This window comes from Bacillus sp. PK6-013, assembly GCF_054161445.1.
In genome coordinates, this window is record NZ_CP096417.1 from 2,421,809 (window position 1) to 2,479,479 (window position 57,671).

Below are 57,671 nucleotides of genomic sequence, written 5' to 3' on the forward strand. Positions count from 1 at the left end.
CACAATCGTCAAAGCGCGAAGCCATGCGTCCTTATGGATGACCTTTTGGTCGTTTTTGCTGAGGAACCGTTTTGTCACATCTTCGAAAAAGTTTGCGAGCGTCCCCGTTAGGACAGTAGTGGAAATCCCTGCAATGCCGAGCTTTCTGGCTGCTGTAGTCTGAAGCCCCATCGCCATGCTTAACAGCAAGATCAAAAAGTGTGGCGAACTTTCATAGAAAGTCAGACAAGCAAATAGAAGCAATACGGCTGCTTCAACAGCAAGTGCAATCGTGACGCCTGACGGCCAGAACGATTTTTCCTGTTTTCCGACAATGGCTGCTGAAATAATCACGCCGATGATAAATCCGAACAATGCGATCAGCGAGTACACGGCGGTCGCATGAAGAGAATTGCCGATTGATAATCCTAACAGTACGATATTCCCGGTCATATTAGCAGTAAATACGTGACCGATACTTAAGTACCCAATCACATCTACAATACCTGCTGTCAAACAGAGAAGCAAAAGCATGATGTTTCGTTCATGAGCAGCATTCAATGTGATTCAATCCTTTCGAAGCTATTCTGCCCGGCGGAATGTTAAGCGATTCAATCCGGTATGTCATGAGCCTTTCCTAAGGGAAAACTCGATTTGGGGACTTTTTTATTGTTAGAAAAAGAGGGGTTCTTAACGAAAAAATGCGGGCGATCCGATCATGCACCTCAGCAAAACACTTATCGCTCATCGTGTTACATCTACAATTCAATTGTATCATAAGCATTAAAATTTTTTATAAATGAAGTTCTTAAAAACTTGTTTTTAAGAACTGGGAACACATTTCTTACTGTTAAGAAAGCAGCCGATCGGCGTTTGTTGCATGATCAGACTGTTTGCCTAAATAAAAACGAACGAGCCGCCTTTTACAAGCGACTCTTCCCCATTCCTTCAATACTTGCAAAGTTCATGGTTACACGCGGGAGGACTGATTCACTTCATATGCCGCCCGTATTCCCGATTCAATCGCTCCCTGCATCCACCCGTGAGTGAGGGAAGCGTGCTCCCCGGCGAAATACACCCTTCCCTCAGGCATAGGAATATAAGGATACAGCTCCAATTCCTGACCAGGTTCGAAAGCTGTAAATGCTCCCGCTGAAAAAGGATTTTGCGTCCAGCTGAAAGAAGCGCCTGATACAAACTCAGAATACACGATTTCTCCATATATTCTCGCTAAATTTTTCAGCGTATAGCGGATCCGCTCTTCTTCCGGCTGACTGTCCCATATCAGCGCTTCATCAGCCCACGTATAGCTCGCTAAAATAACAGCATGACCGTGTGCCCCTATGCCGCTGCTTGGGTAATATGAAAAGCGAATCGGCAAATCGGTAATGGATCTGCCGCCGCGCTGCCCGACTCTTTCCCAAAACCTGCTCTTAAATTCGATTCCTATTTTTGTCGCGGCAATATAGTTAAGCTCCCGAATCGCTCTCCGCTTATGATAGGAAAACGAATCAAACGGCTCAAATGTCACAAATCGCAAAGCTGAAAAAGGAATTGTTACGATTGCGAAATCACTTGTCAGAGCTGAATGTTCTGCCGACTGTTGGTGGATACAATGGGCTGTCACATTGTTTTCAGTTTGAGATATTTTCATCAATTTATGACCAAATAAAATATCGCCCTTTAATTGCGGAAGAAAAGCTTGCGTCAGCAAGTCCATGCCACCTGTAATCTCATAGAAACGAGACGGCGATGTAAAAAAGATCGATTCCCTTAATACTTCGACAAGTGACAATCCCATGTACGCTTCCATGTCCAAAAGCACACCAATCATATCAATGGAGCCGTGTGAAAAATGAGTGTTGAGAAAAGAGCCCAACGATTCGTTTCTGTATTGTTTTTCAACAATACGCCAATTTCTCGCCGGATCTTGGCTGATAAAATTGAGGATAGGCTGCAATGCAGAAAGCATCAGCTGTTCAGCCGTTTTCCCCTGCTCATGGGGAGCAGCCGGGAATCTTAAAACACCCGGATATCTTTCAAACTCATGAAGACGAGTTTTCACGCCGTTGACGTAAAGAATATCCATGGGGGTTCTGTTGATAAACTCATTGACAGGCAGATTAAATTTCTTAATGTATTCTATCGTTAAAGTATGAATATCGGGGATGCGCATCGGACCGGCATTGAAATACAACCCTTCGCTAAAGGGTGCACGGGAAGTAAAAACACGTCCTCCCGCTCTGTCATTCGCTTCCACGATCGTCACTCTGTGCCCGGCACTCTTTAATAAAGACGCTGCGACAAGCCCGGACAACCCGGCACCAACGATCATTACTTGCTTGGGATACTGTGTTGTTTGAAGGCCGTTTCTAATGATATAAAGCATGTCTCCCTCAGTTAATTGAAAATTCAATTTACTCAGCGCCCTTTTCGGTGGATTTATTGCATTATATTCCGTTTAAAGGACGCCAATCACCATTTTCATCCTCTCTGCACGAAGACTCCGTATGAGGGCGCAGTTGCAAATGGGTCAACTATTTTTAAAAATGTAAATCAATATCCTATACCGAATTGATAAAGATACATAGGATAAACTATGTATCTTTAGGGAGGTGAAACATATGAGCGGAGGTTACGGATACGGAAGCGGTTTTGCTTTAATTGTTGTCCTGTTCATTCTCTTAATCATCATTGGTGCCAGCTGGTTCGGCGGTGGTTATGGAGGCTATTAAGTTCTAAAATGGTTCTGTTTTAAAAAGCAATAACCTATGACCTTCTCCTTATTTTACATGTTCTCCCCTCTTGCTTATCGTTATTGACTCCATTATGAAAGGCTCTTTTTAAAAAGAGCCTTTTTTTAATACAATACAGGAAAACGCCCCTCTATTGAGCTTCACTTTGCTCCAAAGAAATTCTATTTTCCACTATGCTTTTGTTTCGCTTTTTGCTTTCTGAGTAAATACTTTTGTTCTTTTTCCTTTTCCCGCTGCTCTTTTGTCAGCCGCTGTTTCTTTCGTTTTCTTGCTTCCAGCTCTTGTTTTATCGCTTCTTGCGCCTTATGAGACACACCAGCATTTTTCAATTCTTTAGACACTTGCCGCTGCAGCCTTTTCGGATTTATTTTGCGCGGGCGGCGGGCGTCCAGCCTAACTCCTTCCTGATCTGCTTGTGACAGTGCCTGTAAAAGTTGATGATGAACAAAATGCAAAACTTCCGAATCCTTCGGCTCTTTGCCAAACAAATGCCGGACGGCTCTCAGCTTACCTTCAATCACAACTTCAATGACTCCTATCCAAAACTGACCATCATAGTAAACCGTTAATTTCATAACGATTCCCTCCTCCATCAACATGTACTTCAGAGAATGACGGACATCCCGAGGAGGGGAAGGTTACTGGCATGATCAATCATGCATCCGGACTACCAACCGAATCGTGTTTTTTCATTCTCCGCTAAAAATTTTATCAATTTTTCCAGCTTAGGAAAAGGGGTAAAGTTCTTTTATATTCAGTACAATAATATAATGCAAACCCTCCCCTGAGCCAGATAGGCTCTGGCTGAAAAAGAAGCTGCTCAGATCTCATTGGCACCGTTTAACCTCTTCTATTTGCGTTTGACTTGAAAAAGAGATAAAATGATTTTCAAATCGTAATAATTACGTTTTGTTTGCCGTATTGAAAGAGAGACCATATAAATAAACAACCAAAGGCGGCAAGAGAAGGCTGAATAGAGAGCTTGCGAAAGGAGTGAAAAGCTCAAGGTGACGATGAAATGCGGAGCTTACCCCACCGTCTCCCCGGTTATCGGTATCACCTTTCGGGACAGTTATCGACCGGGGCTTACTTAGTCTTTATCATTTTACCGTTTGCAAATCGTAATAATTCTGTTTTACTCGGAGGAAAGATACATATGGCGACATGGGATTTAAGTAATATGAAACATCATATCTTTATCTGCAACGGCAGCAGCTGCAATCGGGTCGGAGCTGAGGAACTGACTCAAGTGATTCGGCAAGAAATTTCAGACCGGGAGCTCGACGATGTCATTCATACAACGCGCACGCGGTGTAATGGAAGATGCCAAGATAAGTGCGTGGTCATCCACTATCCGAAAGGAACATGGTATAAAGATTTAAAACCGGAGGATGTCCCCCTCCTGATTGACTCGCTTTGTACCAATGAAGATTATCAAGAAAAAGCAAGTCATTTGTATGATGGCCAACGTTTCGAACGTTCATCTGGCGTCACCGCCGGGATTCCAAAAGACAAAGAAAAAGTAATCAAAGTATCGAAAAAATTGTAAATGAGGTCGAATGATCATGCCTTTAACTAAAAAGAAAATTCCTGTCACTATTCTCACTGGATATTTAGGCGCCGGGAAAACCACACTTTTAAATCGAATACTTACAGAAAAACACAATCAAAAGATTGCGGTTATTGTCAATGAGTACGGAGAAGTCGGGATAGACAATCAGCTCGTCGTTGATTCTGAAGAAGAAATTTTGGAAATGAACAACGGCTGTATCTGTTGCACGGTCCGCGGAGATTTGATTCGCATTCTGAGAACTCTTGTATTCTCAATGGATCAAGGGAAAGTTGCATTCGACCGGGTTATAATCGAAACAACAGGACTGGCTGACCCAGCACCTGTTGCCCAGACTTTTTTTATGGATGAGCTGCTGTCCGACATATTTGAAGTTGACAGCATCGTCACGGTAGTAGACAGCAAGCATATCGCCAGACATCTGGATGATCAGGATGAAGCTCAAGAACAAATTGCTTTTGCTGACGTCATCATCCTCAATAAAACAGATTTAGTATCAAATGACGATTTGGAATCCTTGGAGCAAAGACTTGTCAACATTAATCCTGCGGCTAAGAGGCTGCATGCCAGAGATTGCAAGATCAATTTAAAAGATATACTGGGGATCAATACGTTTGACGTCAATCGAAAACTTGAAATCGACCCTCATTTTCTAGAGGATCATCATCACCATCATCATGATGATAAAGTGTCTTCTATTGCTTTTCGGGAAGAGAAGCCTCTTGATTTGGCAAAAGTGGATCATTGGATGAGTTATCTCGTACGGGAAAAAGGCGAAGATTTATTACGTTATAAAGGGATCCTTTCTATTAAAGGGGAAGAATATCGAATCGTATTCCAAGGGTTGCATATGCTGTTTTCAGGACGTCCGGATCGCAAGTGGAACGAAAACGAGACAAAACAAAGCGAACTTGTTTTCATTGGAAAGGACTTGGACAAAGAGGAACTGGAGCGGCAATTTAAAAATTGCATCGCAAAGTAACATTTCTCGCTTTGTTGGCCCTCTCTTTGCTTAATAGAAAGACCCGAGATTTGATTTTGCGAGTCTTTTTCAAGGGCAAAATGAGGTTTTAAGCAGGTTATTTGCCTGCTTTTCTTTTTGTTCTTATAAAGGCTTGCCTACATTCCGGCAACTGTCGCGCGATAGTTTAAAGCCGCCCTTCCTTTGAATCTGACGACACCTTCGATAAAGCCGGATAAAAATACTTAAGGTAAAAGTGCGTCTCACAGTTCTAGCCATTAAAAAAGCAGCTAACCAGCTGCATAACATTTGCAAAAAATCATCGTCCGTAGGCTCTCGTATAGGATTCTGGTATTCATGCCCATTTTTCTTGCTTTGTATGACAAAGGCGAAAAGATAAAAGCCCTCCATTTTGTTGGATTTTATTAAAAACCTTGAAAGATAGTTTCCTTTCAAGGTTTTTGATTTTTGCCTTATTCGGTTATTTCTATATAATGTTTCATATTTTGAAGTTCTTCATACCTGATCTGTAGACCGTCAGTTCCTTCAAGTAGAGTAGACACATATCTAGTTATATCTACCTCTATTTCATCAGCATCATCTGGTTCAATAATTTCTGGATGTGAACGAACTTCAAGGGTATAGCCTTTTTCTCCTCCAAACCCCTGAATCACTACCTGAAATCCTAAAATTGGATTTTCTATAAAAACAGCGGGCACTTCTTCATAAATTTGTTCCTCCATACCGCCGAAGGGTATTCCTCCAAATAATTTAACTGAAATTATTCTTGCTAAATCATCTATATCCTTATTCGAAGTAATTGGAATTAAACATTTAAAATACGGATATTTTTTTTCCACCTAACATTCTCCTATTCATCTTTTAATATTTTGCTTCCTTTTGTAAATTTACTATTATATTCTTCTTGAGTAAAGATTCTAAAGGTTAATTTATCAGGTCTCCCTTTTTTATCTGTTTTTCTTAATCCATCTAAAGAGTTTTTTAGAGTTTTATCTAACTCTTTTTGTATTTTCCTGATTTCCTTTATATCGGTACCAGCCCTCCATCTAGAACTTGATGGAAACTTTGAAGCTAATTTATCACTAACAATGAAAGCATCAATATCGAAATCCGTAGGGTCAAATGGAGCGTTTCCCTTATGCGGTCCTTTCTGCCCTGTAGCCAATGAGCCTCTATAACCAACTTTAGCATTTGGATCAATTTCTTTAATTTTCTTCACTGCAGGACTCATTTTGCTTTGAACGGTATTCATAATTTCTTTTCTAGTTTGAACCTTCTCCGCTCCTTTAACACCTTTTTCAGCTTTTGCAACTTTCTTTCCCGCTTCTTCACCTTTAAATAACTTGAAGCCGCGTTTTCCGTACTTAAATGCCTTTCCAAAAGGGGTGACATTCAATGCGGCCATAAAACGATCCCCATTACCTTTAACGATTTCACCTGTTGCAAGGTCGTATCCAAACGCTGCTCTTACTCCATCATACACACCTGTAAATTCCAAAGCTGTCTCTAAATATTTTTCCCACTCACTCTTTTCAACATGATCAGGAAGGGTGTATGCAGGTTCTATCTTGACGATAGTATCACCGTCTATGTATGCCCTGTAAAGCGTATCATTAAATAGTCTATAATCTTTTTTAAGTTTATTCAATTCCTCTTGAGTGTACTCTTTGGTGGAAACCTTTTGTGTCGCCAATTTTTTTAATCGATCTGGATCGGAGAGAGTGTTAATGTCAGCATCTTCTTTTTCCCCGATTTTTTTCAACATAACACCCATCGCTGTTTCTTGATTTCCACTCAAGGCATCCATCTCATCCGGCTTTAAAATAGCGCCTTTTTGATAACCGGCGATTTCAATTTTGGGCCCGGTATACATCTTTTCGAGCCGCGCGATGTATTTCCGCATCGTCTCAAGATCGTTTTCGGCCGTTTTAAGGGCGTTTGTTTGCTCGCGGTCAAAAGCATGCAGCTTTTCAATTGTCTGATTGATTTCCTTTAAGGCTTTCTGATTCTGTTCGTGAAAGCCGCTGTCATTCAAATCAGGCAAATCGACAATGTGGCTGACTTTTGCGATCGTGGCGTTTGTTTTAGATACCAAACGCTTCGTTGTGCGGTCGGCTGAATTCACCCCTTGTTCGAGCTCGTGTTCGAGAAAGGTTTGCGATATAAATCCGTTATGATTCGGTTCAAAGGAATTCAGCGCATTTTTGATTTTTTTCAATGCAGACTGATATTCCCCAATAAGAGTTTCGTAAAACTGAAGGAATGGAGTATGGCATTCTTCATAAAAGTTACGTATCGCGTCTCCCCCTTTCCCCTTTAAAGCATCATCAAGTGATGTAATGCCCTCAACACTTTTTTTAACTTCGGCAATTTCGTCTGATTGATGTTTTAATTGTTCCAGCGTTTGATCAATGGCTTTGTGCAACGCTTGAACATCCAGAGTCTTCATAGCATTCTCCTCTAATACTAAAGTGACATACCTCGAAATATTTTACCACTTTATAGAAAGGAATTGGTGAATAAATCCTATCAATCCATGAAAATGAATCTTTGAGATTAGGTCATTAAACCTATTTGTTAAGGGTTTGAAATACATAAAAAAAAGCCGCTAATTAAACGGCTAAAAGGATATTCCAAAAACTCTTTTAGGTTAAACAACAAAATAATGACTGGGTGCGCTTGTGATGTTTCTTGAAGCTGTGTTGATATCATCGTTGTTCGAAAAATGACTGAGAAAGCCAAGTCCAATTATCATAATTCCTAAACCGATCTTCATTTTAGACTTCATACAAACATTCCCCCTTCAATATTTGCTTTTGAGCATAGACCATCTTTTTAAGACAGATGAGACTATCCTCTGTTTTTCCATTATAATCTAGATAGGTGCCGGCTAACAATGCCAGCTCTTCCAAATACGGAAATCCTTTGCTTGTTTCCAGTCGATTGAAAATTTTAAAAAGCGATGTAGTTTCACACTGTTTTATATAAAGTGACTCGAGAGCTTCAAAAAGGCTTATAAACAGATAATCTTTAAGTTCCACAGCACTTCTAAGCCCTTTTCGGTAATAATCCTTGGCTTTATCATGCTTATTTTGTTTGAAATTGATTAGTGCCAAGTCGTGATATGCTTGCGGCAAATTTTTTGATTTTAATTTTTTATATTGAATGAGAGCTTGTTCAATATATCTTGCAGCCTTGTTTAAGTTGTCCATTTTGTGATAGCAGTTGCCAAGGTTGTAAAAAGCAGAAGCGTATATCTGTAGATTTTTCTTTTTTAATAGTTCTGCGCCTCTAAGTGCTTGATTTAGGTGTGGAAGAGCCTTTTCATGATTCTCTAAATCATCATAATTCCCAGCAATGACAAAATGACACTGAATAAGGCGAACAGAATAGAGTTCATATTTTTTGTAAATGTTATATGCACGCTCTGCAAAGTACATCGAAACGTGGGTCATTTTCATGTGGTAATAGACTTCAGCCATTTTAAAGTAAAATTCCGCTTTTTCAATCGAATCTGATATAGCAGGAAATTGTCGTTCCGCTCTTTTATAATAAGTAATTGCCTTCGTATATTCTCCATTCCTAAATTCGTACATCCCTCGAAAAAAATGATAATAATACGTAAGCATATGATCTAATTTTCGTTTATTCCCTTCAATCCTCTTTAAATATTCTGATAATTCCATCTGTTTTTTACCCGAAGGTGCTATATATTCAATCATTATACTGTGGCGGAAAGCCATCAATTGATAATAGATTAGTAAATCCTGATCTTCTTCCATAACCTCTATATCCCTTTCAATTTCAGCTTTAAGCATTTCGGCGTCTGTCACATTGAATTTTTGAATATGCTGGTGCCACTCAGTAATTTTCATCCCCACTTCTGCAGATGAGATTCTAACCAACCTTTTCACCCTTCCCTTAACTATACTAATGATGTAAATTTTAACAATATTTCATCATTCGAAAAAGACGTTCGGGCCACCGCAATTAAATTTTCGGTTCCCCCCGCAACAGCAATTTGAGAAAGGATTAAGAACTATTGATTTAATGGGGGTGATTTTAGGTGATTAAAGTTAGATGCTATTGCGGCTTTTTAAAAGGGAGCGCTATATAATCCCAAGAGCTGTCGAAAAATTGTAAATGGCTCGCCGTTTGACCAGATAGTATTTGTCCTTTTTCAACCCCATCTCCATATAAATCTCAATGTCCTTTATTTTTTGAGAGCAACAGGCTGGGAATTCATATACTTCTACCTAATCATAAACTTTATATAATGGCCTTTTTTGAACGTTGAAGATTGCATCACCGATTTCTAGGCAAATATACAATTATGTATAGACAAACTTCCAGTCCAAAAATAGTCGAATATAATTCTTTATTATAAATCGTAAGATAAAAAGGAGTGATAGGGCTTGTTTTATGATCAATATCCTGTAAACCCGTTTTCATTCCCATCTTTTCATCGGCCATTTGGAATTGAATCCAGTACCTATGTTCGGAATATGCGAGCATTTAGAGATCTTGACCACCTTCGCAGAAATATTGTTCGTTTATTGGGCAGGATGGGGTATGTATTAGTCAGAATTGGAGTGGATCAATTTAATAATCTAGGAGTTACAGGCCAAAGACCCGGTACAGCCTACCAAGAGCTATGTGAAATCTGGATTTATCATAAACACCTTGAGGGCAGAAGTTACGAGGAAACCGTTCTTGCTGAATGTACTACTGATTAAGAGGCTAAAAGACATGTCGATCAGGTTGTCGCCGCGCTACAGGGAAACCTATAGAGCCTTAATTGTTAGAATTTGCTTCATTAAAGTAGAATCAGAATCATATTCAAACCATGCATTATTAGGGGAGAAGGGCCATTAAAAGCGGATACAACCCGTGCACAAATAGTGTCAGCAGGCTCTCCGTCATGGACTCGCTCTTCACGTTCGTTTTTCTTGTCTTTAACGTATGACAAAGTAGAATAGCCAAAAGCCCACCATTTTATCCCCTTTTAAAAAGTACTCAATTAGAGATCGAGTGCTTGCTATATGCAATTATTCTTCATCGTCCCACTCTTCGTCTTCTTCCCAGTTTTCTTTAGACTCCTTAAGGTTTTCTATGAAAAACTCTAGAAAATTAGTAGCTACTGTTCGACCATAACCCTCTTGATTATCCCAAAGTATAACTGGGCATTCACCATCTACCATCCTGTTTGTATCAAGACAATAAGAGAATTCATCTACGTATTCAATGACTACGATACCATCAATTAAACCATAGTGATCTCTGTAATCTTCAGTAACTGTTACTACTCTTGAAACTTTTCCATGACCTAAAATATCTACACCGTAAATTCCACCGGACCCATAGTTTTTTAAAAACCATTTATAACTTTCGGGTAGTTTTACATTTAGGTTTTCTTGAATATCATTAATTTTTTCGATGCTAATGCCACCTGTAAAATCATCATCTTCAGCATTTTCTTTTATGAATTGTTCAACTTCCGAATAGTTCACAGAAATCACCTCTTAATCTTGATTCTCAAATTGTTTCATTCTTTTTTCTTCGTGATTTTTTAATTCTGTTACTCCAGCCAAACTTATTACTTTCTTGATAGATACAAACAGCTTATTAAACATTTGATCTGATTTTGCTTCAATTCGAGAGGCTAGCCAAAATGCTAAATGCGCTCCAATTTTTGGGGAAGAGCAAGGGTTTCATGTTGCCGAAAAAGCAATCACCGGCTAAAAAATTAAATCAGTGTTTCAATGACTGAAGCGGACTCCTAAAGGGTCTGCTTTTTTGTTCTTAACAGCCCTCGGGATTATCCGAGAGCTGTCGTGAGATTGTAAATTGACCCGCCGTTTTATTTGATCGTATTTCTCCTTTTAAGGCCATCTCCATATAAATCTCAAGGAGCCTTTTAATCCTTCACATTGCTTTTCATTAACCATTCTACTTCCGTTAATTCTTGTTTTTGAACGTCTTTTGTGTGTTTTTTTGTGAAATGGACCTTAAGAGCTTCTTCGTTTTCCCAAATCTCCCAGAGCATGATTTTGCGTTCTGATGGTTCAAGGGGATACGCATGGAATTTAATGCATCCTTCTTCTTTGTTCGTTTCTTCCTCAAGTATTTTGAATTCCTTCATTATTTCATTGAGGTCTTTATCACTGATAATTTTTAAGCATGCCGTTATGTAATGCATCCAAATTCCCCCTTCAAATCATTTCATAGCCTTTCATTATAACATTTTCTCGAAAAATGAAAACAACTGCGAAATTTGTCTAATGGCTGCCTTATGGGTTTCCACTTAAAAAATGGCTTCTCTTTGAGATGAAGCCCTTTTTCCCTATCTTGAGAATAACCGGACGATATACGTGCCGCTTCCTGATGTTCTGGACACTAAACTTTTTAATGGGTGTTGAAACAATCCGTCTAAAAGTGGTCAAAATGTGGCCAATAAAATGAAAATCGCTCACAGCCGTTGATGTAGCAAGGGCTGTGAGCGATTAGATATTTACATGACCCGCTTAAACATCTTCTCCATCTCATATGTCGAGTAGTGAATGATAATCGGCCGGCCGTGCGGGCATGTGAATGGGTCGGATGTTCTGCGCAGCTCATCGAGCAGGGCGGTGATTTCGTCGTCCCGCAGATGATGGTTGGCTTTGATGGAGCCTTTGCAGCTCATCATGATTGCGGCTTCTTCGCGCAGTTTTTTAATGTCGATCGTGCGGTCATCAAGGACCTGTTGAATGATGTCTTCAATGATCGTCGTTTCTTCCCCTTTTGGAAACCAAGTCGGGTGGCATCGGACGATATAGCTGCCGGCGCCGAACGATTCGAGAAAGACGCCGACTTTGGCTAAATCGTCCAAGTGCTGGTCGATCGTCAGCGCTTCATTTTTTGAATAATGGAATGTCAGCGGCACAAGCAGGTCCTGGACTTCCGATTCGACTTCCCCGACTTTTTCACGGAAATATTCGTATTTAATTCGCTCCTGTGCGGCGTGCTGATCGATGATGTACAGCCCGTTTTCATTTTGGGCGAGAATGTAGGTGCCGTGCATTTGGCCGATCGGATACATGATCGGCACCCTTTCTTTTGGCGTATCTTCGTCATGGGCGTTTTCGCCTGCCTGTTCCGGTTCGGCTTGTACGGCCGGTTCGGCTTCCGGCGTATACTCTTCCACTCCAGGCCATTCAGGTTCGGTGTCTTGCATAATGCTTTCTTCGCGCTCTGCGGGAGCGGGAGGAGGCGGGTCTTTGACTACCGAGCTTAATTTCATCGCCGAAAACGATGGCTCCGGCTTATATTCTCTTTCAACATCAGGACCAGAAAGAGGTGCCGGCTCTCGTACCTGGTCGAAATCAAGCTTTTGCTGTTCCGATTTATTGATCAGAGGTGCGGTTTTTTTCGGAACTTGCACGCTTGGAATGAGCTGCTGCTGTTTAAAGACGTCTTTGATGGCGTCGCGAATCAGTTCGTGAAGCTCCGTCTCTTTGCTCAGCCTGACCTCCAGCTTTGACGGATGCACGTTGACATCCACAAGCAGCGGGTCCATGTTGATTTCAATAAACGTGATCGGATGGCGGCCGATCGGAAGAAGCGTATGGTAGCCCTCGTGGATCGCTTTCACGAGCGGAAAATTTTTAATGTATCTGCCGTTGACGACAGATGACATGTAATTTCGCGATGCACGCGTAATTTCGGGAAGGGCGATATAGCCTTTCACTTCAAAATCAAGAGATCTCGCTTCAAGCGGGAGCATTTTTTTGGCAACCGACGTGCCGTAAATCGCCGCAAGCACGTGGCGGACATCGCCGTTTCCGTTTGTCTGCAGAAGCGTTTTCCCTTGATGACGCAGCCTGATCGAAACTTCCGGGTGGGCAAGGGCAATTCTGTTGACCACATCTGTAATGTTGCCAAGCTCCGTATGGATCGTTTTCATATATTTCAGCCTTGCCGGCGTATTAAAAAACAGATTGGTAACCGTAATTTCGGTTCCTCTGCGGCTTGACGCTTTTTGCTCGGAAATGATTCTTCCCCCCTGAAGCGTCAAATGGGTGCCTGCTCCTTCTCCGGTGCTCGTTTTAATGCTTAGATGTGAGACAGACGCGATACTTGGCAAAGCTTCTCCGCGAAATCCGAGCGTTCTGACGCGAAACAGATCGTTTTCGTCTTTGATTTTGCTTGTGGCATGACGCAAAAAAGCCGTTCTGCAGTCTTCTGCATCCATCCCTTCGCCGTCGTCAAGCACTTTAATCGAGGCGAGACCCGCTTCTTCAACATCGATTTCAATCACTGAGCTGTTCGCATCGATTGCATTTTCGACAAGCTCTTTGACGACCGACGCAGGCCTTTCCACTACTTCACCCGCCGCGATTTTATTCGATAAATCGTCTGGCAGCTGAACAATTTTTGCCAAGTTGGGTCACCTCTTTATTACTTTAATTTTTTTTGCAGCCTGTACAGTTCATTCATGACTTGTATAGGCGTCATATCGAGCAGATCCATCGTTTTAAATTCGGCTAAAACAGCCTGCTCTTTTTTGGAGAGCTTCGTCTCTTTTTCTTTCGGCTTGTCCGTTTCAAAAAATGACAGCTGGGCCGGTTGATCTGCAACAGTTGCCGCGACTTCTTCCGCCGCCTCTTTTACCGTATTCGGAGCCGTTGATGGAACCGCTTCTTTGGCGCCGGATTCAAGCTCTTTCAGGATCGTTTTCGCCCTGCTGATCAAACCGTCGGGTAATTCGGCAAGCTGCGCGACATGGATACCGTAGCTTTTATCTGCTGCGCCTTCTTTTATCTGGTGAAGGAATACGACCTTTCCTTCGTATTCTTCCGCACGAACGTGAACATTCTTCAAGTCAGCAAGCTTTTCTTCAAGGGTTGTCAGCTCGTGATAGTGAGTGGAAAATAAAGTCTTCGCGCCGATGTGCTCGTGAACGTACTCGATGATTGCCTGCGCAAGCGCCATTCCGTCGTAAGTGGACGTACCCCGGCCGATTTCGTCAAATAGAATCAAGCTGTTTTTCGTCGCATGAACGATCGCATTTTTGGCTTCAAGCATTTCCACCATAAACGTGCTCTGCCCGGATATAAGATCATCCGCAGCACCGATTCTTGTAAAGATCTGATCAAAGATCGGCAGCACCGCTTTTTTGGCAGGAACAAAACAGCCGATCTGCGCCAAAATGGAGATCAGCGCCATCTGTCTCATATACGTGCTTTTCCCTGACATATTCGGCCCGGTGATTAAAAGCATCTGTCTGCCTTTGCCCATTTCGCAGCTATTCGGAACGTAAGACTGGCTGTCCATCACCTTTTCTACGACCGGATGCCGTCCGTCGATCACCTGAACGACGTCCTCGGAAAACTCCGGTTTAACATAGTGGCGGTTTTCGCTGATCGTCGCAAAACATTGGAGCACATCAAGCTCGCTCATCATTTTTGCCAGCTGCTGCAGGCGCGGAATATATTCCTTCACCTTGCTGCGAAGCTCGGAAAACAGCTCATACTCCAGCTCGCAAATATTGTTTTCCGCTTCGAGAATCAGCGCTTCTTTTTCTTTCAGCTCCGGCGTGATGTAGCGTTCTGCATTGGTCAGCGTCTGCTTCCGTTCATAGCGGCCTTCTTCAAGCAGATGGATGTTGGCTTTCGTCACTTCAATATAATAGCCGAACACCTTGTTAAAGCCGACTTTTAAAGAACGGATTCCCGTGTACTCGCGTTCCTGCTGCTCAAGCCTTGCGATCCAGTCCTTTCCGTTCTTGCTTGCGTCCCTGTATTCATCCAGCTTCGCGTGATAGCCGTCTTTGATCAAGTTCCCCTCTTTTAATGAAAGCGGCGGATTCTCGTATAGCGCATCTTCCAAAAGATTCAAAAGATCGCCGCACGGATCGATTTTCTCGGCGCGCGTTTTTGCTTTCGGATGGTCGAGGGAGCCGACAAGCTGTTTGATGGCCGGCACTTGTTTCAGCGATTCCTTTAGCTGGATCAAATCTCGGGCATTGACGTTGCCGTAAGCGACCCTTCCGGCGAGCCGCTCGAGATCGTATACTTCCTTCAGCCGTTCGCGCAAATCTTCCCGCTCAAACAAATGGGCGATCAGCGTTTCGACGATTTCCTGGCGCTCTTCAATCTGTCCCTTTCTGATCAGCGGCCTGTCGATCCATTGCTTTAACAGCCGCCCTCCCATTGCCGTTTTCGTTTCATCCAAAAGCCAAAGAAGCGAGCCTTTTTTGTTTTTCGAACGGATCGTTTCCGTCAGTTCAAGATTGCGTTTCGAATACAAATCGATTTTCATCGCTTCTTCGAGCTCGTAAGCCTGAACGTTTTGAAGGTGGTCAAGGCTTCTTTTCTGCGTCCGCTTCAAGTAGACGTAAAGCCTCATAAACGTATCGACAAGCTCTTTGGACGCCAGACCGTTCACAATTTCAGGCCATTCATCTGCTTGTTCATCCTCGAAAGAGATCGTGGCGCCGCAGCGCTCTTTCAGCAGCGCGACATCTTTCTCGTCAAAGTTGCGGCTGACGACGATTTCCCTTGCTCCGACAGAGTAAATCTCGGAAACGACATCATCAAGCCTTTCGATAATCGTCACTAAGTTCTCGCCCGTCGTCAAATCAGAAAAAGCGAGCCCGTATGTATGCTGAAATTCACTGACAGAGGCGATAAAGTTGTTTTCATTTTCATGAATTCCTTTTCCGTCCATCACGGTGCCGGGTGTGATCAGCTGCACGACTTCCCTTTTGACGACTCCTTTGGCCGATTTAGGGTCCTCCACCTGCTCACAGATCGCGACTTTATAGCCTTTTTTAATGAGCTGTTCGATATATGAAGAGCATGAATGATAAGGAACCCCGCACATCGGAATTCTTTCGCTCGATCCACCGTCTCTGCTCGTCAGCGTGATTTCGAGTTCCTGAGACGCCTTTTTGGCATCTTCAAAAAACATTTCATAAAAGTCTCCAAGACGAAAAAATAAAAAGGCATCCTGATACTCTGCCTTAATCTTTAAATATTGCTGTATCATAGGCGTGTAGCCTGCCATATTTAATCCCTCACTATGTATAAACGTTTCTATTGATTCCAACACTCATTATACCATAAAGATTCATGCTGAAAAAAAAGAAACTAGGGCGGTGTTTCCCTAGCTTCCTTTTATTCTTCTGGATCTCCGACCAAAAACTCCGGATTGATGTCCTCAAGTTCTTCATCAAGTTCTTCTTCCCACGCCTCTTCCTCATCGCTTTCCGTCCAATCAGAATTGACCTCAACGACGACCTTCGTCTCGCCGACAACCTCTGACAAAAATTCCCTTTCCGCCTGTACAACCACTTTGTTTCCGTTCGGAGAAATGGTCACTTCAAGGCAGTTCGGCTGCTGAAGCACCTTCGCAATCACTTCGTGTTCATCATCTAAGTAATTTTTGTCGCGATACCGGAGCTTAATAACATCAACATAGGAAACGCGTTCTGTCACAACTTCGGTTTTGGTGTTGTCCGCATATGAATACCAGACGTTGATATCATATGTCCCTTCAATTTCCACGGTTTTTCCGATTTTTTCGGCGTCATACTTATGATTGATAATCCAACCGCCTAAAATACTGGTTGGCTTTTGCGAAGGGGAGATTGTATGAGTGGACTGGGTGAATTTCCGGCCTTTCGCGACCACCGCTTTAGTAATAATTTCCCTGTATTCAGACATTCGGTCATGCCTCCTTGTTTTTCCTCGTATTATCCTATGCTGGGCATTCGTCTAATGTGCGTTCCTTGAGAAATCAAAATAACATCCCATATAATGAATCTGTTTAAGTGTATGCAGATAAAAGGATAAACTTGACTTAAATCAGAAAAGAAAAAGACAGACCGAAAACCGAATCTTTTCAATTAGCCGTCGCGGCGGGAAATTGCATTCAAAAAAACGACGCCTTTAAAAGGCGCCGCCAAATTATAGAGAACAGCTCGGTGATGAATTTTTTACTCTTGAACCGGTCTCGCCTTTCAGCAGGTCTCCACCAGTTGATGTGATGATCTCGTTTGTCACTTGGTTTGATATTGTATGCGCGACGAGCTGAAGAAGGTCGTTGACTTCCATTTGGGAGTCTCTGAACTCTTGAATGATCGGGATCTCGTCAAGCTCTTCCTGAAGCGCGTCAATCTTTGCTTCCGTTTGTTTAAGCGCTTCGTGCTTTTCGTAATGTTTAAAGTTGACGGCTTGCTTTTGCAGGGCTTTGATTTGGTTGATAATGCCAGTTATTTTGGCATTCTCATTAATCTGTGCCTCCGCTTTTTTGAAAAAGTCGACTTCTTCCGTTTCGGCAATCATTTTTGCGAGCTCCCGCGCTTTTGCAACAATCTCTTTTTTCGTATAAAGCGTCACTTTATTTCACCTCGATTGCTTCTCCTACCATTTCTCCGTCAAGCGACCAAGTTTTCGCCTGGTGGATTTTCACGTTGACAAGCTGGCCGATCGCTTCTTTTGGTCCTTTGAAGTTAACAAGCTTGTTTTTCCGTGTATAGCCGGCAAGGATATCAGGGTTGTTTTTACTTTCACCCTCTACTAACACTTCGACAACCTGCCCCTCATATTCCTTCATTTTCTTCGCGGAAATTTCGTTGACCACTTCATTTAATCGCTGAAGCCGTTCTTTTTTCACGCGCATCGGAACATTGTCTTTCATTTTTGCAGCTGGCGTTCCTTCGCGAGGCGAGTAAATGAACGTATAGGCGCTGTCAAATTCAACTTCTCTGTATAAGGAAAGCGTTTCTTCAAATTGCTCATCAGTTTCGTTCGGGAAGCCGACGATAATGTCTGTTGTTAAAGACGCGTTCGGCATCGCTTTTTTAATTTTGGCGACAAGCTCGAGATAGCGTTCCCGGTCGTATTTGCGCGCCATCAGTTTCAAGACATCCGAGCTTCCGGACTGAACAGGCAGGTGGATGTGGTCCAGAAGGTTCCCGCCTTTTGCGAGCACCTCGATCAGATGATCGTCAAAATCACGCGGATGGCTTGTCGTGAAGCGGATTCGCGGAATATTGATTTTGCGGAGCTCATCCATCAAGTGTCCGAGTCCGTATTCCATATCCTCGAAATCTTTGCCGTAAGCGTTGACGTTCTGTCCGAGAAGCGTGATTTCTTTATAGCCTTCAGCCGCAAGTCGTCTCACTTCCTGAATGATTTCTTCGGGACGTCTGCTTCGTTCTTTTCCTCTTGTGTACGGCACGATGCAGTACGTACAGAACTTGTCGCAGCCGTACATGATGTTGACCCAGCCTTTAATTTTGCCGGTGCGGACTTTCGGAAGGTTTTCAATGACATCGCCTTCTTTAGACCACACTTCGATGACCATTTCTTTTGACAGATAAGCTTCTGACAAAAGTTCCGGCAAGCGGTGGATATTGTGTGTACCGAAAATCAGATCGACAAACGGATGTTTCTTTAAAATCCGGTTGACGACTGATTCTTCCTGGGACATACATCCGCATACGCCAAGGATCAAATCCGGATTGTCTTTTTTCAAAGCTTTTAAATGGCCGATTTCACCGAATACTTTGTTTTCCGCATTTTCGCGAATGGCGCATGTGTTTAACAGAATCACATTAGCGTCTTCAGTCGAATCCGTCGGCTCATAGCCGAGGGTCATGAAAATACCGGCCATGACTTCTGTATCGTGTTCATTCATCTGGCAGCCGTATGTGCGGATGTAGAACTTCCGTCCTTCACCCATCCCTTTGTACTGCTCGGAAATTTTAAAATCGCTATGGTATTTAACCTCTTCTTTGCCGCGTTTTTTCGCATCTTTTAAGGAAGGCGGAACATAAACAGCTTCGAAGTACTTGCTGTAATCCTTCTCGGATTTTTTGTCCGATGGATTGACCTGTCCGCTTTCAATGCGCTGTTTCTCATTCATGTTTTTGATCTCCTTTCAAACAAAGCTCCACTCTTCAGTATAAAGGTTCTCGGTTGTCAGCACAACCCAGAACCTATCATTGTACACTAACTGAAAATGATTATCAATGGTTATTTGCTTTGTTTAAAAAGAAATCGACGAGTTTAAAGCAGACCCGCTTTTTTGGCGCCGGTTTCAATGATTTCAAGGGCTTTATCAAGTTCTTCTTTCGAATGCTGGGCGGTCATGATCGTTCTGATCCGCGCTTTGCCTTTCGGGACGGTCGGAAATACAATGGCCTGGGCAAATAAACCGAGCTCGAAAAGCGTGCTTGAAAAGCGGCATGCCTCGGCTTCATCACCTATTAAAATCGGCGTGATCGGCGTTTCGCTCTTAATCAGCGGAAGGCCGATTTTTTCAAGCTCTTTTTTGAAGTACGAAGTATTGTCCCAAAGCTTTTTAATTAATGAAGGTTCCTCCATCAGCACATTGACCGCTTCAATGCATGCCGCAGTGACGGCCGGCGGATGGGAAGTACTGAAGAGAAACGGTCTGCCTTTATGCTTTAAATAGTCGATCAGCACCTTGGAACCGGCCGCATAGCCTCCTAAAACACCGATCGCCTTGCTGAGCGTGCCGACTTGAATGTGAACCTTCCCGTCCAGCCCGAAATGGTGAACCGTTCCGCGTCCGTTCTCGCCGAGAACGCCGGACGCATGCGCGTCGTCGACCATGACAAATGCGTCATACTGTTCAGCGAGCCGGACGATTTCGGGAAGCGGCGCGATGTCTCCGTCCATCGAAAACACGCCGTCTGTAACGATAAGCCGCATTCTGTAATTCATTGATTTTTTTAAAATCTTTTCTAAATCTTCCATGTCCGCATGCTGATATACTTTTTTGCCCGCTTTGGTAAGTCTGATGCCGTCAATGATGGAAGCATGGTTTAATTCGTCTGAGATGACGATATCATCTTTGGTAAGAATGCTTGAAAGAATGCCTTGATTTGCGGTGAAACCGGACTGGAATACGAGCGCAGCTTCAGTATTTTTAAATGAAGCGAGCTTCTTTTCGAGCTCATCATGCATGGTGAATGTTCCGGCTATTGTCCGGACCGATCCCGTTCCAGCTCCGTACCGTTTTACCGCCTCTTCGGCCGCTTTTTGGAGGCGCGGATGTGACGTCAACCCGAGATAGTTATTGGATGAAAGCTGAATGATGTCTTTTCCCTTCATTTTGACAGTTGATCCTTGCAGCGATTCGATGATCGGCAGTTCCTGAAAAGTTCCGTTTTCTTTCATTGTATCAAGCTCGGAAGCTAAAAAATTAAATTCTTTCATATCCATCTCTCCCTTCACGGTATCAATACGACTTTTCCGCATTGCCCTTTTCTCATCAGTTCAAAGCCTTTTTCAAACTCTTCCATCGGGAAACGGTGGGTGATGACAGGCTTGATTTGAATCGTACCGGACTGGAGAAGACCGCTGACCTGCCTCCACGTTTCAAACATTTTGCGGCCGGTAATTCCCTGAACCGTCAATCCTTTAAAGACGATATCATTTGTCATATCGATGCATACGGGATGCTCGGGCAGACTTAAGACATGCACCCGCCCTCCGTTCGCAGCCATTTTTAAACTTTGGCGGATGGCCGTCGGATGGCCTGACATTTCGCAAACCAAGTCCGCCCCTTCACCGCCTGTTAAAGCGCTTACATTTTTGAGCGGATCTTCTTTTTCAACGGAGATGATATCGGTTGCCCCCATTTGCAATGCAAGGTCGAGCCTGTATTCGTTTTTATCGATGGCGATCACTTGTGACGCGCCTGACGCTTTTGCAACTGCCACGGCCATCAATCCGATCGGTCCGCAGCCGACGACAGCGACTTTCACTCCAGCTGTCATTCCCGTCAGAACCGTATGCACGGCGTTTCCGAGCGGTTCTTGAATAGAAGCGAGATCCTCAGGCATGCCGTCCGGATTTTTCCAAATGTTTGCGGCAGGCACTTTGACATATTCAGCAAAACAGCCGTCTGTATCGACACCGAGAATCAGCGTTTTTCTGCAGACATGCTCTTTTCCGGTCAAACACGGCAGGCACTTTCCGCAAACGATGTGCGTTTCTGCCGAAACATACTCCCCTTCTTGTACCGCAGTCACATTTTCCCCCACTAGTACAACCTCGCCGGAAAATTCGTGGCCAAACACATAAGGCGGTTTCACCCTGCTTTTCGCCCATTCATCCCAATTATAAATATGGACATCCGTTCCGCAAATCGATGCGGCTTTGACTTTGATCAGCACCTCGTGTTTGTCGATCTTCGGTATCGGGACGAGCTCGAAGCTGGCGCCTGGCTCCCCCGGCTTCTTGATAAGCGCCTTCATATTTCCGCCCAAGATGAACAGACCCCCTTTGCAAAATCGCTTTACAAAAGGATTGTAGCACGATAATTCATATTGGTAAACACCTGTGTCCTCCTGATAAAAACAGATGAACACCCTCTGAAAAATGTATGATATTTTTTTAAAATGGGATGCGGCTGAAGAAATTTTGAAAGAGAAATCCGTCGACTTGACTTGGTGTATATGAGCGCTGCAAAGCTTCGATCAGATTCCCGTAATCTTTGTGGGCTTCCAGACCCGGAATGACCCGGTCGATGCCGTCAAAATCAGATCCGAATCCGATATGCCGCTCGCCTCCCAAAGAGCAGACATGGTCAATATGTGAGAGGATATCTTTGATCACAGGCGTTTTTCCGTTTCTCACGAATTCAGGGACAAATGTCAAACCGATGACGCCGTTCTTTTCAATAAGCGCTTTGATTTGATCGTCTTTTAAATTTCTCGGATGAGGGCAAAGGCTGTGCGCATTCGAATGAGAGGCGATCGGATACGCTGCCGTTTCAACCGCACCCCAAAAGCTTTTCTCTGATAAATGGGAGAGATCGGTCCATGCCCGGTTTTTGTTCGCCTTGCGAATCAGCCTTTCCCCGTAAGAAGTCAAACCTGCGTTTCTTTCTTCTAAAGCGCCGTCTGCGAACGTATTGGCCCAGTTCCACGTCAGGCCGAAACTTCTGACTCCGAGCTGAAAAAAGATGTCAAACAGCCTTAAGTTTTTTGAGATCGGCTCACAGCCTTCCATCGTTAGAATGATGCCGGTTTCATCGCTTTTGAGCTTGTCGATATCGGCTTTATGTTTGATCAGTTTGATCCGCTTGTACTTTGCAATTTTTTCGTGAAACAGCCGGATCTGCACGAGCGCCATTTCAAGCCTTATTGTGTCGGGTACGGTTTCGGGCAGAAAAATCGCCAGACACTGCACTTTCGCCTTTCCGTTTAACAGAGCCTGAACCGGCGTTTGAAGCGACGGGTCACTGTACTCATTAAGCTTCGGATTTTTCCAGAGCTTCAGCAGCAAATCAGAATGGGCATCAAAAATTTTCACGTTCATCCTCTCCCGGCTGCATTTTTCAAAAACGGCTAAACCAAAAACAACCCGCTTACGTGAAAGTAAGCAGGTTGAAGCATTTGAAAAAGAGTGATTTTTCTATCAGCGAGGCTCTACGATTAGCTTAATCGCTGTTCGTTCTTCACCGTCAATTTGAATGTCCGTAAACGCCGGAATGCAAATCAGATCGACACCGCTCGGTGCTACAAATCCCCGTGCAATCGCTACCGCTTTAACAGCCTGATTTAATGCTCCGGCTCCGATTGCTTGAATTTCTGCAGCTCCTCGTTCCCTCAAGACTCCTGCGAGCGCACCTGCGACCGAGTTTGGATTTGATTTTGCTGAAACCTTTAATATTTCCATTCCTGCTCCCCCTTAAGTTTACAATGGATAAGTGAGTGTTCATTAGAACAATCATTATTAGATGTTGCTATTTTCAAAGCCATCCCCTTTTAATTGCTTTTCAAAAATAGCAGGGTACCTTCCATTTTTACTATATTCACTATAGGACCGGGATATTCCTGCTTTCCTTTTAATATTTTTCTAAAATGATTTTCTGTTCAGTCATTCAAAAAACATGTGGTCATCATTAATTAATATCCGGTCAATTTTAACGGCTTTCTTGCTCTGTTCGTCAATGTCAATGACAACTCCGCTCAGTGTTGTGCGGCCTTCGGCAATCTCAAAACGAACGGGCAGGCTCGTTTTAAATCGCTTGATAATCGTCTCGCGGTCGACGCCGAGAATCCCGTCGTAAGGCCCTGTCATCCCTACGTCTGTTATATATGCCGTGCCTTTCGGAAGAATGCGGTTGTCAGCTGTCTGAACATGCGTATGCGTTCCGACAACTGCTGACACGCGGCCGTCCGTATACCAGCCGATCGCCTGCTTTTCGCTTGTCGCTTCGGCATGAAAATCGATAAAGATGAACGTTGTTCTTTTTGACGCTTCTTCTATTAATTCATCAGCTTTTCGAAAAGGGCAATCGATCGCAGGCAGAAATGTGCGGCCTTGCAAATTGATCACAGCCAGTTCCTTCGAACCGTTTGTTTTTATGTATGTGATGCCTTTTCCAGGCGTGCCTTCGGGAAAATTGGCGGGTCTGACGATCTGCGGCGCATCATCAATAAAATCAAATATTTCCCTTTTATCCCATGTGTGGTTTCCCATTGTGAGAACGTCGGCTCCCGCTTGAATGAGCTGGTGGTATATTTTTTCGGTAATGCCTTTTCCGTGTGCGGCGTTTTCTCCGTTGACGATGACGGCGTTCGGTTTATATTTCAGCTTCAGCTTCGGCAAATAGGTTTTGATCATGTCTCTGCCGGGCGAACCGACAACATCTCCAATAAATAAAATTCTCATAATTTGACCCTTTCTTTTTTAAAATAGGTTTTAATCATAGTGTTACACAAGGAAACAAAAAAATAAAGTGGCGCATTCGCACCACTTTATTTTGCGTATTCAACGGCTCTCGTTTCCCTGATCACGGTTACCTTGATGTGTCCAGGGTAGTCAAGCTCGTCCTCGATTCGTTTTCGAATATCACGCGCCAAACGATGGGCTTCAAGATCGTTGATTGAGTCAGGTTTGACCATGATCCGCACCTCTCGTCCCGCTTGTATCGCGAATGATTTTTCAACACCTTCGTACGATTCAGAGATTTCTTCCAGCTTTTCAAGCCTGCGAATATAGTTTTCGAGCGTTTCGCTTCTTGCGCCTGGTCTTGCGGCGGACAGCGCATCGGCTGCGGCCACGAGCACGGCGATGATGGAAGTCGGCTCCTGATCTCCGTGGTGAGATGCGATACTGTTGATGACAACTGGATGCTCTTTATACTTAGTGGCCAGTTCCACACCGATTTCAACGTGGCTTCCTTCCACCTCATGGTCAATCGCTTTCCCGATATCATGAAGAAGTCCTGCCCTTTTTGCGAGCGTCACGTCTTCCCCGAGCTCTGAAGCCATCAGGCCTGTCAGAAACGCCACTTCCATTGAATGTTTCAGTACATTCTGTCCGTAGCTCGTTCTGAACTTCAAGCGGCCGAGGATTTTGATTAAATCGGGATGAAGACCGTGAACTCCAACTTCAAACGTCGTCTGTTCACCCATTTCGCGGATGTAATCATCCACTTCACGGCGGGATTTCTCAACCATTTCTTCGATTCTGGCAGGATGAATGCGGCCATCCTGAACGAGTTTATCAAGAGCGATCCTGGCTGTTTCACGCCTGATCGGATCAAATCCTGAAAGGATAACGGCTTCCGGCGTATCGTCGATGATCAGATCGATCCCCGTCAATGTTTCCAATGTACGGATATTACGTCCTTCACGTCCGATAATGCGGCCTTTCATCTCATCATTTGGAAGGTTGACAACTGAAACCGTCGTCTCGGCCACATGATCTGCCGCACAGCGCTGTAAAGCCAATGAAAGAATATTTTTCGCTTTTTTATCAGCCTCTTCTTTCGCTCGATTTTCACTTTCTTTCGTCATGATCGCGATGTCATGGGAAAGCTCGTTTTCAACCCGTTCCAGAATGATTTGCTTCGCTTCATCTCGCGTCAGACTTGAAATACGCTCCAACTCTGACTGCTGCATACGAATCATTTCATCCACTTTGCTTTCCATCTCTTCAATATGTTGTTGTCGTTCATTCAGAGAATGATCTTTCTTCTCCAACATCGCTTCCCGTTTATCTAATGATTCATCTTTTCGGTCAAGGTTCTCTTCCTTTTGAAGTAAACGGTTTTCTTGTTTTTGAAGCTCATTTCGTCTTTCACGAACTTCTTGTTCAGCTTCTATCCGAAGCGTATGAATCTCGTCCTTTGCTTCAAGAAGGGCTTCTTTTTTCAACGCTTCAGCATCCCGCTTTGCGTCTCCAAGAATTTGTTCGGCTGCATTTCGCGCACCTGAAATTTTTGCTTCGGCAATGATTTTACGAACATAGTAGCCAACAACTAAACAGAATAGGCTCAGCAAAATGGAGATGAGAATTGCTAAAGGATTCATAACTTTCACCTCCTCTTGCTATGAACTTGTCTTGCTAAAAGTAAGTGTCGGCATGTACATTGTACTTCTTCTCAACATACAGAACCTTCACAGGGAGTGAAGCGGCTTCACAGCCCTTGTCAAGTTTAAATGTTTATCAATCATGTTAAGAAAAACAAGTGATACAATTTCATTGTAATTGTGTGGGAAATACTTGTCAAGCTTACGGTCTTAACGTTTCCGGATTAAGCGCCTTTTCAAACGGCGCGGATGAAGGTGATGGACAAAGGAGCTGCGTCTGAATGCGCAGATGAAAGGAAAAGGCTGCCGATCGGGCCGGCAGCCTTTCACATGTTTCATGATTAAAATTCGAGTTCTTCTTGAGCTTGGGCCTCGTCTTCCTGAGCAGGAACAACGCCTCCAGTGTCCAAACCGTAGTGCTCCCGGATCTGCTCTTGAATCATCAAAAGGATGTCCTTGTTTTCTTTCAGGAACTGTTTGGCATTTTCACGGCCTTGTCCAAGACGTTCCTCCTGATAAGAGTACCATGCACCGCTCTTCTGAACGATGTCAAGCTCTGTTCCGAGATCAATGATTTCTCCTTCTTTTGAAATCCCTTCCCCGTACATAATGTCCACTTCGGCAGTCCGGAATGGAGGGGCCACTTTGTTTTTCACGACTTTGATTTTCGTCTTGTTCCCCATGACATCGTTGCCTTGTTTCAGCTGCTCTGCGCGGCGCACTTCAAGGCGGACAGAAGAGTAGAATTTCAGCGCTCTTCCGCCTGGCGTCGTCTCAGGATTTCCAAACATGACGCCGACTTTTTCACGAATCTGGTTAATAAAGATCGCGATGGTCTTCGATTTATTGATCGCTCCGGAAAGCTTACGAAGCGCTTGAGACATCAGTCTGGCCTGCAAACCGACGTGGGAATCCCCCATATCTCCTTCGATTTCAGCTTTCGGCACAAGCGCTGCCACAGAGTCGATGACAACGATATCCACCGCTCCGCTTCTGACAAGAGCTTCGGCGATTTCAAGCGCCTGCTCGCCCGTATCAGGCTGTGACAGCAAAAGCTCATCAATGTTGACGCCCAGCTTTTGTGCATAGACGGGGTCGAGCGCGTGCTCGGCGTCGATAAACGCCGCCTGTCCGCCCTGCTGCTGAACTTCGGCAATCGCATGAAGCGCCACCGTCGTTTTACCGGAGCTTTCAGGCCCGTATACTTCAATAATCCGGCCGCGCGGGTATCCGCCCACTCCAAGAGCCGTGTCGAGCGCTAAAGAACCGCTCGGAACTGTTGAAATTCTCGTTTCAGTTTGTTCGCCGAGTTTCATAATCGAACCTTTACCAAACTGCTTTTCTATTTGTTTAAGCGCCATATCTAAGGCTGCCTGACGATCACTCATTCTATTTTCCTCCTTTATCACTTCCGCTATATCTACTATACCTTGTTTGCGCGGATTTGCCAAGAAAAAAGCGAACGCATATTCGATTTTTTTAAGAGGAAAAAATCGATCTCCTAAAATGGAATGACTTTTTTCATAAGAAAGATATACCGAAAATCCGGTTTCCGCTTATTTTTCCATCATTTTCAGCAACAGATGGCAGCCGTATTTGGCAGAACGCTTTCGCACCGCAGACCTGGATCCGGCGAACTGAAATTCGAACGCTTCTTCAGCCTGGTCCTTCACGGAGATGCCGATAAACACCTTTCCTGCCGGATGGCCTTCTTGCGTATTCGGCCCGGCTACTCCAGTAAAGCTGATGCCGATATCGCTTCCTGTTTTGACTCTGATGCCTGCGGCGAGCTCTTTTGCGCATTGCGCGCTGACCGCACCGTAGCGCTGCAGCGTGTCTTCAGCAACGCCGGCCGCTGAAACTTTCAATTCGTTTGTGTAGCAGACGGCACCGCCTTTGAAATATTCGGAAGCGCCGCTCATTTCCGTCAGCCAGGTGGAAAAAAGCCCGCCTGTAAAGCTTTCCGCAGCGGCCAAGGTCATTCCCTTGCTCCTGCATGCTTTCGCAAGCTCTTCTGCAAGAGATGTATCATCATACCCGTAAAAGAACTCTCCGACCCGCTCCAGGATGAGGTCTTCCGTTTCTTTTAACAAGCGGTTTGTCTCCTTCGGATCCGCATGCTTTGCCGTGAGCCTGAGCGTGACTTCCCCGTCGGCCGCAAGCGGGGCGATTGTCGGATTAGTCTGCGCATCGATGAGATCTTCCAAATCGGTTTCAAGCTGGGATTCTCCGATGCCGAAGAACCGCAGCACCCTTGACACGATCTTTTCCTTCGAGCCGAGCTTTTCCAAAATCAGCGGCTTCGCTTCGTTTTCAAACATCGGCTCCAGCTCTTTCGGAGGTCCCGGCAAGAGCATATAAAAGCGCGATTCATGCTCAAGCAGCATTCCCGGAGCCATCCCGAAGCGGTTCGGCAGAACATCGGATCCTTCGAGGATCAACGCCTGTTTGCGGTTGTTCGGCGACATCTCCCGGTTCGTTTTTCTGAAGTAATCCTGAATCGATTCGAAGGCTTCATCGTCGAGCTTAAGAGGGCGCCCGACAACTTCAGCGATCGTTTCTTTTGTCAAATCGTCTTTCGTCGGTCCGAGGCCTCCCGAAAAAATGATGAAGTCAGACCTTTTCTGAGCTGTCTGAATGACTTGTTTAAGGCGTTCAGGGTTATCTCCCACCGCCGTGTGATAAAAGACGTTAATGCCGATTTCGGCCAAATGCCTGCTGATAAACTGAGCATTTGTATTAGCGATTTGTCCGAGCAGAAGCTCAGAACCGACAGCGATAATTTCCGCTTTTCTTTCCAACTTCATTGTTTCCACTTCCCCACGTTTAGTTCGATGTTTTTAAAGCATCCCAGTTTTTAGCGAAATAATCCCATCCTGATACGACTGTGAAAAAGACAGCCACCCATAAAGCAAGCGATCCGAACGGGAAGGATACAAGCTCAAATGGAAGATTGTGAAGCAAAAGAGCAGAGATGGCGATGATCTGAGCCCATGTTTTCACTTTTCCAAGCATGTTGGCCGCGACGACTTCCCCTGTTCCCGCAAGGACGAGCCGCAGTCCCGTTACGGCAAATTCCCGGCTGATAATGACAATGGCCATCCAGGCCGGAGCAAGATGGTAATGCACCAGAATAATTAAAGCGGAAGACACGAGCAGCTTGTCTGCAAGCGGGTCAAGAAATTTTCCAAAGTTTGTTACAAGGTTCAGCTTTCTCGCGTAATAGCCGTCAACCCAATCGGTGACAGAAGCAAAAATAAACAACAGTGCGCCGATCAAATGGGTGACCGGAATCGACTCGCTGCCGAAAGAGACAGCCCCCCACTGAAACGGCACAAGCATGATGACCATAAAAACAGGAATTAATGCGATTCTAGAAAGCGTGATTTTATTCGGTAGATTAAACATAAAGGTTCCTCCAGATATGTATGTTTTCCTAATGATGATGAACGCAAGAAAAAGTCATCTGTGCAATTAAGATGACTTTTCCTCCTTTTTATTTTGAATCGTTATGTTTTGTGTCATCACAGTCTTAGGATCGAGCTTGTAAGAAAGAACTTCTCCGTTGATTTTAATTTCAACGCCCGGCGCATATCCGATCCGCAAATCAATTTGCGATTGATCGGTAATATTCTTTTGAAAGGTTTCTCCTTTTTTCATCATTCCTTCTTTAAGGGAGCTTCCTTTCTCGTCGCGCACCCTGACCCATGAGTTTGCGTTTGCCTTTACTTCAAGCTCCAGCTTGTCGGATCCTGATACTTCATAAGTTGTGGAAGAGCCTTCGCTTGCGGTCGCTTTCATGGTCAGCTTGTCGTTCTCATCAAACTGCTGATCCTTTTTTTCTTTGTCGCCTTCAGCGCTGTCTTTCTGCGCATCCGTGTTCTGTTGATTTCCCTTTGTCAGCGGGGAATCTTTTGAGACGTCATACTTGCTTTGCGATTCCTCTGTCTTAGGCTCTTCAGCCTGCTGGTTGCCTCCGCCGTTTACAGCCTGAACGATGACGTAAATGATCGCGATCACAACGATAACGCCGGCTGCCACAAGCAGGGTAGGCAAAAGTTCAAGCGCTTTTGAGGCAGACTTGGGCAGCTCTCTCTGCGGCTTGATTGAAGAAAGCTTCTCAGAAACCTCATCATTGTAAGAATTAGGGATATCTTTTTTAAACTCTTCAAACAAGAGCTCCGAGTCGAGGCCGACAGCTTCGGCGTACTGCTTGATAAAAGCCCGCACATAAAATTTTCCCGGAATGATATCATAGTTTCCTTCTTCAAGGGCCGTTAAATACCTTTTTTGGATCTTTGTGGCCGCCTGAAGATCGTCCAATGACATCCCTTTTTCCTCTCTGGCTTCTTTCAGCCGATTTCCTAGTTCAGTCACAACAAACACCTTCCATTTTAAAAATCAAAGCCGGAAAAACCTGAATGGTCAAACATCTGCGGTTCTTCAGCATGTTCATATGTAATCACCTCATCGGGGCTGTTACGCAATTCGATGATGTAATCAAAATCGTCCATCGTATATTCCGTATTTTGCACGAAAATGTCCGGATGCTCGACAACTTTGGTCGCCGGCAGCCGCATGATCTCACTGACGAGCTGCAAATGGCGTTCAGATCCTCTTCTCGTCGACACAATGCCGTCCAAAATGAAAACATTCTCCGGACTGTACTCATCGGCAATCAGCTGGCTTCTGATCGTTTGCTTCAGCAGTGTCGAAGAAACAAAAAGCCACCTTTTGCTTGCACAGACACTTGAAGCGACAATTGATTCCGTCTTGCCGACGCGGGGCATTCCCCTGATCCCGATCAGCTTGTGCCCGTCTTTTTTAAACAGCTCAGCCATAAAATCGACAAGCAAGCCAAGCTCGTCGCGTTCAAACCGGAACGTTTTTTTATCGTCTGCATCCCGCTGGATATAGCGGCCGTGCCTTACAGCGAGACGGTCGCGAAGCTTCGGCTCGCGGAGCTTCGTCACTTTAATCGTATCCATCGTGTTCAGAATCGATTCCAGTCGCTTAATCTGATCTATATGACGGCATTTTAACAAGAGGCCTCTTCTTTGAGTATCGACGCCGTTAATGGTCACAATATTAATTGAAAGCATCCCCAATAAAGAGGATATATCTCCCAGAAGTCCGGGACGGTTGACTTGTATTTCATATTCTAAGTACCATTCGAGCTTTGCCAAATGATAACCTCCCTACCCATCATCGTGGCAAAAATTTACCTTCCTTTATCATAAAGCATTTTGTCTCAATTAGAAAGCAGAATGTTGTGATTAAATAAGAAAAACGTCCGTTTCCCATAATCGGGAAAAACCCGCTGTAACGGCGCCTGGATGATGTTTACCCTATCGGGGCGGAAAGCAAACAACAAAAGCGGTGCCGCTGACAAAGCCGCGCCTATAAAAAAGAGAGAGTGAACACACTCTCTCCTTAATGCGAGCCGTTGTTTTCAACAAGCTTAACCATCACATTCGCAATGGCGCGCTGCTCTTCTTCGGAAGCCACGCTCCAAAGGTCCGCGAGCACTCGTTCTTGATGGTTTTTTGAATCAACCTCACCGGCCAAATAATCGCCGATCTCATATGCGAGATCTGAGATGGTTTCGTTTGACATTCCTCTTTCTTGGGCATAGTTCAAACGGTCGCCCAAAAAGTTTTTCCACTGATCCCAATTATCCAGTACGGACATATCAGGCCCCTCCATTCTCTTGAAGTTACAGCCTTATTATTCTCTGGGGGACCGCAAACTATACATGTTTTTAACAATGCCAGCCGCCATTAACTGACAAAATTTGACCCGTGATATAAGATGCCTTAGCCGAGAGCAGAAACAGCACGGCGTCCGCAACCTCTTCGGCTTCGGCGAGCCTTCCCATCGGAATCTCATCGGCGATCATCTCTTCTTCCTCTTTTGAAAACGAGCCCATCATCCTTGTTTTCACAGCGCCCGGAGAAACGGCGTTGACTCTGATGCCGCTTGGCGCAAGCTCTTTTGCGAGGGCTTTGACAAACACATTTTGTGCGCCTTTTGTCATGCTGTATAAAACTTCGCACGACGCCCCTGTTTCACCCCAAATGGAGCTGACAGCTACAATTGCGCCGGATTTTTTCCTGATCATCGCCGGCAGCAGATTCCTCGTCAACAGAAACGGGCTTGAGACATGGAGCTGCACCATGTCCTGCACAGCCTCATCAGTCATGTCTGTCACAAGCCCGCGAAAGCTTTGACCGCTGTTTAAGACGATGCCGTCAAGCGCCCGCCCGCCGATGGAAGCGGAAACGGCTTTTGCGCCGCCGGGGTCGGATAGGTCGCCGTGAATGATTTCGGCGTGAATGCCGTATGTATGTGACAGCCTTTCTGCAAGTGCTGCGGCTGCCAGCTCATTTGTATGGTAATGGAGGAGAAGATCATACCCGTTTTGCGCCAGCTTTTCGCTGATGCTTTGCCCGATTCCGCCGCTTGCACCGGTGATAAGAGCGAGTTTTGTCATACTATGTTTCCACCTTTCCGTTCAAAAGAAGAAAGGTTCAGCGTGCATCGGAAAATCTCCTGACACGCTGAACTTTCAGACCTTGCTTTATGATTTTGGAACGACTTTGCAGACGGTGATTCTGTCTTCTTCGATTTCTTCCTGGATGACGCGGTGAACGTCCTCAAGCGTAATCGATTCGAGTACAGTGACGATATCAAACAGACTCGTCTCCAGAAAAGCGTACCGTGTAAACTGGTTGGCGATATACTCAGGCGAATTCATCGATTTTAAGAAATTGCCGATTTTTTTCTTTCTAGCCAGCTCCAGCTTTTCGGCTGTGATCGTTTCTTTCGCCTTGAACAGCACTTGTTTCAGCTCCTCGGCAAGCTTGTCGGGCTCAGGCGTATCGCCGCCGACAGAAACGAAACCAAATCCGTGTTCTTCGGTATAGTCATAGCTGAATGTCTCATCGATATATCCTTTTTCATAAATTCTTTCATAATCGCTGGAGCTTTTGCCGAACAGGCACTCGAGAATGAGGTTGATGGTCAGCTCATGCTTCAGCAGGGCTTCTCCCGTATTCATCGGATGAGCGCTTTTTAAACCGACGAGACATTTTGAGCTTTGAACATTCATTTTAATTTCCTGTTCTTTTTTGAATACTGCTCCAGGCTCTTCAACTTCTTTGCGAACGATTTCAGGCTGGTCTGTATACGGCTTTTTCTGCTGATTTTCGCGGACCTGGCGGATGATCGCTTCGGGATCGACCGGACCAACGACAAACAGCAGCATATTGCTCGGGTGATAGAACGTCTCATAGCATTCGTACAAAAGGTCTTTTGTAATATGCGAGATGCTTTCGATCGTGCCTGCGATATCAATCCGGACAGGATGCTCCTGGTACATGTTTTCGATCAAGCCGAAAAACAGACGCCAGTCTGGGTTGTCGTCATACATGTTGATTTCCTGTCCGATGATGCCTTTTTCCTTCTCAACCGTTTTTTCCGTAAAGTAAGGGTCCTGCACAAAATCGACGAGCGTTTCCAAGTTTTCTTCCACGTTGGACGTGCTCGAAAACAGGTAGGCCGTTCTGGTAAAGGAGGTAAACGCATTTGCCGAAGCTCCCTGCCTGCTGAATTGCTGAAAAACATCGCCGTCTTCTTTTTCGAAGAGCTTATGCTCCAAAAAGTGTGCGATTCCGTCAGGCACACGGACCATTTCTTCTTTTCCTAGCGGGACAAACTGATTGTCAATCGATCCGTATTTTGTTGTAAAGACCGCATATGTCTTGTTAAATCCTTCTTTCGGAAGAACATAGACATCGAGGCCGCCAGGCATTTTTTCGTAATATAATGTTTCCTTCAGCTGTTTAAATTCGATCGTTTTCGTCAAGATGCTCCCTCCGTCCCTTTGAGAAAGTACGTTGTATCCAAATCGATTTTCTTCCCGACTTCGATAATCTCGGCTTTTCTGACGTTATCGATTCGTCCAAGCCAGTCTTCAAGAGAAAATTCGGTTTGGGCGGCAGCCTGCTGATAAATAAATTCGACTAAGCCGTACGGTGTATCAAGCGTTTCAAGAATCTGGTTTTTTATGACGGCTTTCGTCTGGTCGATCGCTTCTTCTGTAAAGCTGCCTTTTTTCATTTCCTGGAACTGCTCCTTGATGATGTCGACGGCTTTTTGATAATTGCCGACTTCAATCCCCGACATCACCATCATCAGCCCTTTAAAGCTTTCGATTCTGGAAGCCGCATAATAGGCAAGGCTGGCCTTTTCCCTGACATTAATAAACAGCTTTGAATGTGAAAATCCGCCAAACAAACCGTTAAACAGCTGAAGCGCCGGATAATCATCATCCGTAAAATGCGTTCCCGTCCGAAATCCCATGTTCAGCTTGCCTTGCTTGACATCCGCATCCTCGACGACTTCCTGAGGCTCCTTTGCGCGGATTTGCTCAAGCTTGGGAACGGGTCTCAGCTCCCGCTCGTTTACTTCGAAGTATTTGGAAATGTACGAATCCACCTGCTGTTCATCCACATCCCCAACGACGTAAATGTCGAGCTGGTCTTCTGTGACCGCTTTTTGATAAGCTGCATACAGGCTTTGAGGCGTGATGCCGTCCACATCATCAAGCTCTCCGTTGACGTGAAGCGCGTATGGCTCATCTTTGCACATCACCTGAATCAGCCTCAAATTTGAATAGCGCATTTTGTCGTTATATACCGCCTGTATTCTTTGCTTTAGTGTGCGTTTTTCCTGAGACACGTACAGCGGCAGAAAAGCTCCATCTTCAAGCGCCGGCGAAAAAATGATCTCTGACAAAAGCTCGAGCCCTTTTTCCAGAAGCGGTGTCTGATCCTTTAAAAATTTTTCGTTTGCGATATCGAGCCTGAATGTAATAACATGCATTTCCCCTTTTTTGGAGAGATCGCATGATACGGAAGTGCCGTAAAGTTCATCAAGATACATTCTGAGTTCTGAAGTTTTGGGGCGGGTGCCCGTTCCCCGCAAAAGCACATGCGGAAAAAGCGCCCTCTCTGTCACATCTTCCTTTGTTAAAGGAGCAAGCATTTTAAAAATAATCGAGACGGTTTTGAATTTTTCCGTTTTGACGATGTGGCTTGTCAATCCGCGGTGCTTTCTTTTTATTTCGTTAAGGTATGTCATATAGAACCTCCTTCGTCCTTGTTTATATTATGTATTATGACCACATTTCAGCATATGCGCTTGGACTGTATGGTTGTAATTATATCAACTGGAGGAGATTTAAGGAAACTAAAAACCTTATGAAAAAGACGGTGCAGATTTACACCGTCTTTGCCGCTTCACTTTCGTCTTCTTTCGGGTCGATATTAAACAGCACAAGCGCTAAGGCGGCTAAACCGCACAAAAGCGATACGATGAATATCAGCCAATCCGCATTTGTCATCATATAGGCGAAAACCGGCGGTCCGAGCGCAACCCCGATAAACCGCATACTGTTGTAAAACGAAGATATCGTGCCGCGTTCTTCTTTTTCAATTCCCTCGGTAATGAGCGCATCCAAAGAAGGGAGTGCAATTCCGATCCCGATGCCGCCGATGGACATAAATAAAAACAGCGGGTAAAAGCTGTGGTTCCACCACAAACCGGCAAACGACAGAGACAGCAGGACCATGCCGGTCAGTACGCAGGCCTTCATTCTGATTTTGTCGTTTCCGATCAGCTTTCCGGCAAGGTAGGAGCTGACGGAAAGGAAAAGCAGCGGAATGCTGAGAAGCGCTCCTTTTGCAATCCCGTCAATTTGATGCTGCTTCTCCAATGTATCCGACAGGTAGAAGAGAACTCCGAATAAAAGAAACATAATGATCCCGCCGATGACAAAAATGGAAACAAGCCATCGTCCTTCCCGTTTAAATATCTCCTGTACGTTTTTTGCGAAGTTTTTTAATGTTTGCTTTTCATCATCTTTGTCCTTCGGTTTGGGAACAAAGAACAAGACGAGAAAAAAGCTGGCAAGAGACACGACCGGAATAAACCAAAATGGCATGTACCAAACCCAAGATGCTAAAAAAGCCCCTAATATCGGGCTTAATACTTTACCGGCAGTATTGGCCGTCTCTATATCTCCGAGTCCCGCGCTGATTTCTTCATCTTTTTGAAAAAGATCGCCGATAAACGGCATGACGATCGGGGCTGCGCCGGCTGATCCGATACCTTGAAGGACGCGCCCGGCTAAAATCATCGCAAACGGATCTTTGAAAAAAGTTGAAGCCAAACCTGCCAAAGCTCCTCCAGCTCCCGCGATTACAAGACATGGGAGCATGATCTTTTTTCTTCCGAACCGGTCTGACATATAGCCGGTAATCGGGATGCATAAAATCGCCACGATAGAGTAAACCGTGATGATCAGCGACACTTGGAACGAAGAAATGTTTAATTTTTTTTCGATCATCGGCAAAACCGGAATCAACATCGAATTGCCTAGCGTCATCACAAGCGGGACCGAAGACAGCGCAACAATGCTTTTCATGTCTTTTTTTCTGCTCAACTTTTTTTCACCCAATTCATCAGTATTTCCATCTGTTATTGTTCCGTGTTGCGGGCTTATTTATGTATGGGCGCTAATGGGCAAAAAAAAACAGCCGCTCCTAATCGAGCGCCCGTATATCAAAAACGTTTTCTGACGACGTGAAATCTGAATTTATCGGCCCGAAAATAGTTTAAAGAATATAAAACGGGCTTATCGTTTTGGTCATAATGAGTCTGTTTGAGCAGCAGCAAAGATGTTTCAGGATCGCATTCGAGAATTTGAGAAATGGTGTCGTGATACCCGATCGGCACAATATCGGCAACAGCATAGCTGATCACGGCGCCGGATTTGTCCTCAAGCCATTCAAACATCGATTCCTGCTCGTGTGAAAAGCCTTCCGGGAGGATATCCACAGGTATTTTATCAAGACAGTAGACAACAGGCATTCCATTTGCCGTTCTCACCCGCTCAAGCAAAAAGATCTCGGTTTCTTCCGCATATTGAAACCGGAGCATATCTTCTTCGGTAGGAGCGGTAACCTGTGAAGACATAAAAATGGTTCCCGGCGTCATGCTTGCCTGCTCGATCATTTTTGTGACGCTGTTCAGCTGCTCAATACCAGATAGAAATAACGGTCTGGCATTTACAAAGCATCCGACCCCGTGCCTTCTGATGATGACGTTTTCTTCTTCCAGCATTCTAAGCGCTTCACGCAAAGCCGTTCTGCTCACACCAAGCATCTTTGACAGCTCAAACTCAGACGGGAGCCGTTCATTCTCGCAAAAGACCCCATTTTGAATATCATCTTTTATCCGATCAATCACTTTTAAACATAACCGTTGATTGTCAGCTTTTATCGACATGTTTTCCCTCCGTCTGACAGATCAGATTCAAATTACCTTTAATTGAGGATAACTATATCATGTTTTGTCAAATAAATAAATAGACGTTTTCCAGTTTACATAATGAAATTATGTAAAACAAGAACTCTCTTCTTAAGAAGAGAGTTCTTCATATTGCTCTTTTGACAAGAGGACTTCACGGGGCTTTGAACCTTCATAAGGGCCGACGATTCCCCGCTCTTCCATGGCATCGATAAGCCGCGCCGCTCTTGTGTAGCCGATGCGGAATCTCCTTTGCAGCATGGACACGGACGCCGTCTGCATGCTGACGACAAGCGCAACCGCTTCGTCGTAAAGATCGTCTGTCACTTCGCTGACCGTTTCCTGCGTCTCTTCTGGAATCATTTCTTCTTGGTATTGGGCTTTTTGCTGGGTGATGACGTGATCGACAACTTTTTCAACTTCTTCATCTGACAGGAAGGCCCCTTGGACGCGGAGCGGTTTGTTGGCGCCGACAGGCAGGAACAGCATGTCCCCTCTGCCGAGAAGTTTTTCAGCGCCTCCCATATCAAGAATCGTTCTGGAGTCTGTCTGCGACGATACGCTGAAAGCGATCCTTGACGGAATATTGGCTTTAATAACCCCTGTAATGACATCGACCGAAGGCCGCTGCGTCGCGATGATCAGATGGATTCCCGCCGCCCTTGCCATTTGCGAAAGCCTTGTGATCGAGTCTTCCACATCAGAGGAAGCGACCATCATCAGGTCGGCAAGCTCGTCCACGATCACAATGATGTATGGCAGCTCCGGCTGCTTTGCTTCTTCTGCGGCATTCATCCGTTTAATATAGTCGTTATACCCTTCGATATTTCTCGTTCCCGTGTGAGAAAACAATTCGTAGCGCCGCTCCATTTCGTTGACGACTTTCTTCAAAGCCTGCGATGCTTTTTTCGGATCTGTCACGACGGGCGCGAGCAAATGCGGAATCCCGTTGTAGACGTTGAGCTCGACCATTTTCGGGTCGATCATCATCATCTTCACTTCGTGGGGCTTTGCCCTCATCAAAATGCTTGTAATAATCCCGTTGACACAGACGCTTTTCCCGCTTCCTGTCGCTCCTGCAACAAGAAGATGGGGCATTTTGTTCAGCTCTGCCAATACAGCTTCTCCGGAAATGTTCCGGCCGAGTCCGATCATCAGCTTTGCATCCGGCCGGTCATTCAGTTTCGATTCGAGCACTTCTTTCAAGGAAACCATCGCGACTTCCGCATTCGGGACTTCGATTCCAATCGCCGATTTTCCGGGAATCGGGGCTTCGATGCGGATATCTTTGGCCGCGAGCGCAAGAGCCAAGTCATCACTTAAATTGACAATTTTGCTGACTTTGACGCCCACATCAGGATAGACTTCATATTTCGTTACGGCCGGGCCGAGATGAACCTGGGTGACTTTCGCCTTAACTCCGAAGCTTTGAAACGTCTTTTCCAGCTTCCTGGCATTGTCGTAAATATTCTTTTTATCCGCCTGCTGCCCTGTGTGCTTCGGCTCATCCAGCAATTGAATCGACGGAAGCTGATAATCCTTGTTTTCAAGCTCTGTGAACGTGATCTCGGGCGCGCCTGTAGCCTGCATGTCCTCACCGGCTTCAGGCTCAGGAGAATGCTCGGCAGGGGCAGGCGCCTGAGCTTCGTACGCTTGAACTTCGGGTTTTTCATCACGGTCGGAAAAGCTTGAAATAATCGGTTCTGACTGAATCACCGGATCTGGATCAAGCTCCGCTTCTTGTACAGGCTCTTCAGACACTTTCGGTTTTCTCTGCGCCTTTTGTTTTTTTCCTGATTTCTTTTTGGGCGAGCTGCTTTTCAATTGTTTAATGTCTGCTAAAAAGGCCTGCCACTGGTTTTTAATGAAGGACGCGACCGGGGTCATCCATTTGATCAGCGTCTCCTGCAGCGAACGGTCCGTAATCAAAAGAAGGCCGATCAAGATCAGGAAGACGGCGATGATTTTAGACCCTGCAGATGCAAACAGAAAGTATGACGCCGCAAATAAAACGGCTCCAATCATTCCGCCTCCAAGATCAGGTGATCCTGTCTCGCCTTTTACATCCATCAGAAACAGCTCCCACGTATTTTGGATTACGCTCGGAGACTGAACGATTCCCCTTTCGGTCAAATGCTGAAACAGCTGGACATGGGAAAGAAGCAGCATGCTTGCGATGATGCAGTAAAGGCCCGCTTTTCTCCTTGTTAAAAAACTGGGTGTTTTCTTCTTCCAAAATAAAGACACACCCGTTAAAAAAAGGCCGAGAAAGCAAAGGATGAACCATTCACCGGCGAAAAAGCGGAACATGTAAATGAACGTTTGCCCTGCTACGCCAAGCTGCAAAACCGCAATAATCGAGATGGCGATACAGATTAATCCGTACAATTCAAATTTAAGATGAATCCGTTTTTTTCCTTGTTTTTGTTTCTTTGTTGATTTTCGTTTTCTTTTTGCCATGTTCCATCACCTTACTGCGTGTTAAAAAATGTAAAAACAAAGAGAAAGCAGCCTTTTTTCGGCTGCGATTTTCCTCTGGATTCCCCTATTATAACATATTTATCCTTGCGACACTTCAGCTATTTATAAAATGTCAGTTTAAGCGTCTGCCCAGGTGCTGTTTCTTGTTTTAAAAAATCCATCGGGTTCGTGCTGAGAACTTGGACGACTCTTGCTTCCTCTCCGTTCATTTCGACTAAAAGGGGCACGCCGTTGACATCGATCTGTTTTAAGTTCGAGTTTTCCGCCTGCCCTGCGAACACGATTTCCTGCGGCATTGTCGTATACAGAATCATTGGATCATCCCTTCCTGGGCGCCTTTGTTTTGTTCGATTAATTCATTCAGCTTTTGAATCGCCTGTCCGACTCCGCCGGTTTCATCGATTAATCCGTATTTCACGGCATCGTTTCCTACGACATTCGTCCCGATATCGCGGGTCAAATTGCCTTTTGAAAACATCAGTTCTTTAAATTTGTCTTCCGATATGTTCGAATGACTTGTCACGAAATTGATGACCCTTTCCTGCATTTTATCGAGATACTCAAATGTCTGCGGCACACCGATGACAAGCCCTGTCAGTCTGACCGGATGGATCGTCATCGTCGCTGTTTCAGCGATATAGCTGTGGTCGCAGGACACCGCAATTGGAACTCCGATTGAATGTCCGCCGCCCAGCACGATAGAGACCGTCGGCTTTGACAGAGACGCCAGCATTTCCGCAATCGCAAGACCCGCTTCAACGTCTCCTCCGACCGTGTTTAAGATGATGAGCAGCCCTTCGATTTTAGGATTCTGCTCTACTGCAACGATCTGGGGAATCACGTGTTCATATTTTGTTGTTTTATTTTGGGGAGGAAGCTGTACGTGACCTTCAATTTGCCCGATAATGGTCAGACAGTGAATGTTGGTATCCTGACCCATTTGCGGGAGTGTCGTTTCGCCGAGCTGCTGGATTTTGTTGACGAGACTGTCTTTTGCGTCCGGCTTAGCCGGCTGCTCCCCCTGGCTGTCCCCGTTTTGTATCCGGTTTGAGTCCATCTGGCTCACCTCTTTCTCGAGTTTCTTTTGTATTATGGACAATGGCGTTTTTTTCATTCAACGCAAAAGGCATGAAAAAAAACCAAGAGAAATCTCTTGGTTTTATACTTCCATGATGATTGGAATGATCATTGGTTTTCGTTTCGTTTTTTCGTATAGGAACTGGTTTAGTGCGTCACGCATCGCCTGTTTTAAGGCGGACCATTCGACGACGGCGTTTTCTGTGCTTTCGTTGACGAGTTCCCTGACAAGTTCCGTCGCTTCAACGATCAGCTGTTCAGATTCTCTGACATAGACAAAACCTCTCGTGATAATTTCGGGTCCTGATACAAGATGTTTTTTCTTTTTATCAAGGGTAATCACAACGATTAAGATTCCGTCCTGGGACAGAAGACGGCGGTCTCTGAGCACGATATTGCCGATGTCGCCGACACCGAGTCCATCGATCAAAATATTGCCTGAATGCACTTTATCGCCGATTTTCACGTTTTGTCCGCGGAATTCCACGACGTCTCCTTTTTCAATCAGGAAAATGTCGCTCCGTTTCATACCGATTTCTTCGGCAAGCTTGGAATGCGCTTTTTGCATTCTGTATTCACCGTTTACGGGGATTAAATACTTCGGCTTCAGCAGGTTGAGCATCAGCTTCAGTTCTTCCTGACAGCCATGGCCTGATACATGGACGCGTTTTTGGGCGAAAACGACCTGCGCGCCCGCTCTTGTTAAGAGGTCGACCGCTTTGGAGTAGACAAGCTCCTGACCCGGAATAGGGGAGGATGCGATCAGGACGGTATCCCCTTTCTCAATGTCGAGCTGCTTATGCCCTTGTTTTGCGATCCTGGTCAATGCGGCGAGCGGCTCTCCATGGTTGTCCCCTGTCAAAATCGCGACTTCTCTTTTCGGATACTTTTTAACTTCCTGGACAGGGATGAACAGATCTTCATCTGCCGTGACATACCCGAGCTTCATCGCCAGCTGGAGTATCGTCGAAATATTTTTTCCTGAAACCGCAAGCTTCCTGCCGTTTTGGAGCGCAGCATCAATGACCTGCTGAATCCGGTTAAAGTTAGACGCGAACACGGCAATAATGACGCGGTTTTCGGCATTGTACATTACATCGGATATCTCTCCGCCGACGACTGCTTCTGAAGGCGTATAGCCCGGTTTCTCAGCATTGGCACTGTCGGAAAGCAGGCACAGCACACCGCTGTTGCCGATTTTGGCAATTTCGCCGATGTCGCTTGTCTGGTTTAAAACAGGTGTCTGGTCAAATTTAAAATCGCCAGTGCACACGATGGACCCGAGGGATGTTTTAAAGCTGACACCGACGGAATCCGGAATGCTGTGATTTGTTTTAAAGAATGACACCTTTGTCGATTCAAATGTAATAACAGATTTTGAATGAATTTCTCTTAAATCGGGCTTTTTGTTTACACCGTACTGCTTCAGCGTTTCCTTTAAAAGGGCGAGCGTCAGCTTCGTTCCGTAAACAGGCACAGAAAGTTTGTTCAGGCAGTAAAATACGCCGCCGATGTTTTCCTCATGCCCGTGTGTGAGAAAAATCGCCTTTACGCGGTCAGATCGTTCAATTAAATATGAAATGTCAGGAATGACCACATCGATACCCAGCATTTCATTTTCTGGATGCATGAGACCGGCGTCAACCACGAATATGTCAGAATCGATTTCAATGACATAAAGGTTTTTTCCGATCTCTCCGACGCCTCCTAAGGCGATAATTCTAATATTTTCTGTATTTTTTTTCAAATTGTAATCCTCCTAATCTAAGTACCCGTCCACCATCACTTGTCCCTATTATACCTGAATCTAAATTTAGAAAACAAGAACCATTATGTATATGACAAACGGTCATCCCCTCCAAAAGAGAATGACCGTTTTCGTCCGTATTGTTTTTTACAGGCCGTTCATCAGGCTGCTTAAACGGAGTCGTTCATCTTCATTTAGCGGAATCAAAGGGAGCCGGACGGACCCGACATCAAGACCCTTCAGCTGAAGAGCCGTCTTTAATGGAGACGGATTCGGTGCGGCAAAAAGCCCTTTCATCAGCGGAAGCAGCTTTTGGTGGATCAAAGCAGCCTGAGCCGTGTTCCCCTCTGTATAATGTTTGATCATTTCCTGCATTTCCGGTCCGATGATATGTGATGCAACGGAAACGATTCCTCTCGCTCCTACGGACAAGGCCGGCAGTGTCAGGCTGTCATCTCCTGAATAAACGGCAAAGTCCTCAGGGGTTTCAGCTACGATTTTTGTAATCGCATCTAAGTCGCCGCTCGCTTCTTTAATCGCAATGATATTCGGGATCTCCGCAAGGCGGATCGTCGTTTCCGGTGCGAGCGAAGCAGCCGTTCTTCCCGGTACATTATAAAGCATGACAGGCAGTGACGTTTCCTCCGCAATCGCTCTGAAATGGCGGTACATGCCTTCCTGAGAAGGCTTGTTGTAGTACGGAGTGACGAGCATGACGGCGTCAGCGCCGGCTTCTTCAGCTTTTTTCGTCAGCTTGATCGACGCTTTCGTGTTGTTGCTTCCCGTGCCGGCGATGATCGGGACGCGGCCTGCCGCTTCCTTTACGGAATATTGAATGAGCGCTACCTTTTCTTCTTCGGAAAGCGTCGGCGATTCTCCGGTTGTTCCGGCAACCACCAGGGAATCCGTCCCATTGTTTATTAAATAATCGATCAGCTTTGACAGTTTTTGAAAATCGATATTTTCATTTTTGTCAAAGGGCGTAACCATTGCGGTTGCGATATTTCCGAAATTCATTTTTTTCACCTCATCATGATTCAATCATATTTATTTTGACAGTTCAAACACTTCATGCAACGCATTCACGGCCGTCGCCATATTTTTCTCGTGCACGAGCACCCATATCGTTGTATGGCTGTCAGCAGACTGCAAGATCGGAATGCCTTTTTCTGATAAAGCGGTAACGATTTTTGAGGTAACGCCCGGAACGCCCATAATTCCCGCGCCAACTGCTGACACTTTCGCGCAATTTCTTGTCACGGCCGGTTCATAGCCCAATTCCTTCAGGATGCCAGAGGCGCGGTCGGTCATGTTTCCAGCCACCGTGTAGACAATTTCACTTGGTGTAATATTGAAGAAATCGACGCTGATGCCGGCATTCGCCATCGCTTTAAACACTTCAGTCTGTACGTTATATTGTCCTTCTTTTGCCGGGACTTTAAACTGTGTCACGTCTTTCACATGGGCGATGCCAGTGATAAGCCGCTCAAAAACGTCGCTTCCGGCTTTTGAGTTGTGATGGCTTGTGACGAGCGTGCCCGTCTCGTTTGAATAGGTTGAACGCACGCGGATCGGCACTTTCGCCTGCATTGCGATTTCAACGGCTCTCGGGTGGATCACCTTGGCCCCCTGATAGGCTAAATTACAGATTTCCGTATAGGTAATCACAGGCAGCGGCTTCGCTTTTTCAACGATGCGTGGATCAGCGGTCATGACGCCTTCGACATCTGTATAAATATCGATAAATTCCGCGTCCAGCGCCGCGCCGAGCGCAGCGGCCGATGTATCGCTTCCGCCGCGGCCGATCGTTGTAATGTCCCCTTTTGCAGTCGCGCCTTGGAAGCCTGCGACGACAACCGCATCATGGCCGGCCAGCATGCTGACAAGCCGCTCCGGCTTCATTTCGAGAATCTTTGCATTCGTATGGTTGTTGTCCGTTAAAAAGCCCGCTTGCGCACCGGTTAAAGCAGCTGCTTTAATCCCGTTTTCCAAAAGCATGCTGGCGAACACAACAGAGGAAATCGTTTCTCCGCATGATAAAAGCATATCCTGCTCGCGCTCGGTAATCGTATCCTGTCCGCCGTAAAGCAGATCAAGCAATGAATCAGTCGCATACGGATCGCCTTTCCGGCCCATGGCCGATACGACGACAACCGCTTTGTATCCTTCATTGACCGCTTCCTGAATATGGCTTAAGGCAAGCTTTCTGCCGCGGTCATCTTTTACAGACGTTCCGCCGAATTTTTGAACGATGATTTTCACTTTATTTCACTCCAAGTTGATTTCGGACGTAACAGAAGAGAGCAGGCTTTCATTTTTGCCTCACTCTCTTCTCACATCCCGTTAGAAATCTTAAACTAAATTTAAAGCTTTTAGGCTTTCTGCGATTTGTACGGAATTCCATGCTGCGCCTTTCAGCAGGTTGTCGGAAACGATCCACAGATGGAAACCGTTCGGGCGGTCAAGGTCTTTTCTCACCCGGCCGACAAACACGTCTCTTTTCCCTACTGCATCTGCAGGCATCGGATAGACCTGTTCAGCCGGATCATCCTGCAGAACGACGCCCGGAGCTTCTTTTAACAGATTTTTAATATCTTCTGCTGTCACATCATCACGGTCTGTTTCGATGTAGACGGATTCTGAATGCCCTGTTGCAACCGGCAGTCTGACACATGTGGCTGAAACTTGAAGCTCAGGCATGTGCATGATTTTTTTCGTTTCATTTATCATTTTCATTTCCTCAAACGTAAAGCCGTTTTCCTGGAATTTATCGATTTGAGGAATAGCGTTAAATGCGATTTGGTAGTGTTTTTCATCACTCTTCACCGGCATGATCTCAGGCTCGAACGGTTTGTCGTTCAAAATGGCTTCGGTTTGCCCGTAGAGCTCTTTTACCGCTTCGTTTCCGGCTCCCGACACCGCCTGATAAGTTGACACGATGATTTTGTTTAAACCGAAAGCCTTGCGGATCGGTTCGAGCGCAACAACCATCTGGATTGTTGAACAGTTCGGATTTGCAATAATGCCGTTGTGCTTGTGCAAATCTGCCTCATTGACCTCAGGTACGACGAGCGGAGTGTTTTGGTCCATTCGGAACGCGCTCGTATTATCAATAACGATCGCCCCGCGTTTGACAGCCTCGTGAGCAAGCGCCTGCGAAACGCTTCCCCCAGCGCTGAAAAGCGCGATGTTGACGCCTTCAAAGCTCTCTGGACGAGCTTCTTCTACAGTGTACTCTTCGCCTTTGAAAGTCTGCTTCGTACCTGCTGAACGTTTTGAGGATAATAAAGTCAGTTTATCCAGTTCAAAATTCCTGTCTTCTAGTGTTTTTAACATTTGCTGTCCTACAGCGCCTGTCGCACCAACTACTGCTACATGTAATCCTCTGCCCAATTGTAAAACTCCTTCCACCTTAATCGTCGTAAACGATTGGTTGACTATGCATTTTACATTTTATTTTAACATAGATGTGTGCCGTGGTGATTGATATTTTTTGTTACAACTTTATTTTCAAAAGATTTATTGATCACTGTGGACCAGGATAGGCTGCATTTGTTTATGGGAGAGCGCTTCTTCGACCGCCGGCACTAAAAGATCCATTTTGGCGACGAGCGAATTCGGCTTTTTATAAGGATCATCCTGGCCAAACGGAATAAAGTAAACGTTTTTTGCCGCCATCAGCCTCATCAAGTTGACGCCGTTCAAGCCGAGCGCATCATTCGTTGAAATACCGAGGACAACGGGACGGGAGTTTCTCATCGTCGCCTTGGCCGCCATGAGAACCGGACTGTCCGTCTGGGCGTTTGCGAGCTTGCTCATCGAATTTCCCGTCAGTGGCGCAACAACCATGCAGTCCAGCGGAGTTTTCGGTCCGAGAGGCTCCGCTTTCGGAATGGAATCAATGACTTTAAATCCAGTCAGTTCCTCTATTCTCCTGACCCATTCTTCTCCTTCTCCAAAGCGTGTGTCCGTCGACTTGACAGTATGTGTGACGACCGGTCTCACTTCAGCTCCATTGTTGATCAGCGCTTCGATTTGCGGAAATACAGCATCATACGTGCAATGTGAACCCGTCAGACCAAATCCGATTCTTTTTCCTTTGATCGACATTATGACAGCCCCTTTCGGTCGGTTGTTAATTCAGACAAAAGGTTGCACAAAACATTGGCAATAATCTGTCCCGCCGTTTTAGGCGCGACGATCCCGGGGAGTCCCGGAGCAAGCAGCGCTTTAATGCCTTGCTTTTCAGCAAAATCAAAATCGGTGCCTCCGGGACGGGTTGCTAAATCGAGAATTAATGTTCTGGGTGTCATTCGTGAGAGGACGTGTTTATCGAGAATCAGGCTTGGAATGGTATTGATGCAAATGTCGATATTTTCAACATGCTCTGCAAGTTCGTTTGTGTGGAAAGGAGTGAGGCCCATCTCCAAGATTCTGGCGAGGTGGGCGGAGTCGCGCGCTCCGACTTTTACGCGTGCTCCGAGCGCCGAGAACGTCCGGCTGATGCTCATTCCCGTCCGCCCGAGCCCGAGAACCATCACATTCGAGCCGTGAATCGTAAAGTCTGTATGCTGTATGGCCATCATAATGGCACCTTCGACTGTAGGTATCGAGTTGTATATCGCAATATCGTCTCTTTCAAAGAGCTTGACAAGACGGCGGTTTGCCCCTTTGGCCATGCCGTCTAAATACTGGTTTGAAATCCCTGAATAAATCGCACAGTGAGGCGGAGTTTTTTCTAAATGTTCCTGTTTTAACACCACTTTTTCATTGGAAAAAACAGTCGCAACCGTTCCTTCCATCGATGTGCCTGATACAGGCAGAATAATGCTGTCTATTGTGCCAAAGTCGAGTTCGTTCAGCTTTAGTTTTGTAGCTCCGGTAAACCCGTGATCAAGCTGGTCAAAACCGATTAAAAAGACCTTTGCATTCTGTTCCGTCAGCTTGCGGATGATCTCGAGCTGCCTTGCATCGCCGCCGATGATTGCAATCGTTAATCCGGTTAACATGGCTCTAACATTCACCTTCTTTTTTGACAAGGATCTAATTCATAAGCTAATTTCATCATATGACAAAAAGGAAATAGCGGTGAATTGAAATCCAGAAAAACAAAAAGCCCGCCCCAGGGGACGGGCGGGTGTTCTAGGCTTGCTTATTCTTCTTTTGTCACGCTGCTTTCCGGCACATCCAAAATGATCATATCCGATCCGATTTTTTGAATTTGCGACCAGGGCACCTTGATGTCATTCCCCTGTTTTCTGCCAAGTCCGAACCATTTTACAGAAGGGATAATAAGAGCGGTAATCTGTCCGTCCTGCTCATTGATCTCAAGATCCGTCTGCCCCAGTACGCCAAGCCGTTCAGCCCGCTTAACATCGACGATTTCTTTTCCCGAAAGCTCACTCAGCCTCATGAAAAAACCCCCTTTTGTTATGATGTATGAACCGATAACAAAAAACATGCCTGCCTAAAAAGACAAGCATGTTTTAACGAGGTATTATTTCGGCAGCTCACCCGACGGGCTGATCAATGCAGACGAGTAATCATCGGTGAAAATCCGGTTGGCAAGATTGTTCACACGCTCAAGGCTGACGGCATTCAACTTTTCGATGATTTCATCAAGCGTCCGGTGTTTGCCGAGCAAAAGCTCATTTTTGCCGTTGCGGCTCATTTTGCTGTTTGTGCTTTCGAGACTGAGCATCAGGCTGCCTTTCATTTGCTCTTTGCTGTTTTCAAGCTCTTTCGGTGTAATTCCGTCGCTTTTCAGCACACGCAGTGTTTCATGAATCGTTTCTGACAGAAGCTGAAGCTGATTTGCGCCGGTTCCGGCGTAGATCGTCATCATGCCGCTGTCTTCATAGGAAGTGTGGTAGCTGAACACGGAATATGCAAGACCTTTATCTTCCCGGACATCCTGAAAGAGGCGGCTGCTCATGCTCCCTCCCAAAATATTATTGAGAACGATCAAATCGTAGATTTCCGGGTGACCTGCTTCCAGCCCGTTAAAGCCGAGACAGAGGTGAGCCTGTTCGGTTTCTTTTTTGCGCGTCATTTTCTCATGATGAAAATCCGGTTTTGTCATGCCGGTTCTTTTGCCTTTGGCTTCATATGAGCCGAAATGCTTTTCAGCTTCTTTTATAAAAGCTTCCGGCACATTTCCGGCTATCGAAATGACGACGCGGTCAGGCGTGTAATATTCGTCCATATATTTTCTGAGCGAATCTCCGTCAAATTCAGCAAGCGTCTCCTCTGTGCCGAGGATCGGATAACCGAGGGAATGGCTGCCGAATGACGCTTTGCTCAGAAGATCGTGGACGATGTCGTCAGGCGTGTCCTCATACATTTTAATCTCTTCATAGACGACGTTTTTTTCTTTTTTCAATTCTTCCTCGTCAAATGATGAATGAAAGAACATGTCAGAAAGCACTTCCAGAGCATAGCTTGCATGCTCATCGAGAACTTTGGCGTAATAGCACGTATATTCCTTTGAGGTAAACGCGTTGACCTGTCCGCCGATTCTGTCGAAAGACTCTGCGATGTCCCTTGCAGTGCGCGTTTTAGTCCCTTTGAAAAACATGTGCTCAAGAAAGTGCGAAATACCGTTAATTTCAGGTGTTTCATGTCTTGATCCGGTTCCAATCCAAACTCCGATGGCCACAGACCGGACAGTGGGATTGTTTTCGAATACGATTCTTACCCCATTTTGACAAGTATACCGTTTAATCAAATTTGTTCCTCCTATTCAAAGAACGGGCCGCACATCCTATTCTTCAACAAGCCTTTTTTCATTCATCAGCTGTGAAACAGTTCCGATTTGATAGCCTTTTTCATGAAGGTTCTGTATCAAAACGGCAAGACTTTTTGCAGTTGGATCTGTCGGATGCATTAATATCATGGCGCCGTTATGTACTTTGCTTAATACCCGTTGCTGTAAGACGGCCGGCTGCGGTTTCTGCCAATCGATCGTATCAACTGTCCACATGATCGTTCCCATCCCCATCTTGTGAGCCTGATCCACAACCTCTTTGCGGAAGCTGCCGCTCGGCGGGGCGAACCATTTCGGTTTGACGCCGAGCGTTTCCTTTATTTGTTCATTTGTTATCCGCAGCTGTTCTGAAATACGTTCTCTCGTCAGTTTGCTCATATCCGGATGATTATATGAATGGTTTCCGATTTCATGTCCGCCGTTTTGGATCGCTTTTGCGAGCTCGGGGTGATGTTTCACCCATCTGCCCTCCAAAAAAAAGGTGGCTTTGACACGATGCTTTTCTAAAACGGGAAGCATCTCCTGCAAATATTCATTACCCCAAGCGACATTGATAATAAACGATACCATCGGTTTATCCGGGTGTCCGCGGTAGATCGGCTCAGGCTTTAAGGATTCTAAATGAACATCAGGTTTCACTTGATCATAAACGAGCAGCTTCTCATCAAATGCTCCGGCCCGTTTCATTTTTGTGTACGATTTTTCGATGTTTACTTTTAAGCCGTTGTAGCCGGGCATCGCTTTCCATATTTGATCAATTTTTGCATTCTGGGCCTTTACTTCATATTCAGGCGCTTTTTGCAAAAGCTCCTGGTACAATTCGTCTTTCTGAGCGGCAACCGTGACCGCATCTTTTTTCATCGCATCTATGTAATGTTGTGAATACGGACGGTTCATCATCTGATAGGACATCAGCAAAAGAAAGAAAAAAACGGAAACACGAACAATCGTTCTTTTCAATTGTATTCCTCCCTTCCCCACAAAATATGTGAGAAAAGGACAAGATAGAACCGGACCGTTTTCACGGCTTAAAACAAAGAAGCCGGGTTACCCAGGCTTCCTTTTGCTTTGAAGACGAAGACAGAAGCAAGATAAAACACCGTTTTTTTACGATTTTTGTTCTTCTTTTTCCTTCTGTTCACGCAGTACAGCTTTTCTTGATAAGTTGACGCGTCCTTGTTTATCGATTTCGGTAACCTTAACAAGGAGCTCGTCGCCGATTTTGACGACATCTTCGACTTTTCCTACCCGTTCGAGCGCAAGCTCTGAAATATGGACCAAACCGTCTTTTCCGCTGAACAGTTCAACGAAAGCTCCGAATTTTTCAATCCGCTTTACTTTACCTAAGTAAAGCTGTCCGACCTCAACTTCTCTGACAAGGTCTTCGATGATTTTCTTCGCTTTTTGGTTCATGCTTTCATCGGTGGAAGAGATGAAGATTGTGCCGTCTTGTTCAATATCGATTTTAACACCTGTATCTTCAATGATCTTATTGATTTGTTTTCCGCTTGGTCCGATGACGTCGCGGATTTTATCCGGATTGATCGACATCGTCAAGATTTTCGGCGCATAAGGAGAAAGCTCTTTTCTTGATTCAGCCAATGTGCTCAGCATGCTTTCAAGAATTTCCATTCTGCCTTTTTTCGCCTGCTGAAGAGCCTCTTCCAAAATCTCTCTTGATAGGCCTTCAATTTTAATATCCATTTGCAGAGCTGTGACGCCTTTGGACGTTCCCGCTACTTTAAAGTCCATATCTCCGAGATGGTCTTCCATACCTTGAATATCGGTTAGGACCGTGTAGTTGTCACCTGATTTGACAAGACCCATTGCGATTCCGGCCACCGGAGCTTTAATCGGCACCCCTGCATCCATCATTGCAAGCGTGCTTGCACAAATGCTCGCCTGGGAAGTTGAACCGTTTGATTCAAGCACTTCAGAGACGAGGCGGATGGTGTACGGGAAGTCTTTTTCAGACGGAACAATCGGCTCAAGCGCACGTTCCCCGAGGGCTCCGTGCCCGATTTCGCGGCGTCCCGGTCCGCGCATCGGCCCTGTTTCCCCGACGCTGAACTGCGGGAAGTTGTAATGGTGCATAAAGCGTTTTGATTCCTCGACACCGAGACCGTCCAAAATTTGCACATCGCCAAGCGCACCGAGCGTACAAATGCTGAGCGCCTGCGTCTGCCCCCGTGTGAAAAGGCCTGAACCGTGTGTTCTCGGAAGGAGTCCGACTTCTGAAGAAAGCGGGCGAATCTCATCGACAGCCCGGCCGTCAGGACGAACTTTTTCCTCCGTGATCAGACGGCGCACTTCATTTTTAACAAGCTGCGACAAAATGTCTTTCACTTGTTTCAGCGTGTCTTCATCGTGTTCCTCTTCTTCAAACTTGGCCAATACCTCGTTTTTCACTTCGCTGATCGCGTCCTCGCGCGCGTGCTTTTCATGAACCTGGATCGCTTTTAAGAGGTTTGATTCGGCCATTCCCCGCACTTTTTCTTTCAGATCGGAATCGATCTCATACAGGGTGATTTCTGATTTTTCTTTCCCGACAGCGGCGACGATTTCCTCCTGGAACGCAATAAGCCGCTTGATCTCCTCGTGACCGAACATGATCGCTTCAAGCATGATCTCTTCCGGAACTTCGTCTGCTCCTGCTTCAACCATGTTGATCGCATCTTTCGTTCCCGCTACGACGAGGTGAATGTCGCTTTTTTCAAGCTGTTCAAGTGTCGGATTAATAATGAATTCGTTGTCAACCCGGCCTACCGTCACTCCGGCAATCGGCCCTTCAAACGGGATGTCCGATACGGACAGCGCAAGAGACGATCCGAACATTGCCGCCATTTCCGACGAACAATCCTGGTCAACACTCATGACGATACTGACGACTTGAACTTCATTCCGGAAGCCGTCTGCGAACAGCGGACGAATCGGCCGATCGATTAACCGGCTGGCGAGAATCGCTTTTTCGCTCGGTCTGCCCTCTCTTTTAATAAACCCACCCGGAATCTTTCCGACGGCGTAAAGTCTTTCTTCATAATTCACGGTTAACGGGAAGAAATCTACGGTTTTAGGTTCTTTTGAAGCCGTTGCGGTGCTGAGCACAGCAGTGTCTCCATAACGCACCATGACAGCTCCGTTTGCTTGTTTTGCAAGCTGGCCGGTTTCTACCGTTAGCTTGCGGCCGGCCCAATCTATGGAAAAGACATGTTTCTCTTGTCCCATTCTTATATGAACTCCTCTCTTCGGATAGTTTTTACGTTACTCCTATTATGAACGAAATGAATTGAACATATCAATGGCAAAGTGCTATGTAAAGAATGAATCGTGTCATTTAAAATCATTTATATGAACAACGCGTTTTAGAGTTGCCGGATATTCGTTCTTATACGATAAAAAAGCGGGAATCCTCCCGCTTTTTACGATTATCGACGTAATCCTAGTTTGTTGATCAACTCACGGTAACGAGTTACGTCTTTGTTACGAAGATACGTAAGAAGATTACGACGTTTACCTACCATTTTAAGAAGACCGCGACGTGAGTGATGGTCTTTCTTGTGAGTGCGTAAATGCTCGTTCAAGTTGTTGATTTGATCTGTTAGGATAGCGATCTGAACTTCCGGTGATCCCGTGTCAGATTCGTGGGTTTTGAACTCATTGATGAGTTGTGTTTTACGCTCTTGAGTAATTGCCATCCTGTTTCACCTCCATATAATATTAGCCCCGATTACCTAGCAAACGCCGGTGATTCGATTTGCCAAGTGAACGGTTTTAAAGCTACAGACAATATGATACTAGAAATGCGGGCCTAATGCAACCATTTATGATGAAGTTTAGCTATTATCACCATTGTTGACGCGTATTGCCGTTTCCATACATCTAGATTTCGGCCGGCTTCCGCTCTCTGAAGAAGCGGATCGCTTCTTCTTTGTCTCTAGAAATCTGTTCGACAAGCTCGTCAACGCTGCCGAATTTTTTTTCGCTCCTCAGCCGCTTATACCATTCAACCTTAATTTCGGACCCGTATATGTCACGGTCAAAATCGAATAAGTTGACTTCGATTGAAGGCTGCCCCGGCCGTTTTTCGTAAAACGTCGGCTTGTATCCGACATTGCAGACGCCGTTGTAGACAGCGCCGCCGATTTCGGCTTTAACGGCATACACACCTGTCGGCGGGACGATGTATGTGTCTTTAAGGCCGATATTGGCGGTCGGAAATCCGATCGTTCGGCCCCTTTTATCGCCGTGGATCACAAAGCCTTTCACATGGTACGGCCTGCCGAGCAGTTCAGCGGCGTACTCGACGTCTCCGGCTGCCAGGACAGTGCGGATTCTCGTGGAGCTCACCTTTTGGTCCTGATTGGAGTATTTTGCGACAGACGTGCTTTTGACACGGCCTTTCGCATACTCCTGGAAATTTTCCATTGTGCCTTTGCCGAATTTCCCGAAGGTAAAGTCAAACCCGGCTACAACATGAGTAACGTGAAAGCCGAGTATATATTGATCGATAAATTCTTCAGGCGATAGAGAAGCGAATTCAGGGGTAAATGTGACAACGTATAAAAAATCGACCCCTAAATCTTCAATGATGCTGATTTTGTCCTGCAAAGGCGTGATTAAATCTTTTGGCTCCCGGCCTTTTTTGAGCACGGCAGAAGGGTGGGGATGAAAGGTCATCACGGCCGTTTTGACCCCTTCTCTTGCCGCGGTGTTTTTTGCTGTAAGAATCACTTGCTGATGTCCCAGGTGAACACCGTCAAAATAGCCTAATGCCATAACTGATGTCGGAAAATCCTCACGCTTCAAGTCGTGTGGGTGGGAAATATGTATCGTCTTCAAGAACGGTCACCTTTTCTATTGTTCGCTTTTTTGCACGAGTACTTTTGCCGGCTTCAACAGGCCGGTTTTGGTCGGATGCGGATAATAGACGGCTGTGCACCGGCCTGCTTCCGTAAAGACCGCAATGCGGTCTTCGCTCGTCAAATGAGAAAAGCTGCCGGGCGTTTCAAGCACCGCTCCATTTTCCACTTTCTTAGCTAATGTATCACTAATTATCCATTTCGGCAAATGATCAAGCGCACGTTCGATGGGGACGAGCTTTTCGGACAATGTTCCGCCAGCAATCAAGCCTTCGACGTCTTCAAAGGTCAAGCATTCATCAAGGGTAAAAGGGCCTGATGCGGTCCTGACCAGGTTGGACATATGCGCGGGATATCCGAGCTTCTCCCCGATTGTTACCACCAAGGTCCTGACATATGTGCCTTTTGAACATGTCACAACAAACCGAAAGCGGGCTTTATCCTGCTCATGGCGAATCTCGGATGTCAGTTCGATATGATGGATGGTGATGGCCCGCTTCGGCCGTTCAACCTCGATACCGGCCCGCGCGTATTCATACAGCTTTTTGCCGCCTACCTTGACAGCGGAATACATCGGCGGGACTTGCTCAATCGTTCCTTCAAGAGATCTCAGGACGCTCTGCACGGCCTGTTCATCAGGCGGCGCTAAAACGGGTTTCTTTTCCGTGACTTGCCCCGTCTGGTCTTCTGTCTCCGTGGAACAGCCAAGCGTGACCTCTGCATCATATGTTTTGGACTTTTCCGTCAAATACTCGACGACTTTGGTTGCTCTCCCGACGCAGATCGGGAGAACGCCCGAAACCTCGGGATCCAATGTGCCGGTATGGCCGACCTTTTTTGTTTTCAACAGTTTGCGGATCTTCATGACGCAGTCGTGCGAAGTCATGCCGACCGGTTTATGCAACAGAAGGACTCCGTTATACATTCGTGTTTCTTCGCCCCTTTCTCATTTGGAGCTAAAAAGGACAGGCAGTCGCCCGCCTATCCTTTTTCAGCTTATGATTCTTCTTTGTTTGCGTTCAGCTCGTGAATCAATGTTTCGATACGGTTTCCGTAATCGATCGATTCATCGAACTCAAAATGGATTTCAGGTGTTTTACGGAGCCTGATTCGGTTTCCAAGTTCGGAACGAATAAAGCCCTTTGCTTTTGCCAAGCCTTTGAGCGTTTCTTCCCGTTTCTTTTCATCGCCTAAAACGGAAATATACACTTTGGCAATTTGCAAATCACCTGAGACCCTGACATCAGTGACTGTTAAAAATCCGATCCGCGGATCTTTCAGCTTTCTGCCGATAATGTCACCAAGTTCTTTTTTCATCTGCTCACCCACACGGGTAGCTCTCATCGTCATGACCATACCACCTCTACGTTAAAACCACTCTGTTCTCGTGATCGTCCGTTCAATTTCCGGAAAAGAGTCGATAAAGCTTAGAACCCGTTGCAACTCTTTTTCCGTTTGCACGCGAGAGGAAGAAACGGCGGCGATACCAAAGCTTGTGCGCTGCCAAGTGTCCTGGTAGTCAATTTCTGAAACAGAAACGTTGAACTTTGCGCGGATTCTTGTGATCACCCGCTTCAGCACCGCCCGTTTTTCCTTGAGTGATGATGCATCGTAAATGATGCATTCGCATTCAACGAAACCGATCACTTTCTTTCAATTTCTTGCATGACATACGCTTCGATCATATCGCCTTCGCGAATGTCGTTGTATTTCTTAATGGTGATACCACATTCATATCCTTGTGAAACTTCTTTCACATCATCTTTAAAGCGTTTCAGCACATCGACTTCCCCTTCATAGATGACGACGCCGTCGCGGATTAAGCGGATTCCGCTGTCACGTGTGATCGTACCTTCCGTTACATAGCCTCCGGCAATCGTTCCGATTTTAGAGACTTTGAATGTTTGACGGACTTCAACCATGCCGATCACTTTTTCTTCATACTCAGGATCAAGCATGCCTTTCATGGCTGCTTCGATCTCATCGATGACTTTATAAATGATGCGGTGAAGGCGGATATCCACATTTTCGGCTTCGGCGGTACTCTTAGCATTTCCGTCAGGTCTGACATTAAACCCGATCACGATTGCATTTGAAGCAGAAGCTAAAATAATGTCTGATTCGGTAATCGCACCTACGCCTGTGTGGATGATTTTGACTCTGACGCCTTCGACTTCTATTTTTTGCAGTGCTGCAACGAGAGCTTCAGCAGAGCCTTGAACATCAGCTTTGACCACGAGATTAATGTCTTTGACATCGCCTTGTTTAATCTGTTCAAACAAGTCATCAAGGCTGAGCTTCGCTTTATCGCTGCGCTGTTCTTCAAGCTGCTTGGTAGCGCGGGCTTCGCCGACTGAACGGGCTGTTTTTTCGTCTTTGAACACAAGGAACTGATCCCCTGCGTTCGGAACTTCGTTCAATCCGGTGATTTCAACAGGTGTTGACGGTCCCGCCGATTTAACGCGTCTGCCGACATCATTGACCATCGCGCGAACGCGTCCAAATGTGTTCCCGACGACAATCGGATCTCCGACGTGAAGCGTTCCGTTTTGAACGAGCAGTGTTGCGACAGAACCTTTTCCTTTATCAAGCTCGGCTTCGATGACCGTTCCTTTTGCTCTGCGGTTCGGATTCGCTTTGAGCTCCTCGACCTCGCTGACGAGCAGGATCATTTCGATCAGCTCATCGATTCCCTCTCCTGACAGTGCTGAAAGAGGAACGAAAATCGTCTCGCCTCCCCATGCTTCAGGAACAAGACCGTGCTCTGTCAGCTCCTGCATCACCCGGTCAGGGTTTGCCGTCGGTTTGTCGATTTTGTTGACAGCGACGATGATCGGCACTTCAGCCGCTTTCGCATGGTTGATCGCTTCGACCGTCTGCGGCATGACCCCGTCATCTGCAGCTACGACGAGAATCGTAATATCCGTAACTTCCGCACCGCGTGCGCGCATCGTTGTGAATGCGGCGTGGCCCGGAGTGTCAAGGAAGGTGATTTTTTTGCCGTTTTCCTCGATCTGATAAGCGCCAATATGCTGTGTGATGCCTCCGGCTTCGCCTTCGACGACCTTCGTTTTTCTGATGCTGTCAAGAAGCGTTGTTTTTCCGTGGTCGACGTGGCCCATGATTGTTACGACAGGAGGACGGATTTCAAGGTCTTCTTCTTGATCCGGCTCTTCGTATTTTTCGAGCTCGGTTTCTTCAAGGACGATCACTTCTTCGACGTCGACGCCGTATTCTGAAGCGATCAGCTCAACGGTATCTTTGTCAAGATCTTGGTTGATCGTTGCCATAGTGCCGAGAAGCATTAATTTTTTAATGATTTCTGACGGTTCTTTTCCGAGCTCTTCGGCAAGCTGCCCGACCGACATTGAGTTGGTAAATTCGATTTTTTCAGGCAGTTCTTTTTTCGGCTTGAACTGCTTCTCCTGCGGAGATTGATGATTTTTACCGCGCTTGTTCTTTTTGTTATTGTTGTTGTTGTTTTTCTTCTTGTTTTTATTGTTAAATTGAGTATTCTGCACGTTATTCTTCTTTCCGTCTCGATTTTTGTTTGGCTTACTTCCGGCATTCTGTTTTGCGGCTTCTTGCTGCGGCTTTTGTCCGCCTGTACCGGCATCCTTTTTATTTCCCGCAGGTTTAGCGCTCTTCTTGAATTTTTGATCGAGCTGTTTGATCGCATTTTCTTCGATCATCGCCATATGGTTATTGACTTCGATATTCATATCTTTCAATGC

At 45.6% G+C, this 57,671-nt stretch carries 51 protein-coding genes and 2 pseudogenes (2 of these 53 running past the window's edge); 3 read left to right on the forward strand and 50 right to left on the reverse strand.

Annotated elements, in window-relative coordinates; all coding sequences use genetic code 11:
• Nucleotides 1–540, reverse strand: partial view of a YoaK family protein gene (locus M1E03_RS12205; RefSeq protein WP_075213251.1) — the 5' portion only. The gene continues 138 nt to the left of window position 1, outside the view; the window shows 540 of its 678 coding nt (coding positions 1–540); its start codon is at nucleotides 538–540; its stop codon lies off the left edge, out of view.
• A gap of 409 nt (nucleotides 541–949) precedes the next feature.
• Nucleotides 950–2,368, reverse strand: a complete 1,419-nt coding sequence (locus M1E03_RS12210; protein ID WP_035338710.1) for a flavin monoamine oxidase family protein — start codon at nucleotides 2,366–2,368, stop codon at nucleotides 950–952.
• A gap of 235 nt (nucleotides 2,369–2,603) precedes the next feature.
• Here M1E03_RS12210 and M1E03_RS12215 point away from each other — a divergent pair, with 235 nt between their 5' ends.
• Nucleotides 2,604–2,714, forward strand: coding sequence for a YjcZ family sporulation protein (locus M1E03_RS12215; RefSeq protein ID WP_020451477.1), 111 nt, complete (start codon nucleotides 2,604–2,606; stop codon nucleotides 2,712–2,714).
• Nucleotides 2,715–2,896: 182 nt separating this feature from the next.
• Here the strand turns inward: M1E03_RS12215 and M1E03_RS12220 are convergent.
• A pseudogene (locus tag M1E03_RS12220) lies at nucleotides 2,897–3,383 on the reverse strand (YjdF family protein).
• A 508-nt stretch (nucleotides 3,384–3,891) separates the two neighbouring features.
• Here M1E03_RS12220 and M1E03_RS12225 point away from each other — a divergent pair.
• Both M1E03_RS12225 and M1E03_RS12230 read left to right on the forward strand, forming a co-directional pair.
• Entirely contained in the window at nucleotides 3,892–4,284 is a 393-nt protein-coding gene (locus tag M1E03_RS12225) for a (2Fe-2S) ferredoxin domain-containing protein (protein WP_035338711.1), read from the forward strand.
• A gap of 10 nt (nucleotides 4,285–4,294) precedes the next feature.
• On the forward strand, nucleotides 4,295–5,287 hold the full coding sequence (locus M1E03_RS12230; RefSeq protein WP_035338712.1) for a CobW family GTP-binding protein: 993 nt from the start codon (nucleotides 4,295–4,297) through the stop codon (nucleotides 5,285–5,287).
• 452 nt (nucleotides 5,288–5,739) lie between these two features.
• Here M1E03_RS12230 and M1E03_RS12235 read toward each other — a convergent pair whose 3' ends face one another.
• The 47 genes and pseudogenes from M1E03_RS12235 to infB all read right to left on the reverse strand — a co-directional run.
• Entirely contained in the window at nucleotides 5,740–6,126 is a 387-nt protein-coding gene (locus tag M1E03_RS12235) for a hypothetical protein (RefSeq protein WP_025811456.1), read from the reverse strand.
• Between the two features lie 11 nt (nucleotides 6,127–6,137).
• Nucleotides 6,138–7,736 carry a T7SS effector LXG polymorphic toxin gene (locus M1E03_RS12240; RefSeq protein WP_234026569.1) on the reverse strand — a complete coding sequence of 533 codons (1,599 nt, stop codon included), beginning with the start codon at nucleotides 7,734–7,736 and terminating at the stop codon, nucleotides 6,138–6,140.
• A 328-nt stretch (nucleotides 7,737–8,064) separates the two neighbouring features.
• Complete coding sequence (locus tag M1E03_RS12245; protein ID WP_458110463.1) at nucleotides 8,065–9,192, reverse strand: response regulator aspartate phosphatase; 1,128 nt, start codon at nucleotides 9,190–9,192, stop codon at nucleotides 8,065–8,067.
• A 204-nt stretch (nucleotides 9,193–9,396) separates the two neighbouring features.
• Nucleotides 9,397–9,510: pseudogene (locus tag M1E03_RS12250) on the reverse strand (ArpU family transcriptional regulator); the annotation flags it as partial.
• Between the two features lie 825 nt (nucleotides 9,511–10,335).
• On the reverse strand, nucleotides 10,336–10,797 hold the full coding sequence (locus M1E03_RS12255; protein ID WP_025811450.1) for an SMI1/KNR4 family protein: 462 nt from the start codon (nucleotides 10,795–10,797) through the stop codon (nucleotides 10,336–10,338).
• Between the two features lie 407 nt (nucleotides 10,798–11,204).
• Nucleotides 11,205–11,486 carry a putative quinol monooxygenase gene (locus tag M1E03_RS12260; RefSeq protein WP_020451467.1) on the reverse strand — a complete coding sequence of 94 codons (282 nt, stop codon included), beginning with the start codon at nucleotides 11,484–11,486 and terminating at the stop codon, nucleotides 11,205–11,207.
• A 312-nt stretch (nucleotides 11,487–11,798) separates the two neighbouring features.
• The gene (gene mutL, locus M1E03_RS12265) at nucleotides 11,799–13,709 is read right to left on the reverse strand and encodes a DNA mismatch repair endonuclease MutL (protein ID WP_145654253.1); all 1,911 of its coding nucleotides are present in this window, start codon (nucleotides 13,707–13,709) and stop codon (nucleotides 11,799–11,801) included.
• 17 nt (nucleotides 13,710–13,726) lie between these two features.
• A complete protein-coding gene (gene mutS / locus M1E03_RS12270; protein WP_195536296.1) occupies nucleotides 13,727–16,336 on the reverse strand; it encodes a DNA mismatch repair protein MutS in 2,610 nt (869 codons plus the stop codon).
• 110 nt (nucleotides 16,337–16,446) lie between these two features.
• Entirely contained in the window at nucleotides 16,447–16,995 is a 549-nt protein-coding gene (cotE, locus tag M1E03_RS12275) for an outer spore coat protein CotE (protein ID WP_020451464.1), read from the reverse strand.
• A 243-nt stretch (nucleotides 16,996–17,238) separates the two neighbouring features.
• Nucleotides 17,239–17,670, reverse strand: coding sequence for a RicAFT regulatory complex protein RicA family protein (locus M1E03_RS12280; RefSeq protein ID WP_020451463.1), 432 nt, complete (start codon nucleotides 17,668–17,670; stop codon nucleotides 17,239–17,241).
• A 1-nt stretch (nucleotide 17,671) separates the two neighbouring features.
• The gene (gene miaB / locus M1E03_RS12285) at nucleotides 17,672–19,201 is read right to left on the reverse strand and encodes a tRNA (N6-isopentenyl adenosine(37)-C2)-methylthiotransferase MiaB (RefSeq protein ID WP_020451462.1); all 1,530 of its coding nucleotides are present in this window, start codon (nucleotides 19,199–19,201) and stop codon (nucleotides 17,672–17,674) included.
• A gap of 143 nt (nucleotides 19,202–19,344) precedes the next feature.
• Nucleotides 19,345–20,520: a glycine C-acetyltransferase gene (locus M1E03_RS12290; protein ID WP_020451461.1), complete on the reverse strand. Its 1,176-nt coding sequence runs from the start codon at nucleotides 20,518–20,520 to the stop codon at nucleotides 19,345–19,347.
• Nucleotides 20,521–20,534: 14 nt separating this feature from the next.
• The gene (gene tdh, locus M1E03_RS12295; protein WP_195536438.1) at nucleotides 20,535–21,578 is read right to left on the reverse strand and encodes an L-threonine 3-dehydrogenase; all 1,044 of its coding nucleotides are present in this window, start codon (nucleotides 21,576–21,578) and stop codon (nucleotides 20,535–20,537) included.
• 124 nt (nucleotides 21,579–21,702) lie between these two features.
• A complete protein-coding gene (locus M1E03_RS12300) occupies nucleotides 21,703–22,623 on the reverse strand; it encodes a dipeptidase (RefSeq protein WP_020451459.1) in 921 nt (306 codons plus the stop codon).
• A 105-nt stretch (nucleotides 22,624–22,728) separates the two neighbouring features.
• The gene (gene spoVS / locus M1E03_RS12305) at nucleotides 22,729–22,989 is read right to left on the reverse strand and encodes a stage V sporulation protein SpoVS (RefSeq protein WP_003181955.1); all 261 of its coding nucleotides are present in this window, start codon (nucleotides 22,987–22,989) and stop codon (nucleotides 22,729–22,731) included.
• A 201-nt stretch (nucleotides 22,990–23,190) separates the two neighbouring features.
• On the reverse strand, nucleotides 23,191–23,988 hold the full coding sequence (locus M1E03_RS12310; protein WP_035338732.1) for a TIGR00282 family metallophosphoesterase: 798 nt from the start codon (nucleotides 23,986–23,988) through the stop codon (nucleotides 23,191–23,193).
• Between the two features lie 86 nt (nucleotides 23,989–24,074).
• Nucleotides 24,075–25,634, reverse strand: coding sequence for a ribonuclease Y (rny, locus tag M1E03_RS12315; protein ID WP_020451457.1), 1,560 nt, complete (start codon nucleotides 25,632–25,634; stop codon nucleotides 24,075–24,077).
• Nucleotides 25,635–25,975: 341 nt separating this feature from the next.
• On the reverse strand, nucleotides 25,976–27,022 hold the full coding sequence (recA, locus tag M1E03_RS12320; protein WP_035338734.1) for a recombinase RecA: 1,047 nt from the start codon (nucleotides 27,020–27,022) through the stop codon (nucleotides 25,976–25,978).
• 168 nt (nucleotides 27,023–27,190) lie between these two features.
• Entirely contained in the window at nucleotides 27,191–28,441 is a 1,251-nt protein-coding gene (locus tag M1E03_RS12325) for a competence/damage-inducible protein A (protein WP_020451455.1), read from the reverse strand.
• Between the two features lie 19 nt (nucleotides 28,442–28,460).
• A complete protein-coding gene (gene pgsA / locus M1E03_RS12330) occupies nucleotides 28,461–29,042 on the reverse strand; it encodes a CDP-diacylglycerol--glycerol-3-phosphate 3-phosphatidyltransferase (protein WP_003181921.1) in 582 nt (193 codons plus the stop codon).
• A gap of 66 nt (nucleotides 29,043–29,108) precedes the next feature.
• A complete protein-coding gene (locus M1E03_RS12335) occupies nucleotides 29,109–30,011 on the reverse strand; it encodes a helix-turn-helix domain-containing protein (protein WP_025811432.1) in 903 nt (300 codons plus the stop codon).
• A 17-nt stretch (nucleotides 30,012–30,028) separates the two neighbouring features.
• Nucleotides 30,029–30,820, reverse strand: coding sequence for a YmfK family protein (locus M1E03_RS12340; RefSeq protein ID WP_003181917.1), 792 nt, complete (start codon nucleotides 30,818–30,820; stop codon nucleotides 30,029–30,031).
• Nucleotides 30,821–31,067: 247 nt separating this feature from the next.
• Nucleotides 31,068–31,325 carry a DUF3243 domain-containing protein gene (locus M1E03_RS12345; RefSeq protein ID WP_020451452.1) on the reverse strand — a complete coding sequence of 86 codons (258 nt, stop codon included), beginning with the start codon at nucleotides 31,323–31,325 and terminating at the stop codon, nucleotides 31,068–31,070.
• 70 nt (nucleotides 31,326–31,395) lie between these two features.
• The gene (ymfI, locus tag M1E03_RS12350; RefSeq protein WP_035338737.1) at nucleotides 31,396–32,127 is read right to left on the reverse strand and encodes an elongation factor P 5-aminopentanone reductase; all 732 of its coding nucleotides are present in this window, start codon (nucleotides 32,125–32,127) and stop codon (nucleotides 31,396–31,398) included.
• Nucleotides 32,128–32,214: 87 nt separating this feature from the next.
• Nucleotides 32,215–33,501 (reverse strand): EF-P 5-aminopentanol modification-associated protein YfmH, encoded by a 1,287-nt coding sequence (yfmH, locus tag M1E03_RS12355; protein ID WP_035338738.1) that lies wholly within the window; start codon nucleotides 33,499–33,501, stop codon nucleotides 32,215–32,217.
• Nucleotides 33,498–34,778 carry an EF-P 5-aminopentanol modification-associated protein YfmF gene (gene yfmF, locus M1E03_RS12360; protein WP_035338740.1) on the reverse strand — a complete coding sequence of 427 codons (1,281 nt, stop codon included), beginning with the start codon at nucleotides 34,776–34,778 and terminating at the stop codon, nucleotides 33,498–33,500. Before yfmF ends, yfmH begins: the two co-directional genes overlap by 4 nt.
• Before the next feature lie 139 nt (nucleotides 34,779–34,917).
• The gene (locus tag M1E03_RS12365; protein ID WP_146910670.1) at nucleotides 34,918–36,123 is read right to left on the reverse strand and encodes an MFS transporter; all 1,206 of its coding nucleotides are present in this window, start codon (nucleotides 36,121–36,123) and stop codon (nucleotides 34,918–34,920) included.
• A 137-nt stretch (nucleotides 36,124–36,260) separates the two neighbouring features.
• On the reverse strand, nucleotides 36,261–36,986 hold the full coding sequence (locus tag M1E03_RS12370) for a GntR family transcriptional regulator (RefSeq protein ID WP_020451447.1): 726 nt from the start codon (nucleotides 36,984–36,986) through the stop codon (nucleotides 36,261–36,263).
• Nucleotides 36,987–37,118: 132 nt separating this feature from the next.
• Entirely contained in the window at nucleotides 37,119–39,467 is a 2,349-nt protein-coding gene (locus tag M1E03_RS12375; RefSeq protein WP_023857194.1) for a DNA translocase FtsK, read from the reverse strand.
• 119 nt (nucleotides 39,468–39,586) lie between these two features.
• The gene (locus M1E03_RS12380) at nucleotides 39,587–39,802 is read right to left on the reverse strand and encodes a YlzJ-like family protein (RefSeq protein WP_003181904.1); all 216 of its coding nucleotides are present in this window, start codon (nucleotides 39,800–39,802) and stop codon (nucleotides 39,587–39,589) included.
• Nucleotides 39,799–40,545, reverse strand: a complete 747-nt coding sequence (locus M1E03_RS12385) for a ClpP family protease (RefSeq protein WP_020451445.1) — start codon at nucleotides 40,543–40,545, stop codon at nucleotides 39,799–39,801. The genes M1E03_RS12380 and M1E03_RS12385 overlap by 4 nt, the downstream gene beginning before the upstream one ends.
• 102 nt (nucleotides 40,546–40,647) lie before the next feature.
• Nucleotides 40,648–42,312, reverse strand: a complete 1,665-nt coding sequence (gene rnjB / locus M1E03_RS12390) for a ribonuclease J2 (protein ID WP_020451444.1) — start codon at nucleotides 42,310–42,312, stop codon at nucleotides 40,648–40,650.
• A 147-nt stretch (nucleotides 42,313–42,459) separates the two neighbouring features.
• Nucleotides 42,460–43,329: a 4-hydroxy-tetrahydrodipicolinate synthase gene (gene dapA / locus M1E03_RS12395; protein WP_020451443.1), complete on the reverse strand. Its 870-nt coding sequence runs from the start codon at nucleotides 43,327–43,329 to the stop codon at nucleotides 42,460–42,462.
• Nucleotides 43,330–43,359: 30 nt separating this feature from the next.
• The gene (dapG, locus tag M1E03_RS12400) at nucleotides 43,360–44,574 is read right to left on the reverse strand and encodes an aspartate kinase (protein WP_096748098.1); all 1,215 of its coding nucleotides are present in this window, start codon (nucleotides 44,572–44,574) and stop codon (nucleotides 43,360–43,362) included.
• 90 nt (nucleotides 44,575–44,664) lie between these two features.
• The gene (gene asd, locus M1E03_RS12405) at nucleotides 44,665–45,705 is read right to left on the reverse strand and encodes an aspartate-semialdehyde dehydrogenase (protein ID WP_025811420.1); all 1,041 of its coding nucleotides are present in this window, start codon (nucleotides 45,703–45,705) and stop codon (nucleotides 44,665–44,667) included.
• A gap of 126 nt (nucleotides 45,706–45,831) precedes the next feature.
• Nucleotides 45,832–46,425, reverse strand: coding sequence for a dipicolinate synthase subunit B (gene dpaB / locus M1E03_RS12410; RefSeq protein ID WP_025811418.1), 594 nt, complete (start codon nucleotides 46,423–46,425; stop codon nucleotides 45,832–45,834).
• Nucleotides 46,422–47,321, reverse strand: coding sequence for a dipicolinic acid synthetase subunit A (gene dpaA, locus M1E03_RS12415; protein ID WP_328037563.1), 900 nt, complete (start codon nucleotides 47,319–47,321; stop codon nucleotides 46,422–46,424). The genes dpaB and dpaA overlap by 4 nt, the downstream gene beginning before the upstream one ends.
• A gap of 143 nt (nucleotides 47,322–47,464) precedes the next feature.
• Nucleotides 47,465–47,725 carry a YlmC/YmxH family sporulation protein gene (locus M1E03_RS12420; RefSeq protein WP_003181887.1) on the reverse strand — a complete coding sequence of 87 codons (261 nt, stop codon included), beginning with the start codon at nucleotides 47,723–47,725 and terminating at the stop codon, nucleotides 47,465–47,467.
• An 84-nt stretch (nucleotides 47,726–47,809) separates the two neighbouring features.
• Nucleotides 47,810–49,039, reverse strand: coding sequence for a M16 family metallopeptidase (locus M1E03_RS12425; RefSeq protein ID WP_025811414.1), 1,230 nt, complete (start codon nucleotides 49,037–49,039; stop codon nucleotides 47,810–47,812).
• A 36-nt stretch (nucleotides 49,040–49,075) separates the two neighbouring features.
• Nucleotides 49,076–50,038: a polysaccharide deacetylase family protein gene (locus M1E03_RS12430; protein WP_149169454.1), complete on the reverse strand. Its 963-nt coding sequence runs from the start codon at nucleotides 50,036–50,038 to the stop codon at nucleotides 49,076–49,078.
• Nucleotides 50,039–50,185: 147 nt separating this feature from the next.
• Nucleotides 50,186–52,303 carry a polyribonucleotide nucleotidyltransferase gene (gene pnp, locus M1E03_RS12435; RefSeq protein WP_020451436.1) on the reverse strand — a complete coding sequence of 706 codons (2,118 nt, stop codon included), beginning with the start codon at nucleotides 52,301–52,303 and terminating at the stop codon, nucleotides 50,186–50,188.
• A 200-nt stretch (nucleotides 52,304–52,503) separates the two neighbouring features.
• Nucleotides 52,504–52,773: a 30S ribosomal protein S15 gene (gene rpsO, locus M1E03_RS12440; RefSeq protein WP_003181879.1), complete on the reverse strand. Its 270-nt coding sequence runs from the start codon at nucleotides 52,771–52,773 to the stop codon at nucleotides 52,504–52,506.
• A 184-nt stretch (nucleotides 52,774–52,957) separates the two neighbouring features.
• Nucleotides 52,958–53,917, reverse strand: coding sequence for a bifunctional riboflavin kinase/FAD synthetase (gene ribF / locus M1E03_RS12445; protein ID WP_035338752.1), 960 nt, complete (start codon nucleotides 53,915–53,917; stop codon nucleotides 52,958–52,960).
• A gap of 15 nt (nucleotides 53,918–53,932) precedes the next feature.
• Complete coding sequence (gene truB, locus M1E03_RS12450; protein WP_035338753.1) at nucleotides 53,933–54,862, reverse strand: tRNA pseudouridine(55) synthase TruB; 930 nt, start codon at nucleotides 54,860–54,862, stop codon at nucleotides 53,933–53,935.
• 71 nt (nucleotides 54,863–54,933) lie between these two features.
• Nucleotides 54,934–55,287 carry a 30S ribosome-binding factor RbfA gene (gene rbfA, locus M1E03_RS12455; protein WP_003181873.1) on the reverse strand — a complete coding sequence of 118 codons (354 nt, stop codon included), beginning with the start codon at nucleotides 55,285–55,287 and terminating at the stop codon, nucleotides 54,934–54,936.
• 18 nt (nucleotides 55,288–55,305) lie between these two features.
• Nucleotides 55,306–55,584, reverse strand: coding sequence for a DUF503 domain-containing protein (locus M1E03_RS12460; protein ID WP_020451433.1), 279 nt, complete (start codon nucleotides 55,582–55,584; stop codon nucleotides 55,306–55,308).
• Nucleotides 55,581–57,671 carry the 3' portion of a translation initiation factor IF-2 gene (gene infB, locus M1E03_RS12465; protein WP_020451432.1) on the reverse strand. 66 nt of this gene lie beyond the right edge of the window, so the window shows 2,091 of its 2,157 coding nt (coding positions 67–2,157); its start codon lies beyond the right edge, outside the window — the gene reads right to left on this strand; the stop codon is at nucleotides 55,581–55,583. Before infB ends, M1E03_RS12460 begins: the two co-directional genes overlap by 4 nt.

Excerpts from the sequence above, each read along its gene's own strand:
- M1E03_RS12210 (WP_035338710.1), bottom strand. The coding sequence starts at position 2,368 with ATGCTTTATATCATTAGAAACGGCCTTCAAACAACACAGTATCCCAAG.
- M1E03_RS12215 (WP_020451477.1), top strand. The coding sequence starts at position 2,604 with ATGAGCGGAGGTTACGGATACGGAAGCGGTTTTGCTTTAATTGTTGTC.
- M1E03_RS12225 (WP_035338711.1), top strand. The coding sequence starts at position 3,892 with ATGGCGACATGGGATTTAAGTAATATGAAACATCATATCTTTATCTGC.
- M1E03_RS12230 (WP_035338712.1), top strand. The coding sequence starts at position 4,295 with ATGATCATGCCTTTAACTAAAAAGAAAATTCCTGTCACTATTCTCACT.
- M1E03_RS12240 (WP_234026569.1), bottom strand. The coding sequence starts at position 7,736 with ATGAAGACTCTGGATGTTCAAGCGTTGCACAAAGCCATTGATCAAACG.
- M1E03_RS12260 (WP_020451467.1), bottom strand. The coding sequence starts at position 11,486 with ATGCATTACATAACGGCATGCTTAAAAATTATCAGTGATAAAGACCTC.
- mutS (WP_195536296.1), bottom strand. The coding sequence starts at position 16,336 with ATGGCAGGCTACACGCCTATGATACAGCAATATTTAAAGATTAAGGCA.
- cotE (WP_020451464.1), bottom strand. The coding sequence starts at position 16,995 with ATGTCTGAATACAGGGAAATTATTACTAAAGCGGTGGTCGCGAAAGGC.
- miaB (WP_020451462.1), bottom strand. The coding sequence starts at position 19,201 with ATGAATGAGAAACAGCGCATTGAAAGCGGACAGGTCAATCCATCGGAC.
- M1E03_RS12290 (WP_020451461.1), bottom strand. The coding sequence starts at position 20,520 with ATGAAAGAATTTAATTTTTTAGCTTCCGAGCTTGATACAATGAAAGAA.
- spoVS (WP_003181955.1), bottom strand. The coding sequence starts at position 22,989 with ATGGAAATATTAAAGGTTTCAGCAAAATCAAATCCAAACTCGGTCGCA.
- M1E03_RS12310 (WP_035338732.1), bottom strand. The coding sequence starts at position 23,988 with ATGAGAATTTTATTTATTGGAGATGTTGTCGGTTCGCCCGGCAGAGAC.
- rny (WP_020451457.1), bottom strand. The coding sequence starts at position 25,634 with ATGAATCCTTTAGCAATTCTCATCTCCATTTTGCTGAGCCTATTCTGT.
- recA (WP_035338734.1), bottom strand. The coding sequence starts at position 27,022 with ATGAGTGATCGTCAGGCAGCCTTAGATATGGCGCTTAAACAAATAGAA.
- M1E03_RS12325 (WP_020451455.1), bottom strand. The coding sequence starts at position 28,441 with ATGAAGTTGGAAAGAAAAGCGGAAATTATCGCTGTCGGTTCTGAGCTT.
- pgsA (WP_003181921.1), bottom strand. The coding sequence starts at position 29,042 with ATGTTTAATCTACCGAATAAAATCACGCTTTCTAGAATCGCATTAATT.
- M1E03_RS12345 (WP_020451452.1), bottom strand. The coding sequence starts at position 31,325 with ATGTCCGTACTGGATAATTGGGATCAGTGGAAAAACTTTTTGGGCGAC.
- ymfI (WP_035338737.1), bottom strand. The coding sequence starts at position 32,127 with ATGACAAAACTCGCTCTTATCACCGGTGCAAGCGGCGGAATCGGGCAA.
- yfmF (WP_035338740.1), bottom strand. The coding sequence starts at position 34,778 with ATGACATACCTTAACGAAATAAAAAGAAAGCACCGCGGATTGACAAGC.
- M1E03_RS12365 (WP_146910670.1), bottom strand. The coding sequence starts at position 36,123 with ATGAAAAGCATTGTTGCGCTGTCTTCGGTCCCGCTTGTGATGACGCTA.
- M1E03_RS12370 (WP_020451447.1), bottom strand. The coding sequence starts at position 36,986 with ATGTCGATAAAAGCTGACAATCAACGGTTATGTTTAAAAGTGATTGAT.
- M1E03_RS12375 (WP_023857194.1), bottom strand. The coding sequence starts at position 39,467 with ATGGCAAAAAGAAAACGAAAATCAACAAAGAAACAAAAACAAGGAAAA.
- M1E03_RS12380 (WP_003181904.1), bottom strand. The coding sequence starts at position 39,802 with ATGATTCTGTATACGACAATGCCGCAGGAAATCGTGTTCGCAGGGCAG.
- M1E03_RS12385 (WP_020451445.1), bottom strand. The coding sequence starts at position 40,545 with ATGGACTCAAACCGGATACAAAACGGGGACAGCCAGGGGGAGCAGCCG.
- dapA (WP_020451443.1), bottom strand. The coding sequence starts at position 43,329 with ATGAATTTCGGAAATATCGCAACCGCAATGGTTACGCCCTTTGACAAA.
- dpaA (WP_328037563.1), bottom strand. The coding sequence starts at position 47,321 with ATGTTAACCGGATTAACGATTGCAATCATCGGCGGCGATGCAAGGCAG.
- M1E03_RS12420 (WP_003181887.1), bottom strand. The coding sequence starts at position 47,725 with ATGAGGCTGAGTGAGCTTTCGGGAAAAGAAATCGTCGATGTTAAGCGG.
- pnp (WP_020451436.1), bottom strand. The coding sequence starts at position 52,303 with ATGGGACAAGAGAAACATGTCTTTTCCATAGATTGGGCCGGCCGCAAG.
- rpsO (WP_003181879.1), bottom strand. The coding sequence starts at position 52,773 with ATGGCAATTACTCAAGAGCGTAAAACACAACTCATCAATGAGTTCAAA.
- truB (WP_035338753.1), bottom strand. The coding sequence starts at position 54,862 with ATGTATAACGGAGTCCTTCTGTTGCATAAACCGGTCGGCATGACTTCG.
- rbfA (WP_003181873.1), bottom strand. The coding sequence starts at position 55,287 with ATGACGATGAGAGCTACCCGTGTGGGTGAGCAGATGAAAAAAGAACTT.